We start from the raw sequence: 55,717 nt of genomic DNA, 5'->3' as shown, positions 1-55,717 counted from the left end.
CGCCGATCTCGAACGGATCGGGAGCAAGCTCGATCTGGCGCGCCTGCCGCGCAACGAACAGCTCGCCTACTGGATCAACCTGCACAATGTCGCAGTGATCGAGGCGTTGGCGAAAGCCTATCCGCTGACCGATACGGCCCATCTGCGCTTTGGCGAAGAGCAGGCGGGTCTGCACGATGCCAAGCTGGTGCGGGTCAAAGGCGTCGCGCTGTCGCCGCGCGATATTCGCGAGCGGATCGTCTATCCAAACTGGCGCGATCCCAAGGTGATCTACGGCTTCTGGCACGGCGCAATCGGTAGCCCATCGATCCAGCGGATGGCCTATACCGGCAGCAACGTCGATGCCCTGCTGGCGTTGTCGGGCGAGGAGTTCGTGAATTCGCTGCGCGGGGTCGAGGCGTGGGGCGGCAGCTTGCAGGTGAGCCCGATCTACAGCGAAGCCGCGCCCTTCTACTTCGCCGACGACGCCGCGCTGCACGATCACCTGCGCCAATTTGCCGCCGATGACGTGGGCAAACTGCTGCGCAAGCACCGGCGCGTGGACTACAAGCGCTTCGACACCGACCTGGCCGATATGGCGCGGGGAGAGCGCGACCCGTCGATCAACAACGTACGGTCGCAGGCCGGCGGGCTGGCGGCGTTCGAAGCAGACATAACGCAGCCGATTCCTTTCCGTCCCAATCAGGCGATCATGCGGCTGATGACGGAGCGGGCGGTCAAGCTGGCGCGCGCTGCCGATCAGGGCATCCGCACCGGGATGGTGATCTATGGCGACAATGGCTATTCCCCCGATGATCCGGTGAGCGAAGTCGAATAGGGCGTAACCGGACGGCGGGACTTGCCCCTGCACCCGCCGCACTGTTACCCCCTTGACGGGTGAGACAAAGGGGAACCTGCCAGTCATGAACGCGCGCGCCATCGGCCTGATCATCGGCCCGCTGGCGTTCGCGCTGACAATCCTGGTGCCGCCGCCGGCCGGGATGCTGCCGGGCGCATGGCTGGTCGCCGGGCTGGTGGTGTGGATGGCCGCCTGGTGGATGACCGAGGCGGTGCCGATGACGGTGACGGCGCTGCTGCCGTTCCTGGTCCTGCCGCTGGCCGGAGTCGCCACCGCCGATGCCACGGCAAGCGACTATTTCTCGCCAATCCTGTTCCTGCTGCTGGGCGGCGCATTCATTGCGCTGGCGATCGAGCGAACCGGATTGCACCGCCGGCTGAGCCTCGCCATCCTGCGCGTGGTGGGCGCCAATGGCGGCCCCGGACGGCTGCTGCTGGCCTTCATGATCGCCGCTGCGCTGCTATCGATGCTGATCTCCAACACCTCGACCGCGCTGATCATGATGCCGATGGCGCTCGCAGTGCTGCAAGGTGGCAGAGGCGCAGGCAGCGATGGCGAGCCTGTCCGGCAGGAAGGCATCGATGGCGCGCTGCCGATGGGGATCGCCTTTGCCGCCAGCATCGGCGGACTGGGTACCATTGTCGGATCGCCCACCAATGCGATTGCGGTGGGGTTGCTGGACACGATCTCGGGCGTGCGGATCAGCTTTGCCCAGTGGTCGCTTTACGGCGTGCCGGTGGTGCTGGTGGGGGTGCCGCTGGCAGCGTGGATCATCGGCCGGGTGCAGGGCATTGCCGCGCAAACCTTCGATCTTGCCGCTGCCCGCGCGGCCATCGCCACCCCTGCGCAGTGGAGCGCGGCAGAGCTGCGGCTGGCGGTGCTGGTCGCCCTGACCTTTACAGGCTGGGTTACGCAGCCGCTGCTGGCGCCGCTGCTGCCGCCGGGCGCGTGGACGGACGGGTCGATCGCCACCTTCGGCGCGCTGGCGCTGTTCCTCATCCCCGACGGGACAGGCCGCAGTCTGCTGGTGTGGGACGAGGCCAAGGCTGCCCCGTGGAGCGTCATTTTCATGTTCGGCGGCGGGCTGGCGCTGGCGGGCGGCATGCAGGGATCGGGCCTGACCGATTGGGTGGGAGAGGCGCTGTTACCGCTCGAATACTGGCCGCTGCTGCTGGTCGCGCTGGCGGTGACGGCGCTCGTGATTGTCGTCACCGAATTCGCCAGCAATGTCGCGACCGCCACCGGAATCATCCCGGTGGTCGCCGCGCTGGTGGTGGCGCTGGGGGCCGATCCAGTGCTGCTCGCGTTGCCGGCTGCACTGGCGGCGAGCTGGGGCTTCATGCTGCCAGCGGGCACCGGCCCCAATGCCATCGCGTGGGGCACCGGGCGGATCACGATCGGGCGGATGGTTACGGCGGGCGCGCTGCTCGATGTGGCGGGCGTGTTCCTGATCGTTGGCGTAGTGTGGGGCATCGCTGCGCTCGTCTGAACTGACGATCTGCCCGTCTGAAAGCCGGCCCGCGCAGCTTGCAAGCCGCCAGCCTGCGCGATACCTGACGGCCAGCAACGCGGAAGCAGCGGAGAGGCGTTCCTGAGGAGGTTAGGAACGGGCGCCCTGCTGGCCGTGATCGGCTCCCGCCTTCCTGGGAGCGTGAGCAAAGGAAGGACCTGGCCATGCCAGACGCCGTAGACGCTGTTGATACCCCCACCCCGCGCCGCAAACCCAAACCCGCCAAGCGCGAAATCGGAGGGCGGCCGCTGAAGCCGTCCACGCTGATGATGGGCCACGGTTATGATCCGGTACTGTCCGAAGGATCGCTGAAAGCTCCGATCTTCCTCACCAGCACCTTCGCCTTTGAAAGCGCGGCGGCGGGCAAGCGCCATTTCGAAGGCATCACCGGCCTGCGCGAAGGCGGCGCGGAAGGGCTCGTCTATTCGCGCTTCAACGGCCCCAATCAGGAAATCCTCGAAGATCGCCTCGCGGTGTGGGACGGGGCGGAGGACGCGCTGACCTTCAGCAGCGGGATGACCGCGATCTGCATTCTGATGATGGCCTATGCCAGTCAGAACGATGTGATCGTCCATTCCGGCCCGCTTTATGCCGCATCCGAAGGCTTCGTCGCCAAGGTGCTGAGCCGGTTCGGCATCACCTATGTCGATTTTCCCGCCGGTGCGACGCGCGAAGAACTCGATACGGTGCTGGCCAAAGCCAAGGCGCAGGCCGACGAACAGGGCGGCAAGGTGGCGATGATCTACCTTGAAAGCCCGGCCAACCCGACCAACGCGCTGGTCGATATCGAGGCGGTGAGGGACGCGCGCGACTCCGCTCTCGCAGGCACTCCCATTGCCATCGACAACACCTTCCTCGGCCCGCTGTGGCAACGCCCGCTGGAACATGGCGCGGACATCGTCGCCTATTCGCTGACCAAATATGTCGGCGGCCATTCCGATCTGGTCGCGGGCAGCATTGCCGGGGCGAAGCGGTGGATGGACCCGGTGCGTGCGCTGCGCAACACGATGGGCGGGATCGTCGATCCCAACACTGCGTGGATGCTGCTGCGTTCGCTTGAGACGGTCGAACTCAGGATGCAGCGCGCAGGCGAGAACGCCGCCAAGGTGTGCGAATTCCTGCGCGGCCATCCCAAGGTCGAAGGGCTGGGCTATCTCGGCTTCATCGCCGATGCGCGCCAGCAGGACATCTATGCTCGCCACTGTCTGGGCGCAGGCAGCACCTTCAGCCTGTTCATCAAGGGCGGAGAGGCGGAGAGTTTCGCGTTCCTCGACAACCTCACCATCGCCAAGCTGGCAGTCAGCCTCGGCGGGACGGAGACGCTGGCGAGCCACCCGGCGAGCATGACCCACCTTTCGGTTCCGCACGCGCGCAAGACCATGCTGGGGATCAGCGATAATCTGGTGCGGATCAGCATCGGGATCGAGGATGCCGACGATCTGATCGCCGATTTCGCGCAAGCGCTCGAACACGTGTGAGTTTTCTCCCCTCGCCTGCTAGATCATGGGCGGTGCGAGGGGAGAACCAGCCATGACCGACAGCCGCAAACCCGTATTCCTGGTGCTTGGCGCAGGCGCCGGGATCGGGGGGAATGCCGCACTGCGCTTTGCTGCAGGTGGCTATCATGCGGTGCTGGCGCGCAGGAGCGATGGGGACGGCCTTGCGCGGCTGGTCGACACCATTGAGGCAGCGGGAGGCAGCGCAAGCGGCACCTTGCTCAACGCTGCCGAGGACGGGACGATCGAGGAACTGGTGGCGCGGACCGAGGCAGAGATCGGCCCGATCGCTTGCGCGCTCTACAATCTCGGCGCGCAGATCGGCACTCGGAAGCTGGCCGATACGCCGCACCGCACTTTCGAACTGGGCTGGCGGCTCGGCACCTACGGGGTGTTCCGGCTCGCCCACGCGCTGTTTCCGGCGATGGCGGAACGGGCAAAGCACGGCACGCCCGGCACGCTGCTGGTCACGTCGTCCACCGCAGCGGTGCGCGGCAATGCCGGGCAGCACAGCCATGCGGCAGCGATGGGCGGGCGGCGGATGCTGTGCCAGACCCTGAACGCCGAATTCGCTCCGCAAGGCGTCCATGTCGCGCATGTCGTGGTCGATGGCGCGGTCGATGCGCCCGACACGCTCGGCAAGCTGCTGGGTGACAGGTTCGATGGCTTCAAACAGGCCAAGGGAGCCGACGGCGTCATCGACCCGGCGGCGCTGGCCGAAACCTACTGGCACCTTGCCCACCAACCGCGCAATTGCTGGAGCCACGAGGTCGATGTGCGTCCGTGGACCGATGTGGCGTGGTGGAACGACAATCCGGATCGCTAGAGCAGCGGGCCAAGCGGCTAGGTTTGAAGGCGATTTTCTGATACCGCTCGGTCGCTGTTGGCGATCAGAGGGGGATGCGCGATGGGTCTGGAATGTTGCGGGCATGACGCGGCAGAGCCCGGGGCCGTGTGGATCAATCCCTGCCTGTGCGGATCGCCGAAAACGCAGGCTGCTTTCGCCCGGATCGAGGCTGATCTCTCGCGGCGCGAGGCACTGGGCGGCAGCGCGGCGGTGCTCGGCATGTTCGCGGGCTTCGGCCTCGCCCCCTCCTATGCCCGCGCGCAAACGCCGGGTCGGCCCATCGTGCTCACCAACCTCGCCTTTTTCGATGGCAACGCTGCGAAGATGCATGGCGGGCGCGAGATCGTGGTCGAAGGCGGAAAGATCAGCGCCATCGTCGGTGCCGGGACCGGGCCGCAGGATGCGGAGCGGATCGATTGCGGCGGGCGCAGCGTTACGCCGGGACTGATCGATTGCCACTGGCACGCGACGCTGGTCAGCGTCAGCCAGATCGCCGCGCTGACGCAGGACATTGCGCTGGTGCATCTGATCGCCGGACAAGAAGCGGGCGCGACGCTGATGCGCGGCTTCACCACCGTGCGCGACACCGGCGGGCCGGCGTTCGGTCTGAAGATGGCGGTGGATCGCGGTGTGCTGCCGGGGCCGCGCATCTTCCCTTCGGGCGCAATGATCTCGCAGACCTCGGGCCACGGCGATTTCCGCTTCCTCAACACACTGCCCCGGATGGACAGCGATCCGGCCGACTACACCGAACGCACCGGCGTTGCCGCGATCGCCGATGGCGAGGCCGAAGTGCTGCGCCGCACCCGCGAACAGCTGATGAAGGGAGCCAGCCAGATCAAGATCATGGCAGGCGGCGGGGTGTCCTCGCTCTACGACCCGCTCGACACTGCGCAATTCCTTGAAGAGGAAATGCGCGCAGCGGTGCGGGCGGCGGCGGATTGGGGCACCTATGTGTGCAGCCACGTCTACACCTCGGATGGTATCCAGCGGGCGCTGAGGGCGGGCGTGAAGTCGATCGAACATGGCCAGCTCGCCGATCTCGAGACGATCCGAATGATCCGCGAAGAGGGCGCGTGGTGGTCGATCCAGCCATTCCTCGCCGACGAGGATTCCAATCCCAAGACCGATCCTGTGCAGATCGCCAAGCAGGAGCAGGTTTCGGTCGGCACCGTGCGCGCCTTCGAACAGGGCCGGGCCGAGGGCGTGAAGATGGCGTTCGGCACCGATATCCTGATGAACCCCGGCGGTTCGCGCAGCCAGGGACGGCAATTGGCCAAGCTGACCCGCTTCATGTCGCCGTTCGACGCGCTGACAATGGCGACCGGCGCGGCGGGCGAATTGCTGGCGATGTCGGGCGAACGCGCGCCTTATCGGGGCAGGCTGGGCGTGATCGAACCGGGCGCGCTGGCCGACCTGCTGGTATGGGACGGCGATCCGGCGACCAGCCTCGATTTCCTCGGCGACCCCGATGCCAACCTCAAACTGGTGATGAAAGGCGGGCGGGTGTTCAAGCAGGCGCTTTAGCCTGCCTGTCCCTGCCCAGGCCCTCCGCTACCCCCGCCACTCGCGGCGTTCTTCGGCGGCGCGCAGGACTTCGTAGCTGGTCTGGATCAGCTGGAACTGCTTGGCCGCTTCGGCATCGCCCGGCTTCACATCCGGGTGCACTTCCTTCGCGCGGGCGCGGTAAGCTTTCTTGACGGCGGTGAAATCCGCGTCCGTTTGCAGCCCCAGCACGTCGAGTGCGCGCATTTCATCGGCGCTGCGCGATCCATCGCCCGATCCGGCCCAGCCGTAATGCGCCGCCTCGGCATAGCCGGCGTTCTCGGCCTGCTCGGCGCGGGCGCGTTCCTGCGTTTCGGCCTTGTCGAGCCCTTCGAAGTAATCCCATTTGGAATTATATTCGGCGGCGTGTTTCTGACAGAAATACCACCGGTCGCGGCTGTTCGGAGCCTTGGGCGCGGGGCAATTGCCCGGTTCGTCGCAGCCGTGACGGTCGCACATCCGCACGTTCACGGCTTCTTGCGAGGAGCCATAGGCGCGCCAACGCGGGAACCCCCAGTCGAGCGAACGTTTGGCGCGGCTCATGCGCGCGGTCCGGCGGCAAGGCTGCGGGCGGCGCGCGGGCCGGATATGTCGTTGGTCGATGGCATCAGGCGATCAATCTAGGGGAGGTGGCGAATAAAGCAAAGCGATGCGATCACGGGAACCAGTTGCAATGTGAAATGTTGCATTGCGATAGATCACTGATGCAGCGGGATTGCCCCCATCGCGCGGAAAGAACAGGACCATGAGCCAGCAATTGACCCTCTCCAGCCTGTTCTCGGTGCTCGCGCTGGCTGGCCTGTGCATCGTAACCGGCGCGCGCGATCTGGCGGGCAGCGAACCCCCGGTTGCACCCTATGCGGCGCAGGCCGAGCTTTCGTCCGGCCTGCTTCAGGGCTGATTATCGCCTGATTTCAGCGTTTAATTGATGATGACAGACGCCGCGCGGCGGTTCTGCGCCCATGCGCTTTCGTTCGATGCGAGTGCCACCGGACGTTCCTTGCCGTAGCTCACGACCGAAATCCGGTTCGGATCGACGCCGAGGCTGACGAGGAAGTTCTTGGCCGAGTCGGCCCGGCGTTCCCCCAGCGCCAGGTTGTATTCGCGCGTGCCGCGTTCGTCGGCATGGCCTTCGATGGTGAAGGTGACCTGCGGATAGCGCGCGAAATACTGCGCCTGAGCCTGCAGCGCAGCGGCATCCTGCGAATCGATGTTGTACCGATCAGTGTCGAAATAGACCGTGGTCGACGAACCGACGGCAGCAGCAAAATGCTGCTGCGATCCGACCTGCGGGCCGGTGGGCTGCACCTGCGGTGTGGGCTGGGTTGTCTGCGCGGTTTCGGCCGGCGGCGGCGGCAGCTGCTCGGGTGCCTTCTTGGAGCAGGCAGCCAGTGTGGTGGCCGAAGCCAGCAGCAGGATCGTGGCAATTTTCGTGTTCATCGCTCTTTTCCTTTCGGGTGGACTCTATCAGGCGCAAGGCATTCCGTCACGGACGGATCGGCCCCCAGGCAGGGTCGGACGCATCGACCGGGGTCGGCAGGCGGCGCTCGTTCTCGCCGGTCAGGTCGACCTGCCAGATGCCCGAGCGGCCGGTATTCTTCTCGGTGCGGAAGAACTGGATGATGCGGCCATTGGGCGCCCAGGTCGGAGCTTCATCCTGCCAGCCACGCGTCAGCACGCGCATATTGCCGCCGCCGGTGTTCATCACCGCGACGTTGAAATCCCCGGCGATACGGGTGAAAGCGATCTGGTCGCCGCGCGGGCTCCATTCGGGCGTGGCGCAGCGCCCGCCGAAAAAGCTGATGCGCTTCTGGTTCGATCCGTCGGCATCCATCACATAGCATTGCTGGCTGCCCGAACGGTCGCTTTCGAACACGATCTTGCGGCCATCGGGCGAATATGATCCGCCCACATCGATGCCGGGATTGCTGGTCAGCCGCACGCTTTGCCCGCCGGTCGCAGGGACGCGGTAGATATCGGTATTGCCCGCGACCGCCATCGAATACAGGATCGATTGGCCATCGGGCGACCAGCGCGGGGCGATGGTGGGATTGCGGTTCTCGGTCACCAGCGTTTGTTTTCCGCTGCCGATGTCATAGACATAGATGCGCGGATTGCCGTCGACATAGGACAGGTAGAGAATGTTCGAATAGTCGGGCGAGTAACGCGGCGTGAGCGCGGTGGCGCTGCCCAGCGTCAGAAAGCGGTGGTTGGCCCCGTCGCTGTCCATCACCGCCAACCGCTTGACCCGGCGGTCTTTCGGCCCGGTCTCGGCGATATAGGCGATGCGGCTGTCGAAGAACGGGCTTTCCCCCGTCAGGCGCGCGAAGATAAGGTCGGAGCACTTGTGCGCCGCGCGCCGCCAATCGGCCGGGCCGACCACCCAGCCTTCACGCACCAGTTCGTCCTGCAGCGCGACGTCATACAGGTAACAGCCGACCACCAGCTTGCCATCGTCGCGCGCGCGGACATAGCCGTGCACCAGCATTTCCGCGCTGCGCCCGCTCCATGTGCTGAACGCAGGCGCTGTGATCTGGGTAAAGCTCGGCTGCGGCAGGCTGTCGGGGCCGACAGGCTTGAACAGGCCATTGTTGCGCAGGTTGGCGGTGATAACGCGCGCGACCTCACGCCCCAACGCCCCGGTGCCATCGGCATTGGCGGGGGTGGGCCGCTCGCGGTCGGTGGCGAAGGCGGGAATCGCGATACCGATATCCGACCATGCGGATTCGTCGGTGACGGTGCCGCGCAGCGGGCCGTCGGCGTCATCGCCTTCGACCGCAATACTTTCGACCGGCTGCCCTTCGCCGATGGGCGCGCCGAGATCCTGCGCAGTCGCGGGGGCGGCGATCAACGCGGCGGAAAGGAGGAGCAGAAGCTTTTTGGTCATGTCAGAGCCTTCGGTCGAATTGCCATTCGAGCGCCTTCCAGCGATCGTAGAATTGGTCGGGCAGTTTGAAAGGAGCGGCCAGCTGAACCGCACGAATGGCGCGCTCGCAATGCAGGCCGGCCTGCGGCTGGTTGCTGGCCGTGATGCTGCTGGCATCTGTCCTGCAGCGCGGGCGGCCCTTGAGGCTGCCATCGGGGTTCAGATCCCACGAGACGGTCGAGACGAGCTTTTCGGTATCCACGCCCGAAGGCGCAGTCCAATGCGGGCGCAACTGGCGGGTGATCGCCGAGGACAGCGCCGCGCGCTCGGCACTGCCGAAATTCGCCGCAGGTGCGCGGGTCTCCTCCGTGGTGGTCGAGCTGCCTTTGCCTTCGAGAAAATCGTCCCCGATCAGGCTGCCGCCGCCCCTTTCCGCCGCCTTGGCGGGCGTCGCGGCAGGTTTGGAGGGCGTTCGGTCGGGACGCGAACGGTCACGGGTTGGCTGGGTCGAAGCGGTGCGGGTTGTGCGCTGGGTCGGCGGCGGCGTCGGCGCGGCACGCTCCGCACGCTCGGCAGCCGCCGGTTCGGGCGCGGGCGCGGGATCATCGGACAGCGTCGGCGCGATGGCGGCGCGGCTTTCAGCCACCGGATCGGGCGAGGCCGCCTCCAGCCCCACTTCGGTCGCCAGGCTTACCGTCATCCGCTCGGGAAACACCGACACTTCGCTGCGCACCGCCTGCATCAGCAGCACGGCAACCAGCGCGCCGTGCAGCACCAATGCTGCGGCAAAGCCGATCTTTTCCTCGTTGCGAAAGGCGATCTCTCCCATCATCGTCCCGGTTATGGCGGTGAAACTGAACCGTCGGTGACCAGCGAGATCGAAGTAAAGCCCGCACGGCCCAACTCGCCCATAACCTGCATCACCCGGCCATAATCGAGGCTGCGGTCGCCGCGCAGCACGACCAGCGGCTGCTCGCCGCCGCGATCAAGCGCTTCGAGCGCTTCGGGCAAGCGGCCTTGGGACACTGCCTCGTCCTCGATATAGATGACGCCCGCGCGGTCGATGGAGATGGTGATCTGGTCCGGCTGCTCCTCGACCGCAGCAGCGCGGCTTTCGGGCAATTCGACCGGCACGCCGACCGCGGGCAGCGTTACCGTGACCATGAAGATGATCAGCAGCACCAGCATCACGTCCACCAGCGGCGTGACGTTAATCTCGGCCATCGCCGCGCGGCGCGTGCGCTTGGTGCCTCTGCGGCGGGAGGAGGACATGCTCATCGCCATGCTTGTGTTCCGCACGCCCCTCCGGGCGCGCGATCCTCGCTATACGCGCAGCAAAGCTGCGCCCGCTGCGGGCGGGCGGTCGCCCTTGCGGCTGCTGCGCAGCCGGTTGTTGCGCCTTCCATCATACCCTCACACCCGATCCAGTTCGCGGCTCAGCCCTGCGTGGACCTTGTCGGCGAAGCGTTGCAGCTTGGCTTCGTACACGTTCACCGCGCCCGAAAAGCGGTTATAGGCGATCACCGCCGGGATGGCTGCGAACAACCCGATGGCGGTGGCGAACAGGGCCTCGGCAATGCCGGGGGCGACCACGGCCAGCGACGCACTCTGCTGCGCGCCGATCTGGAAGAAGCTGTTCATGATCCCCCATACCGTGCCGAACAGGCCCACAAACGGCGCGACCGATCCGACCGTGGCGAGGAAGTTTAACCGCCCGGCCAACTCGTCCGCTTCTTCGGCGACCTGGCTTTCCATCGCCGCACCGATGCGCTGGCGGGTCGCCTCGCGATCGACCGGTTGTTTGGCGGTGGATTTCTTCCATTCATCCAGCCCGGCGCCGACCACGCGGGCGGCGGGCACTTCCCGGCGCTGCTGCTTGCCGACCAGCGTGTTCGTGTCGCGCTCCTCCCAGAACACGCCCTCGTATTCGCGCGAGGCCTTGTCGAGCTTTCCGATCCGCAGGGAGAACGAGACGATGATCATCCACACCCAGATACTGGCCACGATCAGGCCCAGCATCACCGCCTGAACGATGATGTCGGCCTGCAGGAACAGTTCGAGCGGGTCGAGCCGGGTGGCCACAGGGGCCGCACCGGCGGCGCTGGAGAGGGCGAGCGTCACGGGTTCAGGTTTCCTCGTTCATGAAAGTCTGGAATGCGGTACGCCATTCGGCAGGCTGACGGCGCGGGCGGCCGTCCAATGTGATGAAGCCGACCCGCAGGTTCGCCTCGCACAGGATATCGTCCCCGCGCCGCGCAATCTGGTGCATCCGGCACGATGCCGCGCCGAGTTCGGTGCAGCGGGTTTCGATCACCACGTCATCGTCAAGTCTGGCCGGGCGCAGGTATTTCAGGTTCACTTCGGACAGGGCATAGGCGCCCTCACCCGCTTCGATCGCCGCGCGTTGATCGATGCCGAGCAGCCGCAGCAGGTCGCTGCGCGCGCGTTCGAACCAGCGCAGGTAATTGGCGTGGTAGGTGATCCCCGACAGATCGGTATCCTCGTAATACACCCGCACCGCATATAAATGCCGCACACCATCGAGGATGCCGCCGGGAGGATTGGGAGAGATCATCACGCGCCACCTAGCGCAGCGGGGAATCGCTGCAAAGCCACGTGTGGTTTTTTGTCGATGAACGGCAGTGGAATAAGGGCGCGATGCCTCAATGCTTGCTGATCATCCTCCCCAGCGGCTCGCCGCCGAAGATATGCACGTGAAGGTGCGGTACTTCCTGTCCGCCATGCGCGCCGACATTGGCGAGCAGGCGGTAGCCCGGTTCGACCAGCCCCTTGGCCCGCGCCACTTCGCCCACCGCGCGGATGAACCCGGCGATTTCGGCGTCGGACGCCTTGGCTGAGAAATCGTCCCAGCTGACATAGCGCCCCTTCGGGATCACCAGCGTGTGGATTGCGGCTTGCGGGCTGATGTCCTCGAACGCGAAGGCCCATTCATCCTCATAGACCTTGTTCGAGGGGATTTCCCCGCGCAGGATCTTCGCGAAGATGTTGTTGTCGTCATAGGGCAAGGTCGGGTCGATCGGCATCATTCGCTCCGTGCAGCTTTTTCGGCGAGGCCCGAGGTGCCTTCGCGGCGGTCGAGTTCGGCGAGCACCTGTTGCAGCGTCACGCCCCTGGCGCCGAGCAGGACCATGAGATGGAACAACAGGTCGGCGGCTTCGCCCACCAGCTCCGGCTCGTCTCCGGCCAACGCGGCGATCACCGCCTCGGTCGCTTCCTCGCCCAGCTTCTGCGCGATCTTGTTGAGGCCCTTGGCGTGCAGCTTCGCCACATAGCTTTCCTCGGGTGAGGCATGGCGGCGCTGGGCGATGGCGGCTTCAAGGCGGGTGAGGGTGTCGGACACGGTTCAACTCTCGTCATTGCGAGCGCCGCAGGCGCGCGGCAATCCAGAGCGCCTCGCTAGCCGCTCTGGATTGCTTCGCTACGCTCGCAATGACGAAGTTTCAACCGCGCGCGGGAATCCCTGCGGCCCGCAATGCTGCGTGCGCCTCGGCGATGGTGTGGGTGCCGAAATGGAAGATCGAGGCCGCCAGGACTGCGCTGGCGTGGCCCTTCGTCACCCCGTCCACCAGATGATCGAGGCTGCCGACACCGCCGCTGGCGATCACCGGCACGCTGACCCGGTCCGCGATGGTGCGGGTCAGATCGAGGTCGTAGCCGGCTTTCGTGCCATCCCCGTCCATCGAGGTGACAAGCAGTTCGCCCGCGCCCAGCTCCGCGACCTTCATGGCGTATTCGACCGCATCAATCCCGGTCGGCTTGCGTCCGCCGTGGGTGAAGATTTCCCATTTGGGCGATTCCTCGCCGGTGGTCGGCACCACGCGGCGCGCGTCCACGCTGGCGACGACGCATTGGCTGCCGAAGCGCGCTGCGATCTCGCCCACCAGTTCGGGCCGGGCAACCGCTGCGGAATTCACCGCGACCTTGTCCGCGCCCGCCAGCAACAGCGCGCGCGCATCCTCGGGGCTGCGCACTCCGCCGCCGACGGTGAGCGGCATGAAGCACACCTCCGCCGTGCGCCGCACCATGTCGAGCAGCGTCCCGCGCCCTTCGTGGCTGGCGGAAATGTCGAGGAAACACAGCTCGTCCGCTCCGGCAGCGTCATAGGCGCGCGCCTGCTCGACCGGATCACCCGCGTCCTTGAGGTCGACGAAATTGACGCCCTTGACCACGCGCCCGTCGGCAACGTCGAGGCAGGGGATGACACGGATGCGGACTGTCATTTGGGCCACCCCTTTCGGATTGCCTCGACGCCACCGTCCTTGTGAATTCTGCGGATTGCGCCTGCAAAAATCATTGGAAAGGCCACCCAACTTGGAACAATGCCCATCCAGTTACCCAACACGGCACAAACACAGATCACGAAGACGATCAGGTTTTCATGGCGATGCAGATTCACTCTCGCGATCCCATCGCAATCGCCGCCGCCAGATCGAGCCGCCCTTCATACAGCGCGCGGCCCGTGATCACGCCCTCGATCCCCTCATGCGCGTGCAGAGCCAGCATGTGGATATCGTCCAGCCCCTTCACCCCGCCGCTGGCGATCACCGGAATGTCGACGCGGCGCGCCAGATCGACGGTCGCTTCGATATTCACGCCTTTCAGCAGCCCGTCGCGGCCAATGTCGGTAAACAGCACGCTGGCGACGCCCGCATCCTCGAACCGGCGGGCAAGATCGACCACGGGAACGTCCGACACTTCGGCCCAGCCCTCGGTCGCGACCATGCCGTCCTTCGCGTCCACGGCGACGACGATGCCGCCTTCCCATTCGCGCGCCATGTCCTTGACGAATTCGGGATTCTTGAGCGCGGCGGAACCCATCACCACCCGCGCCACGCCGAGGTTGAACCAGCCCTCGACCGCGGCTGCATCACGGATCCCGCCGCCCAGTTGGACATAGCCGGGGAAGGCTTCGACGATGGCTTCCACCGCCGCGCGGTTGCGGCTTTCGCCCGCAAAGCTGCCGTCGAGGTCGACCACGTGCAGGTGTTCTGCCCCGGCTTCGGCGAAGATCAGCGCCTGTGCGGCGGGATTGTCGCCGTAGATCGTGGCGCGCTCCATGTCCCCTTCGGCAAGGCGCACGACCTGACCACCTTTCAGGTCGATGGCAGGGAAGACGATCATGCCAAATCCTTCATGGGAACCACTCCAGAAAGCGCCGGAGCGTCGCCAGCCCATAGGCCTGGCTCTTTTCCGGGTGAAACTGCACGCCAAGAATATTGCCGCGCGCGACCGCTGCGACCAGCCCCTCGCCGTGATCGGTCATGGCGGCGATATCCGCGCCATTTGTCGCAGCGAAATGATAGGAATGGAGGAAATAGGCCTCGCCCTCCTCGATCACCGCGTGGTCCTTCGCATGGGGCAGCATGGCGACATCGTTCCAGCCCATGTGCGGCACCTTGATGCTCGGATCGGTCGGCTCGATCAGCCGCACCTCGCCCGCGATCCAGCCGAGGCCGGGTGTTTCGCCATGCTCCAGCCCGCGAGTCGCGAGCAATTGCATCCCGACGCAGATGCCGAGGAACGGCGCGCCGCCGACCTGCACCCGCTCGGTCATCGCCTCAACCATTTGCGGGATGGCGCGCAGCCCTTCGGCGCAGGATTTGAAGCTGCCGACACCGGGCAGAACTATCCGATCCGCCGCGCGCACCACGAAAGGATCGGCGGTGACGGTAACGCTAGCCCCCGCCGCGTTGAGCGCATTGTGAACCGAGTGAAGGTTGCCTGCGCCGTAATCGACCAAGGCGACCACCTCAGCCATTGAACGCCTCCAATCCGGGGAAGGCGAGCCGGGGAATCCATTCGATAATTGTCAGATCGGCCAGACTTTCGATGATGAAGGGGTCGCTTTCCAGCAAGGCCTGCGCCTCGGCCCGGGTTGCCGCCTTCACGAAGATCAACCCGCCGTCGCGCGGTTCGCGTGGCCCCCAGGCCAGAAAATGCCCTGCCTCATGCCCGGCGTTGAGCCATGTAAGGTGGCTGGCCAGAACCGCGTCGACCTGTTCGATCGGCACGGTGTAGGTCAGCGAGGCAATGAAGATGCTAGCCACCAAGCTGCCCCTTGGTGCTCGGCACGCTCTCGCCCTTGCGCGGGTCGCGTTCCACCGCCTGCCGCATCGCACGGGCAAAGCCCTTGTAGATGCTTTCGCAGATGTGGTGGTTGTTGGTGCCGTAAAGCAGTTCGATATGCAGCGTGATCCCCGCCGCCTGCGCCACCGAATGGAACCAGTGCTCGATCAGCTCGGTGTCCCATTCGCCCAGGCGTTCCTGCGTAAAGCCCGCCTTCCACACGATGAAGGGCCGCCCGGAAATATCCAGCGCCACGCGCGAAAGCGTCTCGTCCATCGGCGAATAGGCCGCGCCGTATCGCCCGATCCCGGCCTTGTCGCCCAGCGCCTGCGCTATCGCCTGCCCCAGTGCGATGGCCGAATCCTCGGTCGTGTGGTGCTGGTCGACATGCAGATCGCCGGCGACCTTCATCGTCACGTCGATCAGCGAATGGCGGCTGAACTGTTCGACCATGTGATCGAGAAAGCCGATCCCGGTCGACACATCATACGCGCCCGTCCCGTCGAGATCGACGGCAATCGCGATCCGCGTTTCGGTGGTGTTGCGCTCTACCGAGCCGGTGCGGGAAGGAGTGCTGGCCATGGCCCGGCGCTATAGTCGTCTCGGCGGCGCTGACAAGCATTCGCCTCGTCGTAGATTCCCGATCAATCGCGCGGCGAACGCCGGAAAGGCTTGACCAACCCCGCGCGCCTCGCCACGATTCACGTCGTATGAGCACTGAAACGCCCGATAGCCTGATCCCCTACGACGAGATCGTGCAGGAAGCCCTGCGCGCCGTGGTCGGCCGGGTGCTGGGTTCGATCGTCAATCGCGGCGCGACCTTGCCCGGTGCGCACCATTTCTACATCACCTTCAAGACCGGCGCGCCGGGCGTGTCGGTGCCGCCGCACCTGCGTGAACGTTTCCCCGACGAGATGACGATCGTGCTGCAGAACAAGTTCTGGGATCTCGAAGTCGGCGCGCAAGGGTTCACCGTCAGCCTCACCTTCAATCAGGTGCCCGCCAAGCTGGTGATTCCCTTCGCCGCGATCACTGCCTTCGTCGATCCGGCGGTCGATTTCGGGCTGCAATTCCAGGCCGCGGTCGATGAACTGGCTCCCGAGGCGCATGAAATCGCCGAGAATGACGGTTCCGAGCCCGATGGTGACGGGGATGGGGACGGGTCCAACGTCGTCAGCGTCGATTTCGGAAGGAAGAAGTAGGCGCGATGGTGCGACGGCGGACCCCGACCAAGCGCACCGACGCCGGGAAATCCGGCGAATCGCGGTTGCCCTCGCCCGATCCGGCCACCAATCTGATGATCGCCGACGTCGTGCTGCGCGGGGCGAACCTGTTGCTTCGCAAGCGGCTCGAAAAGGGACTTCTCACCGGCCAAATCGGTTCCGACAATGCAAAACGGCTGGTCGAGAACCGCGGGGTTATGAGCACGGTCGCACTCTGGGGAGCGAGCCGACTTGCCACCCGCTCGCCGGTCGGGCTGGCGGTGGTCGCGGGCGGGCTGGCGGCCAAGGTGCTGTATGATCGCGGCAAGCGGGTTCAGGCCAAACGCCGCACCCGCAAAACAGCCGGAACCACGCCCGACGCCGAATCCTGACCGCGCATTCACCCGCGCGCCCTTGATTTGTGCGCCTGTGTTGGTGCAACGGGGACTATGGGCGACACTTCACACCACGCAGACGACACGCTCCACCGCCGGGGCCTGATGTTCATCCTGTCCTCGCCATCGGGCGCAGGCAAGACGACGCTGTCGAAGATGCTGCTCGCCGCCGATAGCGAGATCAGGCTGTCGGTCTCGGCCACCACCCGCCCGCCGCGCGCCGGAGAGATCGATGGGGTGCATTACCACTTCGTCACGCCCGAACATTTCGACCGGATGATCGAGGAAGACGATTTCTACGAATGGGCGGAGGTGTTCGGCCACCGCTACGGCACGCCCAAGGGCGCGATCCGCACCGCGCTGAAGGACGGGCGGGACTTCCTGTTCGATATCGACTGGCAGGGCACCCAGCAGCTGTACCAGAAGGATCAGCAGGATGTGGTGCGGGTGTTCATCCTGCCCCCCTCGATCGACGAACTCCACCGCCGCCTCGCCGGCCGCGCAACCGACAGCGCCGAGGTGATCGCCGCCCGCATGGAGCGCGCCCGCGCCGAAATCAGCCACTGGGACGGCTACGACTACGTCATCATCAACGATGACGTGCGCGAATGCTTCGCCAAGGTGCACGCAATCCTGGAAGCCGAACGCATGAAACGCGCCCGCCAGACCGGGCTGATCCCGTTCGTACGCGGTTTGATGGGCTAATTCCGCGCGCCATCCGAAGCCAAAACCCCGCGATTGCCGCCCGTTAGTCCGGAGGCTTTAACCGAGTATAGGGCAGAGCGGCGGCGGCGGCAGATACCAGAGCAGGCACGTTCTGCAGAGTTGATGCCCATCGCTCTGATATCCCGCCTGCTGAAAGAGGTCCGGTCATGTCGTTCTCGTCGCTGCCACAATTGCTGAAAGGCAACGGCAGCGCCGCGCTCGCCTATGGCCTTGCCGCACTGCCGGGGCGGCCGCGCGCGGCACCGGTTCTGATTTTTGCCCAGGGGCGATCGGGAAGCACGGTGCTGGAAAGCCTGCTGGGATCGACCGGGCACGTCACCGCGCGCGGCGAGCTGCTGGGCGACGGTCACGAGCGGACGCTTTTTCCGCGCGCATTACTGCGCGGACACGCGCGCCGCACCGGTGGACGCAGCCTGTTGTGCCACGTTAAAATCTATCATCTCACTCGCGACCGAGAGCGTGCTGGAAGCCGCACGCTCGATCCGCAGACATTCCTTCGGGGGCTGGCCGAAGAAGGCTGGCGGATCATCTACCTCACCAGAACCGACCGGGTGCGTCACGTCCTGTCCGGGCTGGTCGCGGAAGCCCGCAACAATTACCATAAGCTCGACGATCGGCCGGTGACAACGGCGGTCACGGTGCGGCGCGCGACGCTCGAAGCGTGGATTGCCCAGCGCCGTGCGCTCGAACAGGAAGAACGCGCCGCCCTTGCCGGTCTCGATTATCATGAAGTCGTCTACGAACGCGATCTGGAGCAGGCTGCGGCGCACCAGCAGACCATCGACCGGGTGCTCGACTTTCTCGACCTTTCGCATCGCAGCGTATCGACGCCATTCCGTAAGGTGAACGCCAGACCGCTGCGCGAGATTGTCGCCAATTACGATGAATTTTCGAAGTGGCTGGCGGAAATGGGGCTGGAGTCCGCGCTCAAGGATGAACCGCGCGCGGCATTGCGGGCCTGAGCAGGTGATCGCGCCTGTGATCTGGTGTGATCTGGTTTGATCTGGCCCGCTCGTCGCTAGTGTCCGCAGTCACCCGGTAATGGCCGTTCACCCGCTCCAGCCGCTTTGTCAGAAAACGTTCGCGGTTCTTGTGTCGCCCTGCGCTTTCCTACCCGCGCAAAACTCGGCAGCACTGCGCGCATGTCCTGCGTGCCCCCCCTCCGCCACCGTCCGACAAGGCCGCACGGTGCTGGGGGTTTTCGGTTCCTGGACAGTGTCTCATGTGTCTCCTACAGGCGCGCCGCAGCGGTGGGAGGAAACGCCCTACCCCTTCCGGCGCGGCATCCGGTAGGGCAGCATGAACTGCACCAGCGGCGAGGAGAAGCGCCGCATGTCGAGGCTTTCCTGCACCGCCACCACCTCCTCGCCCGCGAACCGCGAGGCGAGTTCGGAGCGGGCGTAGAACGGGGTGTCCTCCCACGTGCGGCGCACTTCGGCCACGCCGATGTCGGACCGGGTGCGGCGTTCGACCCGCCACTTGCTGCGCGGCAGTCGCGCGATCGGCGGCAGGTCGACCGGTTCGGGCACGCCGTCCCGGTCGAACCGCAGCGCGCTGGCGAACAGCGATCCGTCGCCGCGCTCGCCCTCGTAACACACCAGCGCGCCTTCATTGAGATGCGCGCGCGACCAGTGCCAGGTGTTGAAGCCTTTCTCCAGGGCTTCCGCCCCGCGATTGTGATCGAGATAGCCCTTGCCGCTCCACGAAATGCCGGGCGAGGTCATCTCCACCTCGATCCGCGCGCGCGGCGCGAGGCAGTGCCAGATGTGGCTCTCCTTACCGTCGAGCGCGAAGGCGGAGCGGTTCAGCGCTTCGGGCAGCACCCGCACGCGGCCCACCACCGGGCGTTGCCACGGCACGAACAGGCGGGTGTCGCCTTCGACGATGTCGATGGTGAGCGCGTCGCCCTCCCACCGGACGTTGCTCGGCCCGATCACGAGGTTACTCGCATCGCGCTCGACCGCGCCCGACGCACGCTCGGTCATCGTCCAGCGCGCCTGCGGGCCGTAGAGCGCGACGTTGAGCGCACAATGGTTGAGCGGCTCGCCCCGTCCGCTGCGCTTGTAATAGGGCGAGAACACGCTGCCCAGAAAGGCGATGATCGTCAGCCCGTGCTGCCCGTCGTCGCTGATCGCGTCGACATACCACCAGCTGTAGCCGCCTGCCGGGATGTCCTCGTCGAAGCGAGGTCCCGTTCGATCACCCGCACGGCCAGCTGCCCGGACAAGGCTGCCATGGGCACCCCAGCCGCCGGATGGGTCGCCCCGCCCGTGCAATACAGACCGGGCAATCGGGTCTTGGGCCCCTGCCGCTGGAAAGAGGCCGCCCAGCCGTGCGACGCTCTGCCATAAAGGGCGCCGCCCGTGGCCGGGAACAGGCGCTCCCAATCCTGCGGGGTCATGAGCTGGTGCGGCAACGGCTCTTCCAATGTCAGACCGCAGCGCCGCAGCGTGGCCATCATGGCTTGGGTGCATCGCTCTTTCTCCTCGGGTGAATAGGCGTGGGTGTCGCCATAGGCAGGCGCATTGACGATGATCTGGAGGCGTTCGCGGCCTTCCGGCGGCGGCGCGTCGTCACTCGCGCCGCGATCCATGGCGCAGACATAGACGGTGGGATCGGACGGCGTGATGCCAGCGGCGATCTCGCGGAATTCGCGGGCGTAATCGGGCGAGAAGAACACGTTGTGGTGGCTGAGATCGAATCCTGCGGTGCGGGTACGGGCATACCATACCAGCGCCGAGAGCGAGCGTTTGGCAGGCGGGATCGCGGGCACCGCGCGCGTGGCCGCCGCTCCCAGCCGCCCGGTCGCAAGCGCGCCCGGATCGCCGTTGCAGATGACGATGTCGGCGGGAATGACCTCGCCCGAAGCCAGTCGCACCCCGCTGGCGCGGCCATTGGCAGTGAGTACTTCGGCCACCGGCGCATTGGTGCGCACCCGCGCGCCCTGTTGCTCGGCAACGGACGCAATCGCTGTGGCGAGCGCATGGATGCCGCCGTCGATCAGCCACACCCCGCGCGCCTCGACATCGGCGATCAGCATCAGCGTGGCGGGCGCGGCGAAGGGCGACGATCCGCAATAGGTGGCATAGCGGCCGAACAGCTGGCGCAGGCGCTGGTCCTTGAAGTGGCTGCCGAGCGCAGTCCACATCCGGTCGAACGGGCGCATCGCGAGCATATCGCCCAGCTTCCACGGCCCGATCCGCCACATCATCGGCAACGGGGTGGAGGCCTTGTCGCCGCGCAAGAACGGGTCTTCGAGCACGTCGAAGATGCGCGCCGCCTCGGCGGTGAAGCTGCGATATCCGCGCGCAGCCTGCGCTCCGGCGAAGGCATCGACGGCGGCGGCGCTGCGTTCTGGGTCAGCGTAGAGATCGAGGGTGCCGCTGTCGTCCCACGCATGGCGGGCGATCACCTCGGCGCGGGCGATGGTGACGTGATCCTCGAGCCGGGTTCCACACGCCGCGAACACTTCGTCGAACACGGCGCGATAGGTGAACACCGTCGGCCCGCCGTCGATCTCTGCACCGTCGACCGTGACCCGCCGCGCCTTTCCGCCGACCCAGCCCTCTTTCTCGAACACGGTGACATCGCAGCCCCGCGCAGCCAGCAGCGCCGCGCTGACCAGCCCGCCAATTCCGGCCCCGATCACGACGACTCGCGCGCTCACCTGTCCTCCCTGCCCGATTTCCTGACAATATCATTGACCTTGTCACCGCATCTGTCCAATTGTTTAGACATATGGCCCCTGAATTTCCCCGCCCGTGACCGACTGGAGTGCCATCCGCACAGGCATCCGGACGGGCTGGATCGCACGCCGCAATGCGGTGTTCGCCAACCCGCGCTTTCAACACTGGGCCGCGCGCCTGCCGCTGATCCGCCGGATTGCCCGCAGCCGCGCCAATGGCGCTTTCGATCTGCTCGCCGGGTTCGCCTATTCGCAGGTGCTGCGCGCGGCGGTGGAGGGCGGATTGCTCGACATCCTGCGGGACGGCCCGATCGGTGCGGCGGAAATTGCCCGCCGCATGGACCTGAGCGAGGATGCCGCCCTTACCCTGCTGCGCGCTGCGCGGTCACTGATGCTGGCGGAGGAGGCCGGGCCGGACCGCTGGATGCTGGGCGAACAGGGCGCGGTATTCGCGGCCAATCCGGGGGTGCAGGCGATGATCCGCCATCACCGCCTGCTGTATGCCGATCTCGCCGATCCGCTTGCCCTGCTGCGCCGCGACCGGCGCGAGCCGACCGATTTGTCGCGCTTCTGGACCTATGCCGGGGCGCTCCACGGCGGGGCGGAACGCGGGGCGCAAACCTCTGAATATTCGCAACTCATGGCCGCCTCCCAACATTTCGTCGCGGACGAGGTGCTGGCGTCGGTGTCGTTCAAGGGCGTCCGGCGGCTGCTCGATGTCGGCGGCGGACACGGGGCGTTCCTCACCCATATCGGCGCTGCCTGGCCGCATCTGGAACTCGGATTGTTCGACCTCCCCGAAGTTGTGGAAACCGGAAAAACCGTGCTCGCCGATACCTTCGGATCCGCGCGGGTTGCGGGCCATCCGGGCAATTTCTTCAAGGATTCCATACCGCAAGGCTATGACATGGTGTCGCTGATCCGGATCTTGCACGATCACGACGACGCCCCCGTGCTCGCGCTGCTCGGCAATATCCGCGCCAGCATTGCTCCCGGCGCACGCCTGCTGATTGCCGAACCAATGGCCCGCATTCCGGGTGCGGAGCCGATGGGGGAAGCGTTTTTCGGGCTTTATCTGTGGGCCATGGGTTCCGGCCGCCCCCGCAGCCCGGCGGAAATCATCGCCATGCTGACGAAAGCCGGCTTCGCCCGCGCTCGTCCCGTCGCAACTGCGCAACCGGTTAACGCAAGCGTGATCATCGCGACGGCTTGAGGGAAACTTGTCCAAACAAATTGACAGTGAATGGCGTAAAGCGTAGCAAACAGTGTGAAGAACGCTTCAACTCGCATTTCGAGTCGACGTTCAAGGCCCGAAAATACGGGTGGAGAGTGAACCGATGAACACGCTGGCTGTCATACTTGAAGCTCCGGAGCGCCTGGCGCTGCGGTCGCTGGGTATGAAGCCGGTCAAGGCGGCAGATGTCGTCGTCGATATCGCGTGGAGCGGGATCAGCGCCGGTACCGAAAAGCTGCTGTGGACGGGGCGCATGCCGCCCTTCCCCGGCCTCGGCTATCCGCTGGTTCCCGGTTACGAATCGGTCGGACGGATCGTCGATGCCGGGCCGGAAGCGCGCGGGCGAATCGGCGATTGGGTCTTCGTTCCCGGCGCCAATTGCTACACCGACGCGCGCGGGCTGTTCGGCGGCACTGCTCGCCGCGTGATCGTGCCTTCGGCGCGGGCACTGCCGATCCCCGAACATCTGGGCGATGCGGGCGTGCTGTGCGCGCTGGCCGCCACCGCCTTCCACGCGATCAAGGGCGGCATCGACAGCCGTGACACGCTGCCCGATCTCATCATCGGCCACGGCGTGCTTGGCCGCTTGCTCGCCCGGCTGACGCTGGCGCTGGGCGGCAAACCGCCGACCGTGTGGGAAACCAACCCCGCCCGGCGCGAGGGCGCGACCGGCTATGCCGTGATCGACCCGTCGCAGGACGAGCGTAGCGATTATCATTCCATCTACGATGCCAGCGGCGATGCGAACCTCATAGATACGCTGGTGATGCGGCTCGCCAAAGGCGGCGAGATCGTGCTTGCGGGGTTCTATTCGGAACGCGTCAGCTTCGCCTTTCCTGCCGCTTTCATGAAGGAAGCGCATTTCCGCATCGCGGCCGAATGGCAGCCCGGCGATCTCGCCGAGACGCGGGTGCTGATCGAAAACGGGCGGCTCGATCTTGCGGGGCTGGTCACGAACCGCCGCCCGGCGACCGAAGCCAGCGAGGCCTATCCGCAGGCCTTCACCGACCCTGATTGCCTGAAAATGGTTCTCGATTGGAGCAATTGCTGATGTCAATACTCGAAACCCGAACCCTGGATGATCAAGCCGCCATGCTTCGCGATGAAGCCGGGCAGGAACCCGATCCGGTTCACACCGGCGAAGTGACCAAGGAAACGCAGGTCATCGCGATCTACGGCAAGGGCGGTTCGGGCAAAAGCTTCGCGCTGTCCAACCTCAGCTACATGATGGCCCAGCAGGGCAAGCGCGTGTTGCTGATCGGTTGCGATCCCAAGTCCGACACCACCAGCCTGCTGTTCGGCGGCAAGTCCTGCCCGACGATCATCGAGACATCGTCGAAGAAGAAGCTGGCGGGCGAAGAAGTGAAAATCGAAGACGTCTGCTTCCAGCGTGACGGCGTATTCGCGATGGAACTCGGCGGCCCCGAAGTCGGGCGCGGTTGCGGCGGTCGCGGGATCATCCACGGGTTCGAACTGCTCGAAAAGCTGGGCTTCCACGATTGGGGCTTCGATTACGTGCTGCTCGATTTCCTCGGCGACGTGGTGTGCGGCGGGTTCGGCCTGCCGATCGCCCGCGACATGTGCCAGAAGGTCATCGTGGTCGGATCGAACGACCTGCAATCGCTCTATGTCGCCAACAATGTCTGCCAGGCGGTCGAATATTTCCGCAAGATGGGCGGCAATGTCGGCGTAGCCGGCATGATCATCAACAAGGATGACGGCACCGGCGAAGCGCACGCGTTCGCAGAAGCGGTCGGCATTCCGGTGCTCACCGCGATCCCCGCGAATGAAGATATCCGCCGCAAGAGCGCGAATTACCAGATCATCGGCATCCCCGGCGGCGAATGGGCGAGCCTGTTCGAGGAGCTGGCGATCAACGTCGCCGAAGCGCCCCCGGTGCGCCCGACCCCGCTGACGCAGGACGGCCTGCTCGGGCTGTTCAGCGCGGACGTGACCGGCGGCAATGTCCAGCTGGTTCCGGCGACGCAGGCCGATATGCGCGGCGGCGTGTTCGAAACCCGCGAGAGCCTCGAAGTGATTTACGACGAGGCATGAGCGCGATGGACGATCTCACCCCTCAAGACGCGTCACGCGCCCCGGACCGGATCGATCTTTCCGCTGCCTCCACCGCTGCGCCCGAAGCTGGCGGCTGCGCCAGCAAGGACACGATGCGCGATGCCGCGCGGGCTGCGGGCAAGAGCGAAATTCTGGATCGCTATGCCGAAGATTACCCCGTCGATCCGAAGGCGGGCCCGCATGATCAGCCGCAATCGATGTGCCCGGCCTTCGGCTCGTTGCGCGTCGGTCTCAGGATGCGCCGCACCGCGACCGTGCTGTCGGGCTCGGCCTGCTGCGTTTACGGCCTCACCTTCACCTCGCATTTCTACGGTGCGCGGCGGACGGTGGGCTATGTGCCATTCTCCAGCGAAACGCTGGTCACCGGCAAGCTGTTCGAGGACATCAAGGAAGCGGTCGAAGGCCTCGCCGATCCTGAACTCTACGATGCGATCATCGTCACCAACCTCTGCGTCCCCACCGCCAGCGGCGTGCCGCTGCGGCTGCTGAGCGACCAGATCAACGGCGTGCGCATCATCGGTATCGACGTGCCGGGCTTCGGCATTCCGACCCACGCCGAAGCCAAGGACGTGCTGGCCGGTGCGATGCTGCAATATGCGCGCAACGAAGTGAAAGCCGGCCCGGTCGCCGCCCCGCGCGAACGCACGGACAAGCCCACGGTGACGCTGCTGGGCGAGATGTTCCCGGCTGATCCGGTGGTGATCGGACAGATGCTTGCGCCTTTGGGCCTTGCTGCTGGCCCGGTTGTCCCGACCCGCGAATGGCGCGAACTTTATGCCGCGCTCGATTGCGCCGTGGTCGCCGCGATCCACCCGTTCTACACCGCCAGCATCCGCGAATTCGAAGCCGCCGGGCGCCCGGTCATCGGCTCGGCTCCGGTCGGCGCGGATGGCACTGCGGCCTGGCTGCAATCGCTCGGCGACACGCTTGGCCTGCCGCAAGCGCAGGTCGACGCGGTCAAGAACACCATGATTGCCGCCTGCCGCGGCGCGCTCGACAAAATGCCGATCAAGGGCCGGATCACGGTTTCGGGCTATGAAGGCTCCGAGCTGCTGGTTGCGCGCCTGCTGGTCGAAAGCGGCGCGGAGGTGCCCTATGTCGGCACCGCAACCCCCCGCACCAAATGGTCGGATCCCGACCGCGAATGGCTCGAAGCGCGCGGCGTGAAGGTGCAGTTCCGCGCCAGCCTTGAGCAGGATATTGCCGCGGTCGAGGAATACCGCCCCGATCTCGCCATCGGCACCACCCCTGTGGTGCAATATGCAAAATCGCGCGCGATCCCCTCGTTGTATTTCACCAACCTGATCTCGGCCCGGCCGCTGATGGGCCCGGCGGGCGCAGGCAGCCTTGCGACGGTGATCAACGCGGCGATGGCGAACAAGACCCGCTTTGACGCGATGCGCGACTTCTTCGAAGGCGTCGGCACCGAGCATGCCGCGGGCGTGTGGGAAGAACTCCCCGTCGACCGTCCCAAGTTCCGCAAGAAGTACGCAGCCTTGAACGAGGCCGCGCGCAAGGCAGCGGAGGCGATCGGATCATGAGCCTAGTTCTCGATCATGACAGGGCTGGCGGCTATTGGGGCGCAACCTACGTCTTCACCGCGGTGAAGGGCTTGCAGGTCATCATCGATGGCCCCGTCGGCTGCGAAAACCTGCCAGTAACATCGGTGCTGCACTACACCGACGCCCTGCCCCCGCACGAGCTGCCGATCGTTGTGACAGGCCTTGGCGAGGAAGAACTGGGCAAGACCGGCACCGAAGGCGCGATGAAGCGCGCGTGGCAGGCCTTGGATACAGAATTGCCCGCAGTGGTCGTCACCGGCTCGATCGCCGAGATGATCGGCGGCGGGGTGACGCCCGAAGGCACTAATATCAAACGCTTCCTGCCGCGCACCATTGACGAAGATCAGTGGCAATCGGCTGACCGCGCGCTGACGTGGCTGTGGACCGAATTCGGCCCCAAGAAAATGCCCGCCAAGCGCGAACGCAAGGACGGCGAAAAGCCCCGCGTCAACATCATCGGCCCGGCCTATGGTATGTTCAATATGCCGAGCGACCTCGCGGAAATCCGCCGGTTGGTCGAAGGCATCGGTGCCGAAGTCGGCATAGTGTTCCCGCTCGGCAGCCACCTGGCGGACATCCGCGATCTGGCGACATCGGACGCCAATGTCTGCATGTACCGCGAATATGGCCGCAACCTGTGCGAAACGCTGGAGCGGCCCTATTTCCAGGCACCGGTCGGCCTGACGCAGACCACCAAATTCCTGCGCGCATTGGCAGCCGAACTGGGCCTCGATCCAGAACCTTTCATCGAGCGGGAAAAGCACACCACGATTAAGCCATTGTGGGATCTGTGGCGCTCGGTCACGCAGGATTTCTTCGGCACGGCGAGCTTCGGCATCGTCGCCAACGAAACCTATGCGCGCGGCATCCGCCAGTTCCTCGAAGACGATATGGGCCTGCCCTGCAACTTCGCGTTCGCGCGCTGCGCCGGGGTCAAGCCGGTGAACGAGGAAGTGCGCGCCGCGATTTACGCCAACCCGCCGCTGGTGATGTTCGGCAGCTACAACGAACGCATGTACATGGCCGAATGCGGCGCGCGCGGGATGTATATTCCGGCAAGCTTCCCCGGCGCGGCGATCCGCCGGCACACCGGCACGCCCTTCATGGGCTATGGCGGCGCGACCTATCTGGTGCAGGAAGTGTGCAATGCGCTGTTCGATGCGCTGTTCCACATCCTGCCGCTGGGCACCGAGCTGGACAAGGTCGACAAGACCCCGGCGCGCAGTCTGGCTGAATTGACCTGGGACAACGACGCCAAGGCGCGGCTCGATACATTGGTCGATGCCCAGCCGGTGCTGATCCGCATTTCCGCAGCCAAGCGCCTGCGCGATGCGGCCGAACGCACCGCCCGCCAGCGCGGGGAAGCCATCGTCACGGCAGACTGCCTCGAAGAGGCGCTGCTGGAAGGAGCAGGAGCATGAACCGCATGCACCGCTCCACACTGAATTCGCTTGTGCGGCCCCTTGCCGCACCAGCGCATGCCAATGCCCCCCAAAAGGGGGCTCTCCAATCCACGTGGGGGATCACGCGGGGATGCCGACGGGAGCTTTCGGGCTCTCAATCAAACCCAACTGAACGGAGACATACTTATGGCTGATCCGACTCCCGGAGAACGCGTCGGGACTTACCTGACGCCCGAAGAGGCACAGGAAATCCACAAGGGCTTCATGGGGACTTTCGTCCTCTATGTGGTGATCGCACTGGTCGCCCATGCCCTCATGTGGGCTTACAAGCCCTGGATTGGCGCTGGCTTCGGCCAGTGATCGGCTGACCCCGGCTTAACGCCGGGCAGCCGTGCTAATCATATCTTTTGAAAGGAATTTTCCCATGTGGAGAATCTGGTTCTATTTTGACATCCGCCGCACTCTCGTGGCCCTTCATGTGGGTCTCGCGGTGCTGGCATTCGCGATCCACTTCATCCTGCTGAGCACGGATCGTTACAACTGGCTCGAACGCGCTCCCGGCGTGGCCGCGCCGGTACAGGCCGCTATCGAATCGTCGGAAGCTCCGGCGGCGGGATAACCGACCTCGAAATGTGAGGGGGCAGGTTCGCCTGCCTGCCTCCTAACACTCTTTCGATAATTCAAACGCCCGCCTTACTGGCGGGAAGGATGGACCTATGGCGCTCCTTAGTTTCGAGCGGAAATACCGCGTACGCGGTGGTACATTGATCGGCGGCGACCTTTTCGATTTTTGGGTCGGGCCGTTTTATGTCGGATTCTTTGGAGTGACGACGGCTATCAGTGCCTTGCTTGGCACAGCGCTGATATTCGCCGCAGCCGCCCAGGGTCCGACACTCAACCCCTGGCTTATCTCGATCAATCCACCGCCGATCGACGCCGGGCTCGCCTTTGCTCCCTTGAGCGAGGGCGGATATTGGCAAGTGATCACCGCCTGTGCGGTGGTCGCCTTCAGTTCGTGGGTGCTCCGCCAAGCGGAAATCTCGCGCAAGCTGGGCATGAGCTATCACGTCCCGATCGCCTTCAGCGTCGCCGTGTTCGCCTATGTCACGCTCAACGTGATCCGTCCGATGTGGATGGGCGCGTGGGGCAACGGCTTTCCCTACGGCATCTGGACCCACCTGGATTGGGTCTCGAACGTGGGCTACGCCTTCGGCAACTTCCACTACAACCCCGTGCACATGCTCGCGATCACGTTCTTCTTCACGAACTGCCTCGCGCTCGCACTGCATGGCGGCCTGGTGCTTTCGGCGGTCAACCCGACCGGCGGAACCGACGTGAAGACGCCGGAATATGAAGACACCTACTTCCGTGACTTCATCGGCTATTCTGTCGGCACGCTCGGCATCCACCGGGTGGGGCTTTTCCTTGCGCTGAGCGCCGGGTTCTGGAGCGCCATCTGCATCGTCATTTCCGGCACTCTGTATGTCGGCAGCTGGATCGAATTCTGGGATTTCTGGAAGAAGATCCCGATCTGGTCGTAAGGAGCACCTGAACCATGGCGACATATCAAAACATCTTTACCCAGGTGCAGGTCAAGGGGCCGCCGGAAATGGGCGTTCCGATGCCTGCCGGCGAAGACATCCGCATTCCCTACACCGGCTACAACTACTGGTTGGGCAAGATCGGGCAGGCCCAGTTCGGCCCGATCTATCTCGGCACGCTCGGGCTGATCAGCCTTGTTTTCGGCACGCTGGGGTTCCTGATCATCGGCTTCAACTTCTGGGCCGAGGCCGGCTGGAGCCCGCAGGTGTTCATGCGCGAATTCTTCTGGCTTTCGCTTAACCCTCCGGGTCCGGAATACGGCTTCAGCCCGTTCGTTCCGCTCAAGGAAGGGGGCTGGTGGATTCTGGCAGGCTTCAGCCTCACCGTCTCGATCCTGACCTGGTGGGCGCGGACCTATCGCCGGGCCAAGGCGCTGGGCATGGGGATGCACATCCCCTGGGCCTTCGCCTCGGCAATCTGGCTCTATCTGGTGCTCGGGTTTATCCGCCCGATGTTGCTGGGCCAGTGGTCCGAAGCCGTGCCGTTCGGCATCTTCAGCCACCTCGACTGGACCAACAATTTCTCGCTGGTCTACGGCAACCTGTTCTACAACCCGTTCCACGCGCTCTCGATTGTCTTCCTGTATGGGTCGGCGCTGCTGTTCGCGATGCACGGGGCGACGATCCTCGCACTTGGCCGTTACGGCGGTGAGCGCGAGATCGAGCAGATCACCGATCGTGGGACAGCCGCCGAACGCGGCGCGCTGTTCTGGCGCTGGACGATGGGCTTCAATGCCACATTCGAATCCATCCACCGTTGGGCCTGGTGGTTCGCAGTGTTGACCACACTGACCGGCGGGATCGGCATCCTGCTGACCGGCACGGTCGTCGATAACTGGTACCTGTGGGCGCAGGAGCATTACTACGCTCCGGAAACCTCAAACTACGATCCGAGCGACGCAATCGCGGGCTCGACCGGGCAATAAGGGCGGGCCGGGCTTTGCGGCCCGGCTGCTCCACCCTCGGCACCAATATGACCCGGCTTGGCCTTCTGGCCGGGCCGGGTTTTTCTTTGGGCGGGGTACTAGAAGATCGACGCCCCAAGGCGATGATGATGCCGGGCGACGCCGGATGCGCGAATGTTGGAAAACGCTAGCGCAAGCCGAGCGGCGTACTGATCGGACGGTTGTTAGGGCTTGGGAGGCGCGGCAAGGCGCGCCGACAGATCCATCAGATGCAGCGGCAGCGACGCTGCCAGCGGCAGCGCGATCCACCACCAATCGGCCCCGGTCAGCGCCGCCCGCAGCCCCAGCACTATCAGTGCCGCCGGGCCGAGCAGCGCGGCGACCGCGCGCCAATGCCACCCGCGCCGCAGCCGCAGCCACAGCGCCTCTGCCATCAGCACCGCAAGGATCAGGTCAGCCGCATGGCCGCTGGCGAAGAAATCCGCCATCATCGCATCAGCCGAAGGGGGCGTTGAGTTCCACCACCGCCCAGTTGAGCGCGCCGGCAAATGTCACCCACGCCAGATAGGGCACCAGCAGTGCGGCGGCGGTGCGCGAAAAGCGGCCGCAATAGACGATCAGCACCGCGATCGATAGCCACAGCAGGGTCAGCTCGATGAAGGCCCAATCCGGGCGCTGCATGCGGAAGAAGATCAGGCTCCAGGTGATGTTGAGAAAACCGTTGAGAGCGAACAGCATGAGCACCCATTCGGATTTCGCCGCCGTGGGCGCGGCCCGCCAAGCGGTGATCCCGGCGATCGTGATCAGCGCGTAAATCACCGTCCAGCCCATCGGGAACAGCACGTCGGGCGGGTTCCAGCCGGGCTTGTCGAGCGCCTGATACCACGGCCCGAGATCGGTGATCGTCGCCCCCAGCGCCGCAACGCACAGCGCCGCCCCGGTGGCGACGGTGACGGGCATGATCATCATTCTGTTCATGGCACTGGTCTAGGGTTCGCGATTACAAGCTGCAATGGCCGAGATGGCGACTGCGCCTAATGTGTCGCGGCCCTCAGACCCAGCAGATGCGCGGTGTCTTTCAGGAAAATCTTGACGTGGGCCATCGGTTTGGCGCGCACCAGCTTCTTGTGCATATAGGCCTGCCAGGTCAATTCCTGCACGTCCTTGTCATCGCACATGGTCACGAACCGCTCGCGGCGCTTGTCGGACGAATACCAGAAATACTGCATCATCCCGAGCACCCAGAACACCGTGCCGTGTTCCTTCATGAACTTCTTGCGCGCGGTCCTGAGCTGCTTGGCCTCGCCGGTCTTGAGGAAGGCGCTGGCCGCCTCGCCGACCAGCCGGCCGCCGACCATGGCGTAATAGATGCCCTCGCCCGAAGCCGGGGCAACCACGCCCGCCGCATCGCCGGCGACGATCACGTCGGCGCCATTGTCCCAGCGCTTCAGCGGCTTCAGCGGGATCGGCGCGCCTTCGCGGCGCACCGTCTCACACCGGTCGAGCCCGAGATCGTCGCGCATGGTGGCGATTGCGCCCCTGAGCGAAAAGCCCTTGTTGGCGCTGCCCACCCCGATGCTCGCGGTGTCGCCATGCGGGAACACCCAGGCGTAGAAATCGGGCGAAAGGCGGCCCTGATAAAACACGTCGCAGCGCGAAGCGTCGAAGTTCTCGGTGTTCTTTTCGGGCGATTTGATGATCTCGTGATAGGCGAACACGCAAGGCACGCGCTCGGCCCCGGGCAGGCATTGCTTGGCCACGGCTGACCGCGCGCCGTCCGCGCCTATCACCACGCGGGCGCGCACGCCCTCGATCGGGCCGCCGCGGGTCCGCCGGAAGGTGACAATCGGATGCGCCTCGTCATCGCGCTCCACCTTCTCGAAGGTGGCGGTGAGGCGTTCCGCGCCGGAATGGCGCGCGCGTTCACGCAGGGCTTCGTCGAATTCGTCGCGGTCGACCATACCGACATAGCCGATCTCGCCCACCGGCATGTCGACCGCCCGGCCCGAAGGCGCGATCATCCGCGCCGAACGCGCCTTGGCGACCAGCAGGCTTTGCGGAATGTCGAAGTCGGCGAGCAACCGCGGCGGGATCGCGCCGCCGCAGGGCTTGATCCGCCCGCCGCGCTCGATCAGCAGCACCGAATGGCCCGCCAGCGCAAGATCGGTCGCTGCCGTCGCACCCGAAGGCCCACCGCCGATGATTACCGCGTCATAGATAGTCTGGTTCATGCGAACTGCTCCCTCTGCGTGTTTGCAATGCCGGCGCGCATTGCTGCCCCGCCTGTCGCCCTGATGGCGAGGATGGCTGCGGCCAGAAATGCCGCAGCCTCGATGCTGAAAATCAGCTGAAATGCAGTGCCATCGTCGCCCAGCGCGCTCCGCGCGATGTCGACCCCGACCGCGCCCGTCAGCCCGCCAAGTCCGAACGCGATCGCCTGGCTGGCGCCCCATACGCCCATGCGTACGCCTTCGCGGGTGTTCTCGCCCGCGCCTGCCAGTCCCATCATAGCCCCGATCGCGGCGACGGCGAACACGCCATTGCCCAGCCCCAGCACGAACACGTTGATGCCGAGCGGCCAGCCCGGCCCGGCCACGGCCGCCAGCCCCAGCGCACCCAGCGCCGCGGCCGACAGCAGACAGCCGCTGACCACCCAGATCCGCAGCCCGTCAGGCCGCTTGCCACTGAAGGCGCTGCCGCCAATCCCGGTAACAATCATGCCCAGCAGAATGCCGCCCTGATGCTGCCCGCCCAATTGCGTCGATTCGCCCGGCGCAAGGCCGAACACCAGACCGGCGAAGGGTTCGAGGATGAGATCCTGCATCGAAAAGGCGATCATCGATACGAAGATGAAGATGGTGAAGCGCCGCGCCGCAGGCTCGTGCCAGATTTCGGAAAGCGCCGCGCGAAAATCGGGGGCGGCGCCAGCCTTGGCCGCGTTGCCGAACCGGCCCGCCTGCCGCTCCAGCCGGAAGGTAGCCAGCACTGTCAGCGTCACCATCGCCAGTGCCAGCCCGCTTGCGACAACCAGCAGCCGTTCGAACGAGAACGGCTCGATCAGCGCGCCCACAGTAATCGCCGACGCGACAATGCCTGCGACCATCATGATCCACGTCACCGCCGCCGCCGCTGCCCGCCGCTGCGGCGCGACGCCTGATGCCAGCAGCGCCAGCGCCGAGGTTCCACCTGCACCCACGCCTGCGCCGATCAGCGTGTAAGCCAGCACCGCCAGCGCAAATCCGGGTATGAAGGAGGTCGCGAGCAGTATTGTCGCCTGCGTCGCCAGCAAGCCTCCCGCCGCCAGCACTGCCACCCCGCCGATGATCCAGCGGGTGCGATTGTTGCCCTTGTCCGACGCATGGCCCCATAGTGGGCGCCCCAGTTGCACTGCGTAATGCCATCCTACCAGCCCGGCGGGAATTGCCGCCAGCAGCCCCAGTTCGACCACCATCACGCGATTGAGAACCGTCGTCGCCAGCATCACCAGCGCGCCGACCGATGCCTGCACAAGCCCGATGCGGATGATTGCCAACCAACCGAACCCGGCATTGCTCACCTCTGTGGAGGAAGAGGCGAGCGAGGCCCGCATCAGATGTAGCCCCCGAGGCCTAGTGCCGCGGCGAGCATTCCCAGCACGTACAGCGTCACGCCCACGCCATTATACCACGGGGCATATTTCGCCGGATCGCGGATCAGGCGCGGCATGGCGGCGATCTGCGCCGCCAGCACTCCGGTGACGATCAGCGCCGACAGGGTGAAGCCCCACAGCGCCAGCAAGGCGATCACCACGATCTGCGCCACCGCCATGGTGATGCAGGCAGTGCGCGCTGCGACCTCCACGCCCATCACCACCGGCAATGATGTAAGGCCGGTCTGCCGGTCGCCTTCGACCGCCTTGAAATCGTTGAGCACCATGATGCCGTGCGCGCCGAGCGAATACATGAAGAGTATGACGACCACCTCGACCGAGGGCATCGCGCCGAGCATCACGGCAGCGCCGGTGAACCAGCTCAGGCCTTCATAGGTCAGCCCGCACACCAACGGGCCGAGCCAGCCATTGGCCTTGAACCGGAACGGCGGCGCGGAATAGGCCCAGGCAAAGGCGAGGCCGACCAGCGCGGCAATGAACACGATCGGGCCGAGCAGCCAGCCCACTGCGGCGGAAATCAGCGTGGCGATAATGGCAATATACAGCCCCCAGCGCCCCGGAATGCGGCCCGACGGGATCGGCCGGTCAGGTTCGTTGATGGCATCGACATGGCGATCGAACCAGTCGTTGACCGCCTGACTGGTGCCGCATACTAGCGGCCCGGCGAGCATCACGCCCCCGGCCACGAACCACCAGCGCCCATCGAGACCCGCGCCGGACGAGACCGCACCGCACATAAAGGCCCACATCGGCGGGAACCAGGTGATCGGTTTGAGCAGGCGAAGCACGTCACGCGGCTTCGGCCGGAGCCTTGCTGGTGGTGCCGCCGGAACGGACACGGAGTGAGTCGCAGGTGCCGAATGTTCCATAATGCGAGGCTATGCCTGACAAGCTAGGGCGTCAAATTGTTTTGACACTGTCTATCCGCCTGACACCGGAATTTTTTCGATTCAGCCGTCCAGAGTCGCTGTCAGTGTCCAATCCGGGACACAAAGCCAGCTTGACAGTAGGCATTCGGGGGCCTCCGCAAGGCTATGCGCAGGGGGCCTGAACAGGCCTCATCCAGTCGATCTGAAGGTGATTCAGCGCAATTCCGGTGCAATTTTCTGCGATTTGGGTGCGGTTTTGGTGCCGTTTTGCGGGCCGGTGTGCACCCTGCTCTGGGCGCCGCATTGTCCTACCTGCCGCGCCTTGCAGCGCAATCAGTCGTTGTCGCCTGCCAGATTGCCGAGGCCGTAGCGGTGCAGTTTGGAATAGAGGCTCTGGCGCGAAAGGCCGAGGATTTCCGCCGCCGAAGCGCGATTATCCGAGGTATAGGACAGCGCCGCCTCGATACACAGACGCTCGATCAGATCGGTGCTTTCGCGCACGATATCCTTCAGGCTCATGCGTCCGACCAGCTCGGTAAGCTGCTCGACCGAGCGTGGCATTTCCTGCGAATTCGGCGGCAGATCGCGCAACCGGCGCCCGATCGGGCGGATCACGAAAGCATAATAGGGATCATCGCCGCCGGTCCTTACCGCTGACAATTCAATCGGTTCGCCTTCGAGATCATGACCTACCCGCAGCACGGTGCTGACATTGCGCGCCGCGCCATGCTGGTCGATCTGGCCCTCGATCAGGTCGAGATCGATCCCCGGCCGTCCGATCGATTCGGACAGGTGCCGCCCGCGCAATTGATCGACGCTGGCGGCCTGTAAAAGCTCGACAAATGCGGCATTGGCGGTGACGATTTCCAGATTGCTGTCGGCCACCACGAAGGCGTCCGGCATCAGGTCGACCAGTTCCAGCACCGGGGAGTTGACGGGTGCCATCCGCTCACCGGCGGGGGCCAGTCGCACCAGCAGGAACTGGCCGCGATCCTGCGTGAATCCGGTGACCGAAACCATCACGTCATGCGCGCCGTGCGCGAGGCGGATCTGCGCCGGACTGACCGTGTCGGACACCATCGCGGCCCCGACCAACGCCTGCAACGCATCGTGCGAAACCTTTTCGATCATGGTGGGAAGCTTCTTGCCCGTCAGGCTTCCGGCGCGGGCACCTGCCATCGTATGCGCAGCCGGATTGGCCTCTCGGATGCGCAGCGTCGCGGCCTCAATGATCAGCACCGCTTCGGTCGACCGTTCGAACAGCATGCGGTAGCGCGCTTCGAGCTGGCGCATCCTGAGATAGTCCCGCTCAAGCGATTGCTGCACCTGCAACAGGCGCTGCTGAAGCTTGCCCGCATCGCGCAGATCCCGCCCGAACGCGATCCGGTGCGCGCCGCCATCGACGCTGAGAACTGCATAGCGAATCGGCACTTCACCTTCGCGCGAAGGGTGGTTGACCTGGCGCCAGTGCTGCACCTCGCCCTTGCGGGCTGCGGCCAGCATCTCCATGATTTTCGGGCGACTTTCGTCTGTCACCGTTTCAATCCAGTTGGTGCCGACCCAGCCTGCAAAGCCCGGGAATTCGCGCGGATCGAACGCCGCATCGAGAATCGTCCCGGTATCGTCGAGCACCAGCGTGACATCGCCCGCCATCATCGCCAGTTTCATTGCCGCATCGGCATCCAGCGAGTGGAAAAGTTCAGCTGCTCTCCCAAAGGGATGCTTGCCTTCAATGCTATGTTTTCGGGTGAGCATGGGTGCGCGGGGCCTATCGCAGGTTCTGGCTGCAGAGCGGGGCTACCTTCACCAGATGCTCGGCCGTCTCGAGCGCGGCAAGCGCATCCGTGCCCGTGCCATCAGCTCCGACTTCTGCAACCATATCAGGGTTCTCGTTGATCATTCGTCCGCCCACCAGCACGGTGATGCCGGGGTTGGCCGATGCGCTGCGCATCGCCTTGACGAGGTTTGCGAGCGCGGCGCTAGGACAGTCGCGCGCGAGGGTCAATCCTACCACATCGAAGGGCCGCTGGGCGATCCGATCGAGCAATTCGCGGCGCTCCGGTTTGACCAGAGCCTCGCTCTGCCAGCCGGCGCGCGAGAAGACTTCCTCGATCATCAGCGTGCCGAAATTATGGTGATCTCCCGGCATTGGCGAAAACAATGCGCTGCGCGGAACATTGAGCGAGGGCAGATCGGCGGGCGAGCGTGCGGCGATTTCGCGCATCACTTCCTGCAACCGCCACAGACCCATCGTCACGTCGATGAAGTCGCACTCGTCGTTTTCCCACATCACGCCCAGCTTGCGCGCGGCCGGAGCGAGTAGGTCGAGGCAGATGATCTCCACGCTGGCACCTTCGGCAATGAAAGCATCGACTTCCTCGAGCAGGCTGGCCGCTTCGAGCCGCAGCGGAAGCATCGCAAACCGCGACGCAGCTTCGGGCGCAATCGGCCGCCCGTGCTTTGCGTTCGGGCGGGAAGCGCCGGAATCATGCGCCATCAGCAGGCGCGGAATGATCTCGCTTTCGATCATCGCATTGACACTGTCATGCGATTCCCGGGGAGAGGCCGATCCCCGCTTTCGCACCAGTTCGAGCGGCACGGCAATGACGCCGCGCAGAACCGCCGAACCGGCGCCGAATATGGCGGAAGGCTTCGAATCACCCATTGCCAGACCCTCCCAGGTCATGCGGAACACCTTCCGCCGGAGGTAACGAGCCCGCATAAACAAGCGCGCTCATGGCCCTGATCCCGAAAAGCCAGCGACTCCAATCTACGCTTTTTCGGGGACAGGCGCAAACCCACGTTACCGCCCTGCGCGAAATCGTCAACAAAACTAAACGTCCAATCTAGTTGACACTCAAGCTCGAACGGGCTTAATCTCCGAGTCACACAAGAGAGGCTAACGCTAGAAATGACTCGGACGGATCAAACATCCCCGGTCGACCACCAGCTCCCACCGATGGGCGCTGGCCGTGACAAGGAGAAGAGCCGGGCGCTCTACACCGCTGAAGAGCGGGTCCGGCGCGACGAGTCGGTCTGGACGATCGTCCAGGGGGTGCTAGCTCCCGTTCAGTTTCTGGTGTTTCTGGTCAGTCTCGGTCTGGTGCTGCGCACGCTGATGAGCGGCGAAGGCGCATTTGCCGCCGATGTCTCGATCGTGGTCAAGACGCTGGTGCTCTACACCATCATGATCACCGGCTCGATCTGGGAGAAGGTCGTTTTCGGCAAGTGGCTGTTCGCCCCCTCCTTCTTCTGGGAGGATGTATTCTCGATGCTCGTGCTGGCGCTGCACACGCTTTATCTGGTGATGCTGTTCGGTAGCTACGGTACGCTGGAACAGCGCATGCTGGTCGCACTGGCCGCCTACAGCGCCTATATCATCAACGCCGGTCAGTTTCTGTGGAAGCTGCGCATGGCCCGGTTGGAAGGCGCCAATGCGCCGCAGGCGGTGCCGGCATGAGCGCAGCAGGCATCCTCGATGGCTGCGCGGCCGAAATCGCCCGCGACCCGGCTCCCGTCGCTGCGCCCGCCCGCCCGATCCTGCGTGAACGCGGTCAGCGCGAAGTCTTCTGCGGCCTCACCGGCATAATCTGGCTGCATCGTAAGATGCAGGACGCCTTCTTCCTCGTGGTCGGTTCGCGCACCTGCGCGCACCTGCTGCAATCGGCGGCGGGCGTGATGATCTTTGCCGAGCCCCGCTTCGCCACCGCGATCATGGAAGAACGCGATCTGGCCGGCATGGTCGATGCGCAGGACGAGCTTGACCGGGTGGTGAACCGCCTGCTGGAACGCCGCCCTGACATCCGCACGCTTTTCCTTGTCGGCTCGTGTCCGTCCGAAGTGATCAAGCTCGATCTGGCCAAGGCAGCCCAGCGCCTCGGCGCGGTGCACATGCCGCGCGTGCGCATCCTGAACTATTCTGGCAGCGGGATCGAAACCACCTTCACGCAAGGCGAGGACGCCTGCTTGTCCTCGCTGGTGCCGGTGATGCCTGCCCTTCCCGCCGATGCGCCCAGGGAGCTGCTGATTGTCGGCAGCCTGCCGGACATCGTCGAAGACCAGTTCCTGCGCCTGTTTGCCGAGATGGGCATTGACAAGGTCGGCTGTCTGCCCGCCCGCAACGCCCGCGATCTTCCGAGCGTCGGCGCGAACACGCGTTACCTGCTGGCCCAGCCGTTCCTCGGCGAGACTGCGATGGCATTGGAAGGGCGCGGCGCTCAGCGGATCGAGGCTTTGTTCCCGTTCGGTGTCGATGGCACCTCCGACTGGCTGCGTGCCGCGGGCGAAGCCTTCGGCATCGATCCTGCGCTGACCGAGCAGGTCATTGCGCCGGGCCGCGCCCGCGCCGCCCGCGCACTCGCCAATCTGCGCCCGCAGCTGACCGGCAAGCGCATCACCTTCCTGCCCGATTCGCAGCTCGAAGTGCCGCTTGCACGCTTCCTGCAGGACGAACTCGGCATGGAGCTGGTCGAAGTCGGCACGCCTTATCTGCACCGTGCGCATCTGGCGCGGGAGCTTGACCGCTTCGGCCCGAATGTGCGCCTGTCCGAAGGCCAGCACCTTGACCGCCAGCTTGACCGCGTGCGCGCCGACCGGCCCGATATCACGGTTTGCGGGCTTGGCCTTGCCAACCCGCTCGAAGGCGAAGGCCTGACCACCAAGTGGGCGATCGAGCTCGTCTTCTCGCCGATTCACGGTTTCGACCAGGCCGCCGATCTCGCCGAACTCTTTGCCCGGCCGCTGCGGCGCCGCGACATGCTGGAGATCTAGGCGATGCAACTGGCAGTCTGGACATATGAAGGCCCCCCGCATGTCGGCGCGATGCGCGTGGCGACCGCGATGGAAAAGCTCCATTACGTGCTGCACGCGCCGCAGGGCGACACTTATGCCGACCTGCTGTTCACGATGATCGAACGCCGCGGCAAGCGTCCGCCGGTCACCTACACCACCTTCGAAGCGCGCGATCTGGGCAAGGATACAGCGCAAATCTTTCAGGATGCCGCACGCGAAGCCGTGGCGCGGTTCAAGCCGCAGGCGATCATCGTCGGCGCGTCCTGCACTGCAGAGCTTATACAAGATGATCCGGCAGGGCTGTCCGAGGCGATGGGCCTGCCCTGCCCGGTCATACCGCTCGAACTGCCGAGCTATCAGCGGAAAGAAAACTGGGGCGCGGCCGAAACGTTCTACCAGATCGTCCGCAATCTGGCAGACAAGTCGTTGGTCCGCGAACCTCGTGAAGGGCGCGCAGCCCGCGCCAATATCCTCGGCCCCACCGCGCTTGGCTTCCGCCACCGCGATGATCTGGTCGAGATCCGCAAGATTCTCGCCCTACTGGGTGTCGAGGTCAATCTCGTCGCTCCGCTGGGTGCTACGCCAGAGGACATTACCCGGATCGGCTCGGCCGATTTCAATATCGTCCTCTACCCCGAAATCGCAGATGAGGCCGCCCGCTGGCTCGAAAAGACTTTCGATCAGCCCGCAGTGCGGACCATCCCTATCGGCGTGGGAGCAACCCGCTCCTTCATCGCCGACGTCGCCGAGTTGGCAGGTGCAGATCCCACGCCTGCCCTCGGCGACACCTCTTCCCGCATGCCCTGGTGGAGCCGGTCGGTCGATTCGACCTACCTGACATCCAAGCGCGTGTTCATCTTCGGCGACGCGACCCACGCCGTCGCCGCCGCCCGCATCGCGCGTGAGGAACTGGGCTTCGAAGTCTGCGGCCTCGGCTGCTACAGCCGCGAATTCGCCCGCGAAGTCCGCGCGGAAGCCGCGCGCTGCGGGGTCGAACCGTTGATCACCGACGATCATCTCGCAGTCGAAGACGCCATCGCCGCCGCAGCGCCCGAACTGGTGCTGGGCACGCAGATGGAACGCCATATCGCCAAACGGCTCGGCATCCCCTGCGCGGTGATCAGCGCGCCGGTGCACGTGCAGGATTTCCCCGCGCGCCACAGCCCGCAGATGGGCTTCGAAGGCGCCAACGTGATCTTCGACACCTGGGTGCACCCGCTGGTGATGGGGCTGGAAGAGCACCTGCTCACCATGTTCCGCGAGGATTTCGAATTCTCCGACGAAGCGGGCGCGTCGCATCACGCGGCGCATTCCCCGCGCAAGTCTTCGGTGCACACGGAAGTTGAAGCGCCCGTTGCCGACATCGCGGTGACGGAGGCCCCCGATTTCGGCGCAACCGGTTGGACGGCCGAGGCCGAGCGCGAACTCAAGAAAATCCCGTTCTTCGTGCGCGGCAAGGCACGCCGCAACACCGAAGCTTTCGCCGCTGCCGATGGCCGCGCCGAAATCGACCTTGAAACCCTCTATGACGCAAAGGCGCATTATGCACGGTAGCGTCCCCTCCGCCGCATCCGTCGACCCGCGCGCGCCCGTCCGGGTGGTGATCGTCACGCTCGACAACCACCTGAAGGGTGCAGTCGACCGGGCGGATGCGATGCTCGCGCCCGAAGGGATCGAACTCAGCCTGCACGCCGCATCGGAATGGGGCAGCGAAACGGGCGATCTGGAAACCGTCAAAGCCGCGATTGCCGAAGCCGACATCGTGATCGCAACGATGCTGTTCCTCGACGATCACATTCGCGCCATCCTGCCCACGCTCGAAGCGCGGCGCGAGGAATGCGACGCGATGGTGTGCCTGATGTCGGCGGGCGAGGTGGTCAAGCTGACCAAAATGGGCGGCTACCGCATGGACGCGCCGGCCAAAGGCCCGCTGGCATTGCTCAAGAAGCTGCGCGGCAACGCGGGCAAGAACGGCAAGCCCAATTCTGGCGCGGGGCAGATGAAGATGCTGCGCCGCCTGCCCAAAATCCTGAAGTTCATCCCCGGCACCGCGCAGGATGTGCGCGCCTATTTCCTCACCCTGCAATACTGGCTCGCCGGTTCGGACGAGAACGTGGTCGCGATGGTGCGCGCGCTGATCGATCGTTATGCTGCAGGCGAGCGGATGTATCGCCGCGGCATCACCAAGGCCGAAGCCCCGGTCGATTACCCCGAAACCGGGGTCTATCACCCGCGCACCCAGCAGCGCATTTCCGAAAGCCTGCGCCTGCTCCCGCGCGAAGAAGGCCGCGAAGGCACTGTCGGCCTGATCCTGCTGCGATCCTACCTGCTGGGCCGCGACAGCGCGCATTATGATGGCGCGATTGCCGCATTCGAAGCCGCTGGCCTCAAGGTCGTGCCGGTATTCGCCAGCGGACTGGATGCGCGTCCGGCGATCGAACAGTTCTTCATCGGCCCCGATGGCCGCCCGACAGTGGATGCGGTGGTCAACCTCACCGGCTTCTCGCTGGTTGGCGGCCCCGCCTATAGCGATGCGGCCGCAGCGCGCGAAATTCTGGGCAAGCTCGATCTGCCCTATCTCGCCGCTCACGCGATCGAATTCCAGACCATTGAGGAATGGGCGCATCGCGCCCAGGGCCTGCTGCCGCTCGAATCCACCATGATGGTCGCCCTGCCCGAACTCGACGGATCGACTGTGCCGCACGTGTTCGGCGGACGCGCTGGCAATACCGGCCCGTGCTGCACCGGTTGCGACCGGCAATGTCCGCGCCCGGCCTCGGAAAAGGCCAAGCCGATGCAGGCCTGCCCCGAACGTGCCGAGGCGCTGGCCGCGCGCACTGTCCGGCTGGTGCAGCTGCGCAAGGCCGAGCGTGCACAGCGCAAGCTCGCCATCGTGGTGTTTAACTTCCCGCCCAATTCCGGCGCGACTGCCACCGCCGCCTTCATGGCGGTGCACGAATCGCTCTACGCCACGCTGCAACGGCTCGCGGCCGAAGGTTACGACGTCGAAGTGCCCGAAAGCCTCGATGCGATGCGTGCTATCCTGCTGAAGGGTAATACCGAACGTTATGGCACCGATGCCAATGTCGCGCACCGCATTCCCGCCGACGAGCACGTGCGGCGCGAAACCCACCTTGCGGAAATCGAGGCGGCATGGGGCCCGGCACCGGGCAAGCAGCTGGCCGATGGCGGTCATATCCTTATCCAGGGCGCGCATTTCGGCAACGTCTTCGTCGGTGTGCAGCCGGGCTTCGGTTATGAAGGCGATCCGATGCGGTTGCTGTTCGAAGGCGGCTTTGCCCCTACCCACGCCTTCAGCGCATTCTATCGCTGGCTGCGCGAAGATTACGCCGCGCACGCGATCCTGCATTTCGGCACGCACGGCGCGCTGGAATTCATGCCGGGCAAGCAGGCAGGCATGTCGGGCAAGTGCTGGCCTGATCGCCTGATCGGCGACACCCCCAATTTCTATCTCTACGCCGCCAACAACCCGTCCGAAGGAATGCTGGCCAAGCGCCGCTCGGGCGCGACTCTGATCAGCTACCTCACACCGCCGTTGGCGCATGCCGGGCTTTACAAGGGCCTGACCGAGCTGAAGGCGACTGTCGAACGCTGGCGCACAACCATTGACGACGCCGATCACGCCGAAGAACGCGCGGATCTCGCGCAGCTGATCGCCGACCAGAGCGAGGCGCTGGACATCGCCTATGACGATATCGGCGAACTGCCTGCGCGGCTTTATGAAATGGAAGAGGCGCTGATCCCGCACGGGCTGCACATCCTCGGCAGCAATCCGCAGGGGCAGGCGCGTGAGGACATGCTCGACGCGATGTGCGAAGCGGGCAGCCTTGATGGGGCGACGCCCGACCGTGCGATGCTGGCGGCGAAGCTCGATTCCTCCGATGAACTCGGCGCTCTGATCCATGCACTCGATGGTGGTTACACCCAGCCCGCCCCCGGCGGCGATGTGGTGGTGAACCCCGATGTGCTGCCCACCGGGCGCAATATCCACGGGTTCGATCCGTTCCTGATGCCCTCGGCCTATGCCTGCCGCTTGGGCAGCGAACAGGCCGAACAGCTGATCGCGCGTCATGTGAACGGCGGGCAGCCTTTCCCCGAAAGCATCGCGATGGTGCTGTGGGGCACCGACAACATGAAGTCCGAAGGCGTGCAGATTGCCCAGGCGATGACGCTGATGGGTGCCCGTCCCCGGCGCGATTCCTATGGCCGGCTGTGCGGCGCCGAACTGATCCCGCTGGAGCAGCTCGGCCGTCCGCGGATCGATGTGGTGATGACGCTTTCGGGCATCTTCCGCGATCTTCTGCCGATGCAGACCCGGATGCTGGCGCAGGCCGCGTTGCTGGCGAGCCAGGCCGACGAGACGCCGGAAGCCAATTTCGTGCGCAAGCATACGCTGGCGCAGATGGTGCAGCATGATTGCGATCTGGAAACCGCGGCACTGCGGGTGTTCTCCAATGCCGAAGGTGCCTACGGGGCCAACGTCAACCAGATGATCGCGGGCGGCGTGTGGGCCGATCCCGATGAACTCGCCAACGCGTTCGAGATCAACAAGGGCTTTGCCTACGGCGTCTCGGGCAAGCCGGTGCAGCAGCGCGAGATCCTGCACTCCGCACTCGGCACGGTCGATTTCACCTACCAGAACCTCGAAAGCGTCGAACTGGGCATCAATGATGTCGACCAGTATGTCGATGGCCTCGGCGGCGTGACCCGTTCGGTCGCGCGGGCGAAGGGCGCCGAAACGCCGGTCTACATCCTCGATGCCACCCGCGGCGCCACCAAGGTGCGCACGCTGGCCGAACAGATCGACCTTGAAACCCGCACCCGCACGCTCAACCCCAAGTGGTTCGAAGGCCTGCTGGAACATGGTTACGAAGGCGTCCGTCAGATCGAAGGCCACGTGACCAGCACGCTCGGTTGGTCGGCCACCACCGGACAGGTCGCACCGTGGGTGTACCAGAAGATTTCCGAGACATTTGTGCTCGACGAGACGATGCGGCGTCGCTTGTCGGAGCTCAATCCCAAGGCCTCCGCCGGGGTGGCCAATCGCCTCCTCGAAGCCTGCGACCGCCATCTGTGGGAGCCTGACGAAGCCACACTCGCCGCCTTGCGCGAAGCCAATGATGAACTCGAGGACCGCCTTGAAGGCGTGTTCGCGGGCGAATGAACACGAGGGATCGTAAACTATGAACCTGCACAGCCCCCAATCCGCTTTCAGCAAGCCCGACGGCGAAGGATCGGTCCAGGTCCAGCTCGACCCGGCCGACAAGATCAAGGGCGCCAAGGTGTTCGCCGTTTACGGCAAGGGCGGGATCGGCAAATCGACCACGTCGTCGAACCTTTCGGCCGCCTTCTCGAAGCTGGGTCACAAGGTGCTGCAGATCGGCTGCGATCCCAAGCATGACAGCACCTTCACGCTGACCAAGAAACTGATGCCGACCGTCATCGACGTGCTGGAAACGGTCGAGTTCCACGCCGAGGAACTGCGGCCCGAAGACTACATGTTCGAAGGTTATAACGGCGTCATGTGCGTCGAGGCCGGCGGACCGCCCGCTGGTACCGGCTGCGGCGGCTATGTGGTCGGGCAGACGGTCAAGCTGCTGAAACAGCACCACCTGCTGGAAGAAACCGACGTCGTCATCTTCGACGTGCTGGGCGATGTGGTGTGCGGCGGCTTTGCCGCGCCGCTGCAACACGCCGAACGTGCGCTGGTGGTGGCGGCCAATGATTTCGACAGCATCTTCGCGATGAACCGGATCGTTGCGGCAATCGCCGCCAAATCGAAGAATTACGATGTGCGCCTTGCAGGCGTAGTCGCCAATCGCAGCAAGGACACCGACGAGATCGACCGTTTCTGCGACAAGGTCGGCATGCCGCGCCTCGCGCATTTCCGCGATGTCGATGCGATCCGCCGCTCGCGCCTGAAGAAGTGCACCTTGTTCGAGATGGGCGACGATCCCGAAGTGATCGCGGCGCAGGACGAATATCTGCGGCTGGCAGCGATGCTGTGGGCCGGGGTCGATCCTTCGAAAGCGCAGCCGATGAAGGACCGCGACATCTTCGATTTTCTGGGGTTCGAATAATGGCGACGCGGCTTCCTTCCGGATACGACGACCGGCGCGAGGCGCTGGCGACCTATTTCGACAGCACCGCGCGTCAGGCGTGGATCGATCTCACATCCGACACCAAGGTCAGCGGCATCCGCGCCACGGTGCGGGCCGGACGCGATGCCATGCGCGCGACGCTGCTTTCCTGGCTGCCCGATGACCTGCGCCGCACCAAGGTGCTGGACGCTGGCTGCGGCACGGGGGCACTGGCGGTTTCGGCCGCCTGCCGCGGCGCGGACGTGACCGGGATCGACGTGGCCGGCGGGCTGGTCGAGGTCGCACGCGAACGCGCGCCCTCGTTCCTCGGCCACGGGCGTATCCGTTGGCGCGCGGGTGATATGCTCGATCCCGATCTGGGCACCTTCGAGCACGTTGTGGCGATGGATTCGCTGATCCATTATCAGCCGGAAGATCTGGTCGATGCACTCGGCCAACTGGCCCAGCGCACCAACCGTTCGATCCTGTTCACCTTCGCCCCGCGCACACGGCTGCTGAGCGCGATGCATGAAGTCGGCAAAATCTTCCCCAAATCCGACCGCTCCCCCGCCATCGTGCCGACCGCCGAAAGCGATCTGCGCGAACGCCTCGGCAATCTGCCGGGCTGGAGCATCGGACGCACCCAGCGCATCTCCAGCGGTTTCTACAAATCGCAGGCGCTGGAACTGGTGAGGCACGGATGAAGCGTTCGGACCGCCCTCTGGCACCGCATTGGACGGAGGTGGCTTTCCGCCTCTTGCCGTTTGCGGATGCTGCGAGTGCGGACCTGCCGCTCGGCCAGTTGCTGCGCCTGTCCCTGTTTCAGGTAACGGTGGGCATGGCGACTGTGCTGCTGAACGGCACATTGAACCGGGTGATGGTGGTCGAACTCGGCACGCCGACCTGGCTGGTGGCGCTGCTGATTGCAGTGCCGTTACTGGTCGCGCCGTTTCGCGCGCTGATCGGGCACAAGTCCGACACCCACCGGTCGGTGCTCGGCTGGCGGCGCGTGCCCTATATCTGGTTCGGCACGCTGATGCAGTTCGGCGGGCTTGCGATCATGCCCTTCGCGCTGCTGCTGCTCGGCACGCCCGACCGCTTCGAAATCGGCCTTGTCGCCGCCATCGCCGCCTTCCTGCTGACCGGAACCGGATTTCACGTCACGCAGACTGCCGGGCTTGCGCTGGCGACCGATCTGGCGCCGGAAAGCAAGCGCCCGCGTGCGGTGGCACTGCTTTATGTAATGCTGCTGGTGGGCATGATGTTCGCTGCCTTCGTGATCGGCGGCGTGCTGATGGATTACAGCGCGACCAAGCTGGTGCAGGTGATCCAGGGCTGCGCGGTATTGACCATCGTGCTCAACGTCATCGCCCTGTGGAAGCAGGAGGCGCGCAACACCAAGGTGACCGCGCCCGACCGCGAAACCCCGGTGTTCTCGGACCTGTGGCAGGCATTCGTGCGCGACGGGCGCAATGCGCGGCTGCTGACGGCAATCGGTATCGGCGCGATGGGCTTTGCGATGCAGGATGCGTTGCTCGAACCCTACGGCGGCGAAATCCTCGGCCTGTCGGTTGGTGCGACCACCGGACTGACCGGCGCATGGGCGCTCGGTTCGCTGGTGGGTTTCACGGTCTCGGGCCGCTGCCTTGCACGCGGATGGGATCCGCTGCGCCTGTCGGGCGCGGGTATCGTGATCGGGATCAACGCCTTTCTGCTCGTGCTGTTCGCTGGACCATTCGCGTCTCCGGCAATGCTGTATTGCGGCGCGCTCGGGATCGGGCTCGGGCTCGGGCTGTTTTCGGTCGGCACGCTGATCGAGGCGATGACCATCGCCAAAAGCGAAACCGCTGGCCTTGCGCTGGGTGCGTGGGGGGCGGTTCAGGCGACCTGTGCTGGTATCGGCATCGCGATCGGCGGGCTGCTGCGCGATCTGGTCGCTGCGCTGGTGCAAAGCGGCGATGCCCCGGCCACCATGGCTACACGCGCGAGTGGTTATGCCACCGTCTACATGCTTGAAATCGCCCTGCTGCTGGCAGGCCTTGCCGCGATTGGGCCGCTGGTCGGCTCGCGGCGCAACCGGCCCGTTGACGAGGTCGGCCCGCACGGCCAGCCCTTCGGCCTGAGGGAGTTTCCGACATGATTACCCAAGCCTGCCCGTATTCTATTCTGCCCGGCGCCGCCTCAGCCGACCCTATTCATGAGAGGAACGTGAAATGAACCACGCCTATATCGTCGGCACATTCGATGTCGCCGAACTCGCCTTTCTGCTGTTCTTCGTCTTCTTCATCGCGCTGGTGTTCTACCTTAACCGGGAAAGCCGCCGCGAGGGCTATCCGCTCGAAGAAGAGGAAAACGGGAGAATCCTTCCCATCAGCCTGTTCGATGGCGACAAGAAGGCGTTCCAGCTGCCGCATGGTCGCGGCACTTACATCCCCGAGGATGTCCCCCGGGATGATCTGACCGTTGCCGGTGTGCAGGGCTTCCGCGCTGCGGGCGCGCCCTATGTGCCATCGGGCAATGCGATGAAGGACGGCATGGGGCCGGCTGCATGGGCCAATCGCGCCAAGTATCCCGACCTGACCTTCGATGGCCGCCCGCGCATCGTGCCGATCGCGCAAAGCCATGATCTGGTGATTGCCGATAATGATCCCAAGCTGATCGGCTGGCCGGTGATGTCGGCCGACAAGAAGACAGTCGGCACGGTCACCGATATCTGGGTCGATCAGGCCGAACACATGATCCGCTATCTCGAAATCGAGACCACCACCGGCAAGAAGGTGCTCGCACCGATGATGGTAGCCTCGGTTCACGGCAACAGCCTGCTGGCCGCGCTGCTGCCCACCACCAGTGACGAGCCCGAGTTCGTCGAGATCGATGCGATCACCGCCGCACAGTTCGAGGATGTTCCCGCGCTGGAAACCCCCGGCCTCATCACCCGCTACGAAGAAGACCGCATTCAGGCCTACTTCGGCGGCGGTTATATGTATGCGACACCGGAAAGGGCTGAACCATGGCTCTGACAACCACCGACACCCGGGCAGCGACGGACATGCCGCTGCCCGGCGGGATCGATCACGCCGAACTGGAGAACGACGGCCCGACCGCTCACGGCGATCGGCTCGGCACGCCCGCACCGGATGAAACCGTGCTGTGGAAAGGCCGTCCGGGTCTCGGCATGCTGGCCCGTACCGCATTCCACACCCGCACGCTGGGGCTGTACATGGGCGCGCTGATCGTGATTGCGGTCGTCAGCGGCAGGAACGATGCGGCGATGGTCGCTGCGGGACTGGGCGCGGTGCTGATCGCGCTGCTCTATTTCCTCGCCTGGCTGAGCGCGCGCAGCACGCTTTATATCCTTACCGATGTGCGCCTGATCATGCGGATCGGCATGGCGATCGAGACGCGGATCAATATTCCGCTCAAGCAGGTCAAGGCCGCCCATCTGCGTCCGCGCGGGGGTGACTACGGCGACATCGCGCTGGAAATCGGCGGCGACCGGCTGCTCGGTCATATCCTGCTGTGGCCGCATGTGCGCCCTTGGCAGTTTACGCAGCCGCAGCCTATGCTGCGTGCGGTGCCCGATGCGGCGCGGCTTGCACAGATGATCGCCGATGTACGCGCGCAATATGGTGCAATCGACCTGAATTTGAGCGAGATCAAGGAAGCGCCTGTCTCCGCAGGCCATCACGCCCCGGTCGCCGCGCCGGTTGCAGCCCGCACGCCGGTCGGCAATCGCCTGAGCGACAAGGGATTTGAAGGAGCGCCGGCATGATCGTTCGTGAATACGAGAAGGACGAGATTACGGTCCAGAAGGTGCCGTTGATGCTGATGGGCGGGCTCGTAGTGATCACGCTGGCGCTGACGGCGTCGGTGCAACTCGGCTTTTTCGAACGCAGCTCGATCCCCGCACAGGCGCGTGCAGAAGCCGGCATCCAGCCGGTGGCGGCGCGCACCCTGCGCTTCTTCGACGAACCGGACGGCACCGTGCGCGCCGAAGACGGCGCCACCGCCGAAGTGCTCAGCCGGTTTTCTCCCGGCGAAGGCGGCTTCATCCGCGCCAGCGTCCGCAGCCTCGTCCACCAGCGCCGCATCCGCGGTGAAGGGCCGGCGGTTCCGTTCGAACTGACCGAATGGGAAAACGGCGCGCTGACGCTGCGCGACCCGGTCACCGGCAAAAGTGTCGAGGTTTCGTCCTTCGGGCCGGATAATCGCGCGGTTTTCGCCAATATGCTCCCACAGAAGGACGCCCGGTAAATGGTCGCATTGTTCCTTGGTCAGAGCGCGCGATCGTTCGATGTCGGCTGCACGATTACGGTCGAGCAGAGCCCCGATCATTTCCACGCCCATGTCGAGCTTGACGGGGATGTGGCAATCAATCCGGGTGACAAGGTCAGGGTGCATGGCTCGCCGATCCAGATCAAATTCGGCGAGAGCGTCGTTGTCCAGCGCGCTGCCACAGTCACCCGGGCCACCGCGCTCGAGCGGGGACTGACGCGGTTGGCGGCCTATTTCGACCTCAAGGAACTTTACGAAGTCAGTTTCACCCCGGGGAGGGTACGATGAACGCGCATACCAAGATCGACGCAACGCTCACCCGCGAGCATGCGATGGAGATCGCCCAGCAAAGCACGATGCTGAGCCCGCGCTTCTACACCACCGATTATGATGCGCTCGACGCGATCGACGTTTCCGGCGTGCGTGCGGAGTGGGACCAGCTGATCAGTGACATGGTCGGCGATCCCAACAAGAAGCACTTCAAGCAGGACGACACCTTCCACGGCGTAATCGAAGGGCTTGAACCGGAACTGCGCGCCGAATTCGTCGATTTCCTCGTCAGCTCGCTGACCTCGGAATTTTCCGGCTGCGTGCTTTATGCCGAGATTGCCAAGCGCACCAAGAACCCGGATGTGAAGCAGCTGTTCAAGCTGCTCGCCCGCGATGAAAGCCGCCATGCCGGTTTCATCAACGAAACGCTCAAGGATTCCGGCATCGGCATCGATCTGGGCTTCCTGACGCGGACCAAGAAATACACCTTCTTCAAGCCGAAATTCATCTTCTACGCGGTCTATCTGTCGGAGAAGATCGGCTACGCCCGCTACATCACCATCTTCCGGCACCTGCAGGCCAACCCGCAGAACCGCTTCCACCCGATCTTCCGCTGGTTCGAAGACTGGTGCAACGACGAGTTCCGCCACGGCGAGGCCTTTGCCATGCTGCTGCGCGCCGATCCCAAGCTGCTGACCGGCATGAACAAGCTGTGGGTGCGGTTCTTCCTCGTTTCGGTCTATGCCACGATGTTCGTGCGCGACCATGCGCGGCCCGTGTTCCACAAGGCGCTGGGCGTCGATCCGACCGAGTATGATTACAAGGTGTTCGCGATCACCAACCAGATCAGCCGCCAGGTCTTCCCGGTCGAACTCGACATCGACAGCCCCGGCTTTCGCGCCGCGATGAGCGCACTGCTGCGCGCTTCGCGCCGGATCGAGGAAGGCAAGGAACGCGGCGGGATCACCGGGCTGGCAATGCGGGCTTCGGGAATGGCTGGCGCCGCTTTCAACTTCGCCCGGCTCTATCTGCACCCGACCAAGTCGAACGCGCTGCCCGGTGCGATCAGGCTGCAGCCCGCGTGGTAAGCTGGAGCGGTCATATTGTACCGTTCATCGTAACGGTCGCGATCTGGTTCATCGCCACCGGGCTGATCGCCTGGGCGGATAACCGTGAACGCGCCACCTTCTCGCGCAGTCTGGTGATCGGCAGTGTGGCCGGTATTGCCGGACTGGTGGTGATCCTTGTCGCGTCGCTTTCGGCCGAGGTGTGGGCAGTGTATCTCGCCTTTGTCGGCGCACTGATGGTGTGGGGCTGGCATGAACTCAGCTTCCTCACCGGTGCCGCCGCCGGGCCGCGCCGCGGGCCGAGCGATCCGTCGCTCACCGGCGTTGCACGCTTCCGTCAGGCCGCCGGCACGGTGATGCATCACGAGGTTGCGCTGGCGCTCACCGCGCTGCTGCTGATCTCGCTGTCGTGGAATGTACCCAACCAGATCGGCGCGACCGTGTTCGTGCTGATGTTCGGGATGCGGCTGATTTCCAAGATCAACCTGTTCGTCGGCGTGCCCAACAGCACATCGGAAATGCTGCCTGAACATCTCGCCTATCTGAAGACCTATTTCGGCCGCAACCGCATGACTGTGCTGCTGGCGCTGTCGGTCGCAGGTCTTGTGGCGATGAGCGCGTGGTTCGCCACGCTCGCGCTCGCCGCGCCGGTCGGCAGTGCACAGATGGTGGGGGGCAGCCTGCTGTTCACCCTTAGCCTGCTGGGCGTGCTAGAACATCTCTTCCTTGCCCTGCCCTTCCGTGACGGAATGCTGTGGGGCTGGGCAATACCCAAGCGTGCGGGGCCGCAGCGGAAGGCTGCCGGCTCGCAGGAACGGAACGTAACGACATGACCATGACTAACGAGGGATACCCGATGGATTTCGAAGCCTTCTTCGCCGGCGAGCTGGAAACTGTGCGCGCCGATGGCCGTTACCGGGTGTTCACCGATATCAAGCGCCATCGCGGTCGCTTCCCGCACGCCACGCGCTTCATTGATGAGGAAACGCAGGCCGTCACCGTGTGGTGCTCGAACGACTACCTCGGCATGGGGCAGCACCCGGCGGTGCTCGAAGCCATGCATGATTGCCTCGACGAATGCGGCGCGGGCGCAGGCGGCACGCGCAATATTTCGGGCACCAACCACCACCACGTGCTGCTCGAACGCGAACTCGCCGACTTGCACGACAAGGAAAGCGCGCTGCTGTTCACCAGCGGATATGTCTCGAACTGGGCGGGCCTCGGCACGTTGGCGTCGAAGATTCCCGGCTGCGTCGTGTTCTCCGACGCGTTGAACCACGCTTCGATGATCGAAGGCATCCGCTATTCGCGCGCGCCCTACAAGATCTGGCGCCACAACGACGTCGCGCATCTCGACGAGATGCTGTCGCAATTCGGCCCCGAAGTGCCCAAGCTGGTCGCCTTCGAAAGCGTCTATTCGATGGACGGTGATATCGCCCCCATCGCGGCCATCCTCGACGTGTGCGAAAAGCATGGCGCAATGAGTTATATCGACGAAGTCCACGCGGTCGGCCTGTATGGCCCGCGCGGCGGCGGGATTGCCGAACGCGAAGGGTTGATGGACCGCATCACCGTGATCGAAGGCACGCTTGGCAAGGCATTCGGCGTGATGGGCGGCTATATCGCCGCGTCCGCCAACCTGATCGATTTCGTGCGCAGCTTTGCCAGCGGGTTCATCTTTTCGACCGCGCTGCCGCCGGCAGTGGCAGCGGGCGCTGCGGCCAGCATCCGCCACCTCAAGGTGAGCAGCGCAGAACGCGAACTGCAGCAGAAGCGCGTCGCGCAGGTGCGCCGGTCGCTCGACATCATGGGAATCCCGCACCTGGACAATCCCAGCCACATCATTCCGGTGATGGTTGGCGATGCCAAGAAGTGCAAGATGATCAGCGACTGGCTGATGGACAATCACGGCATCTATGTGCAGCCGATCAACTATCCGACGGTGCCCGTGGGGACCGAACGGCTGCGGATCACGCCGTCGCCGGTCCATACCGATGGCGACATCGACCGGCTGATCAGGGCGCTCAGCGAAATCTGGTCGCAATGCGAGCTTGCACGGATGGCGACCGCCGCCTAACCGGGCGCGGCAAACAGTTTTCCCTTGGACGGGAAGAAACAGGGGGCGGGTATCAGGCGATGCCCGCCCTTTCTGCTTACTGCTTGCCTGCTACCTGCCGATCGGAATGAAGCGCACCGCCACCCCGCCCGAAGCAGCGAGCCGCACGGCGAAGGTATCGCCGCCGGTCACGACCTTTTCCTCGATCACCATGGCATAGGGGTTGGTGTCCCAATGCGCATCCGGCCCGTCGCGGTAGATCTGGGCGCGGTATTGCTTGCCCTGTTCAAGGAAGCTGAGCGGTAGCGACAGATCGCGCGGGCTTTCATCAGTTACCGCACCAAGGAACCATTCTTTCGATGCACGCCCCTGCCGCGCGAAGGCGACATACTCGCCGACCTCTCCGGCGAGCGCGATGCTCTGCTCCCAGTCGGCCTCGACATCCTTGATGAACTGGAAGGCGTCAGGGCGCGCTTCGTAATTCTCGGGCAGGTCGGCGGCCATCTGCAGCGGCGAATACAGCACCACATACAGTGCCAGCTGCTTCGCCAGCGTGGTCTGCGGGCGGTTCGACGGATCGCCGCGCGGAATATCGGCGCGCACCGGCGGGCGCTCGTTGGGCTTGAGGTCGAAGATGCCCGGGGTGAAGTCCATCGGCCCGGCCAGCATCCGGGTGAAGGCCAGCATCGGCACGTGGCTGGGCGGGTTGGGCGGCGTGCCCCAGGCGTTGAATTCCATGCCGCGCGCGCCTTCGCGGGTCATCCAGTTGGGGTAGGTGCGGCGCAGGCCGGTGTCCTTGACCGGTTCATGCGCATTGATCGATATCTGCCGCTCGGCAGCCTCCTTCACCACCCGCAGGTGATGATCGACCATGACCTGGCTGTCATGCCATTCGTAGCGGCGAAGCCCCTTGTCATCCACCCGCACCACATCGCCCGCATCTGCGACATAGCCGGTTTTTACCTGCCGCACCCCGACCGATTTATAGAGGTCGAAGGCGGCCTCCAGCTGGCTTTCGTAATTGGCGATATTGGCCGAGGTTTCGTGGTGGCCGATCAGCCGCACACCTTTGGATTGCGCATAACGCCCCAGTTCGGCGAGGTCGAAATCGGGCATCGGCTCGGTGAAGCGGAACAGGTCGCCATTGTTGAACCAGTCCCCGTCCCAGCCGATGTTCCAGCCTTCCACCAGCACGCCCTTGAACCCATGCTCGGCGGCGAAATCGATGTAGCGTTTGGTCTCTGCGGTGGTCGCGCCGTGGATCGGGCCGCTGCCCCAGGTGCGATCATTGATGTGCATCGCCCACCAGATGCCGACATATTTGCCCGGCTCCACCCACGATACATCGCCCAGTTTGTTCGGTTCATTGAGGTTGAGGATGATGTCGGAATTGATCAGGCCGACCGCGTCTTGCGCGATCTGGATGGTGCGCCACGGCGATGTGAAGGGCGCGGTTGTGTTTACCTTCGGGCCGCCCTGCCAACTGCGCAGCCGCGCTTCGAAGGTGCCCGGCCGCAGCGCGCTCAGCGACATGGCCGAATAATCGACCAGCGCGGCCTCGTGGATGGCGAAATGGATGCCGCTTTCCTTGCGGAAGGTCGCAGGCGTGTGGGCATCGTCGACCGTCCCCGCCGCACCGGTGCGGGTGACGTATTCGTAGCGGTTGAATTCGTCCGAGGGCGTGTACCACATGGTCGCCGCCTCACCGACGGCGAACTGGGTCAGCTCGTCGACGATGGCGATCTCGCCGGTGAGGGCTGCCTGTTCGGCCAGCTCGTAACGAAAGCCGATCCCGCTATCGAAGGCACGGAACCGCACGGTCACCTGCCGCGCCGGGCCATCGGTCGCGGCAAAGGTGACCGCGAGTTCATTGTGCTGATCGCGCACCATCCGCCGCTCGCCCCACGGCTGCTCCCACGTGCTGTCATTGGCTGCGCGGGTCGCCCCGGCAATTTCAAGCCCGCGTTCGAAGCCGTGGTGTTCGGCGAACAGCATGCCCAGCCGCGAAGGCGCGATCACCTGATCGCCCTCGTAGCTGACTGCGTAGTTTGCGATCCCGTTATCGTCGCTGACAGTGACGGTGATCGTCCCGTCGGGCGAGGCAAGCTCGAGCGTCTCCGCCTTCAATGGCCCCGCGACCAGCACTATGGCCGCCAGCGCCGCCGATTTCGACCAGATCCGCATAACGTCCTGCCTCACTTGTTTTCCTTGAAAATCCGGTAGCCCCATGGGGCAAGATCGAGCGTTTCGCTGCCCGTGAATGCCGCCGCATCGCCGTTCAGCGCATCGCTGTAGCGGCCATGGTGGCGCGCGCGTTCGAACGTGACCGTCTGCGGCCGGGGTGACAGGTTGAACACCGCAAACACCCGCTCGCCTGCCTGCCCGCGCGTGAAGGCATAGACATCGGCGGTGGCATTGGTCGGCACCTCCACCATCGGCGCACCGTAACGACCGTTGTGCAGCGCGCCGGCCTCGGTCTTGAGCGCGATCAGCCTGGCAAACAGCGCGGCGTGCTTGCCCTCGCGCCACGCAATCGGATCGCGTTCGAAAAATTCCAACTGACGGGCGAGGTCGGCCTCCTGCCCGTTATAGATCAGCGGCAACCCGCTCCCCACGAATGACAGCGCAATCGCCGCTTCATAAGCGGGGCCATAGATTTCG

At 64.8% G+C, this 55,717-nt stretch carries 58 protein-coding genes (2 of these 58 running past the window's edge); 33 read left to right on the top strand and 25 right to left on the bottom strand.

Going from position 1 to position 55,717, the window contains the following annotated elements; translation table 11 throughout:
* The 5 genes from Q0L48_RS03585 to Q0L48_RS03565 all read left to right on the top strand — a co-directional run.
* Positions 1–817, top strand: the 3' portion of a protein-coding gene (locus tag Q0L48_RS03585) for a DUF547 domain-containing protein (RefSeq protein WP_296717356.1). Its footprint begins 350 nt before the window's first position; only the last 817 of its 1,167 coding nucleotides appear in the window; its start codon lies off the left edge, out of view; it ends in the stop codon at positions 815–817.
* Between the two features lie 85 nt (positions 818–902).
* Positions 903–2,327 carry a DASS family sodium-coupled anion symporter gene (locus Q0L48_RS03580; RefSeq protein WP_296717354.1) on the top strand — a complete coding sequence of 475 codons (1,425 nt, stop codon included), beginning with the start codon at positions 903–905 and terminating at the stop codon, positions 2,325–2,327.
* Between the two features lie 185 nt (positions 2,328–2,512).
* The gene (locus Q0L48_RS03575; protein ID WP_296717351.1) at positions 2,513–3,826 is read left to right on the top strand and encodes a cystathionine gamma-synthase family protein; all 1,314 of its coding nucleotides are present in this window, start codon (positions 2,513–2,515) and stop codon (positions 3,824–3,826) included.
* Positions 3,827–3,878: 52 nt separating this feature from the next.
* The gene (locus tag Q0L48_RS03570) at positions 3,879–4,670 is read left to right on the top strand and encodes an SDR family NAD(P)-dependent oxidoreductase (protein WP_296717349.1); all 792 of its coding nucleotides are present in this window, start codon (positions 3,879–3,881) and stop codon (positions 4,668–4,670) included.
* 81 nt (positions 4,671–4,751) lie between these two features.
* Positions 4,752–6,218 (top strand): amidohydrolase family protein, encoded by a 1,467-nt coding sequence (locus Q0L48_RS03565; protein ID WP_296717347.1) that lies wholly within the window; start codon positions 4,752–4,754, stop codon positions 6,216–6,218.
* Between the two features lie 27 nt (positions 6,219–6,245).
* Here Q0L48_RS03565 and Q0L48_RS03560 read toward each other — a convergent pair whose 3' ends face one another.
* A complete protein-coding gene (locus Q0L48_RS03560; RefSeq protein WP_296717346.1) occupies positions 6,246–6,779 on the bottom strand; it encodes a J domain-containing protein in 534 nt (177 codons plus the stop codon).
* Positions 6,780–6,981: 202 nt separating this feature from the next.
* Here Q0L48_RS03560 and Q0L48_RS03555 point away from each other — a divergent pair, with 202 nt between their 5' ends.
* On the top strand, positions 6,982–7,137 hold the full coding sequence (locus Q0L48_RS03555) for a hypothetical protein (RefSeq protein ID WP_296717343.1): 156 nt from the start codon (positions 6,982–6,984) through the stop codon (positions 7,135–7,137).
* Between the two features lie 20 nt (positions 7,138–7,157).
* Here the strand turns inward: Q0L48_RS03555 and pal are convergent, their stop codons facing one another.
* The 13 genes from pal to hisB form a co-directional block, all read right to left on the bottom strand.
* Positions 7,158–7,676: a peptidoglycan-associated lipoprotein Pal gene (pal, locus tag Q0L48_RS03550; protein ID WP_296717342.1), complete on the bottom strand. Its 519-nt coding sequence runs from the start codon at positions 7,674–7,676 to the stop codon at positions 7,158–7,160.
* A 46-nt stretch (positions 7,677–7,722) separates the two neighbouring features.
* The gene (gene tolB / locus Q0L48_RS03545; RefSeq protein WP_296717339.1) at positions 7,723–9,123 is read right to left on the bottom strand and encodes a Tol-Pal system beta propeller repeat protein TolB; all 1,401 of its coding nucleotides are present in this window, start codon (positions 9,121–9,123) and stop codon (positions 7,723–7,725) included.
* A gap of 1 nt (position 9,124) precedes the next feature.
* Positions 9,125–9,931: an energy transducer TonB gene (locus Q0L48_RS03540; protein ID WP_296717337.1), complete on the bottom strand. Its 807-nt coding sequence runs from the start codon at positions 9,929–9,931 to the stop codon at positions 9,125–9,127.
* An 11-nt stretch (positions 9,932–9,942) separates the two neighbouring features.
* A complete protein-coding gene (locus Q0L48_RS03535) occupies positions 9,943–10,386 on the bottom strand; it encodes a biopolymer transporter ExbD (protein WP_296717335.1) in 444 nt (147 codons plus the stop codon).
* Positions 10,387–10,515: 129 nt separating this feature from the next.
* A complete protein-coding gene (gene tolQ / locus Q0L48_RS03530) occupies positions 10,516–11,223 on the bottom strand; it encodes a protein TolQ (RefSeq protein WP_296717334.1) in 708 nt (235 codons plus the stop codon).
* Positions 11,224–11,227: 4 nt separating this feature from the next.
* Positions 11,228–11,677, bottom strand: coding sequence for a YbgC/FadM family acyl-CoA thioesterase (locus tag Q0L48_RS03525; RefSeq protein WP_296717331.1), 450 nt, complete (start codon positions 11,675–11,677; stop codon positions 11,228–11,230).
* Between the two features lie 88 nt (positions 11,678–11,765).
* The gene (locus Q0L48_RS03520; protein WP_296717329.1) at positions 11,766–12,146 is read right to left on the bottom strand and encodes a histidine triad nucleotide-binding protein; all 381 of its coding nucleotides are present in this window, start codon (positions 12,144–12,146) and stop codon (positions 11,766–11,768) included.
* Positions 12,146–12,463: a phosphoribosyl-ATP diphosphatase gene (locus tag Q0L48_RS03515; RefSeq protein WP_296717326.1), complete on the bottom strand. Its 318-nt coding sequence runs from the start codon at positions 12,461–12,463 to the stop codon at positions 12,146–12,148. The genes Q0L48_RS03520 and Q0L48_RS03515 overlap by 1 nt, the downstream gene beginning before the upstream one ends.
* Positions 12,464–12,563: 100 nt before the next feature.
* Entirely contained in the window at positions 12,564–13,343 is a 780-nt protein-coding gene (gene hisF, locus Q0L48_RS03510; RefSeq protein ID WP_296717325.1) for an imidazole glycerol phosphate synthase subunit HisF, read from the bottom strand.
* A gap of 172 nt (positions 13,344–13,515) precedes the next feature.
* On the bottom strand, positions 13,516–14,244 hold the full coding sequence (gene hisA / locus Q0L48_RS03505; protein WP_296717322.1) for a 1-(5-phosphoribosyl)-5-[(5-phosphoribosylamino)methylideneamino]imidazole-4-carboxamide isomerase: 729 nt from the start codon (positions 14,242–14,244) through the stop codon (positions 13,516–13,518).
* 10 nt (positions 14,245–14,254) lie between these two features.
* A complete protein-coding gene (hisH, locus tag Q0L48_RS03500) occupies positions 14,255–14,881 on the bottom strand; it encodes an imidazole glycerol phosphate synthase subunit HisH (protein WP_296717321.1) in 627 nt (208 codons plus the stop codon).
* Positions 14,874–15,170: a YciI family protein gene (locus Q0L48_RS03495; protein ID WP_296717318.1), complete on the bottom strand. Its 297-nt coding sequence runs from the start codon at positions 15,168–15,170 to the stop codon at positions 14,874–14,876. Before Q0L48_RS03495 ends, hisH begins: the two co-directional genes overlap by 8 nt.
* Complete coding sequence (gene hisB / locus Q0L48_RS03490) at positions 15,163–15,771, bottom strand: imidazoleglycerol-phosphate dehydratase HisB (protein ID WP_296717317.1); 609 nt, start codon at positions 15,769–15,771, stop codon at positions 15,163–15,165. The genes Q0L48_RS03495 and hisB overlap by 8 nt, the downstream gene beginning before the upstream one ends.
* 128 nt (positions 15,772–15,899) lie before the next feature.
* On the opposite strand from hisB, the gene Q0L48_RS03485 reads away from it, so the two are divergent.
* From Q0L48_RS03485 to Q0L48_RS03470, 4 genes are all read left to right on the top strand, one after another.
* On the top strand, positions 15,900–16,391 hold the full coding sequence (locus tag Q0L48_RS03485) for an SspB family protein (protein WP_296717315.1): 492 nt from the start codon (positions 15,900–15,902) through the stop codon (positions 16,389–16,391).
* Positions 16,392–16,396: 5 nt separating this feature from the next.
* Positions 16,397–16,783: a hypothetical protein gene (locus Q0L48_RS03480; RefSeq protein ID WP_296717313.1), complete on the top strand. Its 387-nt coding sequence runs from the start codon at positions 16,397–16,399 to the stop codon at positions 16,781–16,783.
* Between the two features lie 57 nt (positions 16,784–16,840).
* Complete coding sequence (gene gmk / locus Q0L48_RS03475; RefSeq protein ID WP_296717311.1) at positions 16,841–17,491, top strand: guanylate kinase; 651 nt, start codon at positions 16,841–16,843, stop codon at positions 17,489–17,491.
* A gap of 167 nt (positions 17,492–17,658) precedes the next feature.
* Positions 17,659–18,474 carry a hypothetical protein gene (locus Q0L48_RS03470; protein WP_296717308.1) on the top strand — a complete coding sequence of 272 codons (816 nt, stop codon included), beginning with the start codon at positions 17,659–17,661 and terminating at the stop codon, positions 18,472–18,474.
* Positions 18,475–18,777: 303 nt separating this feature from the next.
* Here Q0L48_RS03470 and Q0L48_RS03465 read toward each other — a convergent pair whose 3' ends face one another.
* On the bottom strand, positions 18,778–19,593 hold the full coding sequence (locus tag Q0L48_RS03465; protein ID WP_296717307.1) for a hydroxyneurosporene dehydrogenase: 816 nt from the start codon (positions 19,591–19,593) through the stop codon (positions 18,778–18,780).
* A 23-nt stretch (positions 19,594–19,616) separates the two neighbouring features.
* Entirely contained in the window at positions 19,617–21,179 is a 1,563-nt protein-coding gene (gene crtD / locus Q0L48_RS03460; RefSeq protein WP_296717305.1) for a 1-hydroxycarotenoid 3,4-desaturase CrtD, read from the bottom strand.
* Positions 21,180–21,273: 94 nt separating this feature from the next.
* On the opposite strand from crtD, the gene Q0L48_RS03455 reads away from it, so the two are divergent.
* The 9 genes from Q0L48_RS03455 to pufM all read left to right on the top strand — a co-directional run bounded on the left by Q0L48_RS03455 (position 21,274) and on the right by pufM (position 29,999).
* Entirely contained in the window at positions 21,274–22,410 is a 1,137-nt protein-coding gene (locus Q0L48_RS03455) for a methyltransferase (RefSeq protein ID WP_296717304.1), read from the top strand.
* Between the two features lie 124 nt (positions 22,411–22,534).
* Positions 22,535–23,482, top strand: coding sequence for a chlorophyll synthesis pathway protein BchC (gene bchC, locus Q0L48_RS03450; RefSeq protein ID WP_296717303.1), 948 nt, complete (start codon positions 22,535–22,537; stop codon positions 23,480–23,482).
* Positions 23,482–24,486 carry a chlorophyllide a reductase iron protein subunit X gene (locus Q0L48_RS03445; RefSeq protein ID WP_296717302.1) on the top strand — a complete coding sequence of 335 codons (1,005 nt, stop codon included), beginning with the start codon at positions 23,482–23,484 and terminating at the stop codon, positions 24,484–24,486. Before bchC ends, Q0L48_RS03445 begins: the two co-directional genes overlap by 1 nt.
* Positions 24,487–24,491: 5 nt before the next feature.
* Positions 24,492–26,048, top strand: coding sequence for a chlorophyllide a reductase subunit Y (gene bchY / locus Q0L48_RS03440; RefSeq protein ID WP_296717301.1), 1,557 nt, complete (start codon positions 24,492–24,494; stop codon positions 26,046–26,048).
* The gene (gene bchZ, locus Q0L48_RS03435; RefSeq protein WP_296717299.1) at positions 26,045–27,490 is read left to right on the top strand and encodes a chlorophyllide a reductase subunit Z; all 1,446 of its coding nucleotides are present in this window, start codon (positions 26,045–26,047) and stop codon (positions 27,488–27,490) included. Before bchY ends, bchZ begins: the two co-directional genes overlap by 4 nt.
* A 168-nt stretch (positions 27,491–27,658) precedes the next feature.
* Positions 27,659–27,832: a light-harvesting antenna LH1, beta subunit gene (gene pufB, locus Q0L48_RS03430; protein ID WP_296717298.1), complete on the top strand. Its 174-nt coding sequence runs from the start codon at positions 27,659–27,661 to the stop codon at positions 27,830–27,832.
* 64 nt (positions 27,833–27,896) lie between these two features.
* On the top strand, positions 27,897–28,091 hold the full coding sequence (gene pufA / locus Q0L48_RS03425; protein ID WP_296717296.1) for a light-harvesting antenna LH1, alpha subunit: 195 nt from the start codon (positions 27,897–27,899) through the stop codon (positions 28,089–28,091).
* A 97-nt stretch (positions 28,092–28,188) separates the two neighbouring features.
* On the top strand, positions 28,189–29,013 hold the full coding sequence (gene pufL / locus Q0L48_RS03420; protein ID WP_296717295.1) for a photosynthetic reaction center subunit L: 825 nt from the start codon (positions 28,189–28,191) through the stop codon (positions 29,011–29,013).
* A 14-nt stretch (positions 29,014–29,027) separates the two neighbouring features.
* On the top strand, positions 29,028–29,999 hold the full coding sequence (gene pufM, locus Q0L48_RS03415) for a photosynthetic reaction center subunit M (RefSeq protein ID WP_296717293.1): 972 nt from the start codon (positions 29,028–29,030) through the stop codon (positions 29,997–29,999).
* Positions 30,000–30,202: 203 nt separating this feature from the next.
* On the opposite strand, the gene Q0L48_RS03410 is transcribed toward pufM, so the two are convergent.
* The 7 genes from Q0L48_RS03410 to Q0L48_RS03380 form a co-directional block, all read right to left on the bottom strand.
* Entirely contained in the window at positions 30,203–30,469 is a 267-nt protein-coding gene (locus Q0L48_RS03410) for a hypothetical protein (RefSeq protein ID WP_296717289.1), read from the bottom strand.
* 4 nt (positions 30,470–30,473) lie between these two features.
* On the bottom strand, positions 30,474–30,956 hold the full coding sequence (locus Q0L48_RS03405) for a TspO/MBR family protein (RefSeq protein WP_296717287.1): 483 nt from the start codon (positions 30,954–30,956) through the stop codon (positions 30,474–30,476).
* Between the two features lie 56 nt (positions 30,957–31,012).
* Positions 31,013–32,209 (bottom strand): geranylgeranyl diphosphate reductase, encoded by a 1,197-nt coding sequence (locus Q0L48_RS03400; RefSeq protein WP_296717284.1) that lies wholly within the window; start codon positions 32,207–32,209, stop codon positions 31,013–31,015.
* Complete coding sequence (locus tag Q0L48_RS03395) at positions 32,206–33,567, bottom strand: BCD family MFS transporter (RefSeq protein ID WP_296717281.1); 1,362 nt, start codon at positions 33,565–33,567, stop codon at positions 32,206–32,208. Before Q0L48_RS03395 ends, Q0L48_RS03400 begins: the two co-directional genes overlap by 4 nt.
* Positions 33,567–34,496 (bottom strand): chlorophyll synthase ChlG, encoded by a 930-nt coding sequence (gene chlG, locus Q0L48_RS03390; RefSeq protein ID WP_296717279.1) that lies wholly within the window; start codon positions 34,494–34,496, stop codon positions 33,567–33,569. Before chlG ends, Q0L48_RS03395 begins: the two co-directional genes overlap by 1 nt.
* A 333-nt stretch (positions 34,497–34,829) precedes the next feature.
* Positions 34,830–36,164 carry a transcriptional regulator PpsR gene (ppsR, locus tag Q0L48_RS03385; protein ID WP_296717278.1) on the bottom strand — a complete coding sequence of 445 codons (1,335 nt, stop codon included), beginning with the start codon at positions 36,162–36,164 and terminating at the stop codon, positions 34,830–34,832.
* A 100-nt stretch (positions 36,165–36,264) separates the two neighbouring features.
* On the bottom strand, positions 36,265–37,161 hold the full coding sequence (locus Q0L48_RS03380; RefSeq protein WP_296717275.1) for a B12-binding domain-containing protein: 897 nt from the start codon (positions 37,159–37,161) through the stop codon (positions 36,265–36,267).
* A gap of 294 nt (positions 37,162–37,455) precedes the next feature.
* Here Q0L48_RS03380 and bchF point away from each other — a divergent pair, with 294 nt between their 5' ends.
* The 14 genes from bchF (at position 37,456) to hemA (ending at position 53,077) form a co-directional block, all read left to right on the top strand.
* Positions 37,456–37,956: a 2-vinyl bacteriochlorophyllide hydratase gene (gene bchF / locus Q0L48_RS03375; protein ID WP_296717274.1), complete on the top strand. Its 501-nt coding sequence runs from the start codon at positions 37,456–37,458 to the stop codon at positions 37,954–37,956.
* Entirely contained in the window at positions 37,953–39,266 is a 1,314-nt protein-coding gene (locus tag Q0L48_RS03370) for a ferredoxin:protochlorophyllide reductase (ATP-dependent) subunit N (RefSeq protein WP_296717272.1), read from the top strand. The genes bchF and Q0L48_RS03370 overlap by 4 nt, the downstream gene beginning before the upstream one ends.
* A 3-nt stretch (positions 39,267–39,269) precedes the next feature.
* Complete coding sequence (bchB, locus tag Q0L48_RS03365) at positions 39,270–40,841, top strand: ferredoxin:protochlorophyllide reductase (ATP-dependent) subunit B (protein WP_296717271.1); 1,572 nt, start codon at positions 39,270–39,272, stop codon at positions 40,839–40,841.
* A complete protein-coding gene (locus Q0L48_RS03360; protein ID WP_296717269.1) occupies positions 40,831–44,472 on the top strand; it encodes a magnesium chelatase subunit H in 3,642 nt (1,213 codons plus the stop codon). The genes bchB and Q0L48_RS03360 overlap by 11 nt, the downstream gene beginning before the upstream one ends.
* Positions 44,473–44,491: 19 nt before the next feature.
* Entirely contained in the window at positions 44,492–45,388 is an 897-nt protein-coding gene (bchL, locus tag Q0L48_RS03355; protein WP_296717266.1) for a ferredoxin:protochlorophyllide reductase (ATP-dependent) iron-sulfur ATP-binding protein, read from the top strand.
* Positions 45,388–46,092 (top strand): magnesium protoporphyrin IX methyltransferase, encoded by a 705-nt coding sequence (bchM, locus tag Q0L48_RS03350; RefSeq protein WP_296717264.1) that lies wholly within the window; start codon positions 45,388–45,390, stop codon positions 46,090–46,092. Before bchL ends, bchM begins: the two co-directional genes overlap by 1 nt.
* Positions 46,089–47,528: a BCD family MFS transporter gene (locus Q0L48_RS03345; RefSeq protein WP_296717262.1), complete on the top strand. Its 1,440-nt coding sequence runs from the start codon at positions 46,089–46,091 to the stop codon at positions 47,526–47,528. Before bchM ends, Q0L48_RS03345 begins: the two co-directional genes overlap by 4 nt.
* Positions 47,529–47,601: 73 nt before the next feature.
* A complete protein-coding gene (puhA, locus tag Q0L48_RS03340; protein WP_296717260.1) occupies positions 47,602–48,408 on the top strand; it encodes a photosynthetic reaction center subunit H in 807 nt (268 codons plus the stop codon).
* Positions 48,399–49,160 carry a photosynthetic complex putative assembly protein PuhB gene (gene puhB / locus Q0L48_RS03335; protein WP_296717257.1) on the top strand — a complete coding sequence of 254 codons (762 nt, stop codon included), beginning with the start codon at positions 48,399–48,401 and terminating at the stop codon, positions 49,158–49,160. Before puhA ends, puhB begins: the two co-directional genes overlap by 10 nt.
* Positions 49,157–49,642 (top strand): photosynthetic complex assembly protein PuhC, encoded by a 486-nt coding sequence (gene puhC / locus Q0L48_RS03330; RefSeq protein ID WP_296717255.1) that lies wholly within the window; start codon positions 49,157–49,159, stop codon positions 49,640–49,642. Before puhB ends, puhC begins: the two co-directional genes overlap by 4 nt.
* Positions 49,643–49,951, top strand: coding sequence for a hypothetical protein (locus Q0L48_RS03325; RefSeq protein WP_296717254.1), 309 nt, complete (start codon positions 49,643–49,645; stop codon positions 49,949–49,951).
* Positions 49,948–51,021 carry a magnesium-protoporphyrin IX monomethyl ester (oxidative) cyclase gene (gene acsF, locus Q0L48_RS03320; protein ID WP_296717250.1) on the top strand — a complete coding sequence of 358 codons (1,074 nt, stop codon included), beginning with the start codon at positions 49,948–49,950 and terminating at the stop codon, positions 51,019–51,021. Before Q0L48_RS03325 ends, acsF begins: the two co-directional genes overlap by 4 nt.
* A complete protein-coding gene (gene puhE / locus Q0L48_RS03315; protein WP_296717247.1) occupies positions 51,015–51,833 on the top strand; it encodes a putative photosynthetic complex assembly protein PuhE in 819 nt (272 codons plus the stop codon). The genes acsF and puhE overlap by 7 nt, the downstream gene beginning before the upstream one ends.
* A gap of 23 nt (positions 51,834–51,856) precedes the next feature.
* The gene (gene hemA / locus Q0L48_RS03310; RefSeq protein ID WP_296717901.1) at positions 51,857–53,077 is read left to right on the top strand and encodes a 5-aminolevulinate synthase; all 1,221 of its coding nucleotides are present in this window, start codon (positions 51,857–51,859) and stop codon (positions 53,075–53,077) included.
* A gap of 90 nt (positions 53,078–53,167) precedes the next feature.
* On the opposite strand, the gene Q0L48_RS03305 is transcribed toward hemA, so the two are convergent.
* On the bottom strand, positions 53,168–55,255 hold the full coding sequence (locus Q0L48_RS03305) for a glycoside hydrolase family 97 protein (RefSeq protein WP_367273995.1): 2,088 nt from the start codon (positions 55,253–55,255) through the stop codon (positions 53,168–53,170).
* Positions 55,252–55,717: the 3' end of an alpha-amylase family glycosyl hydrolase gene (locus Q0L48_RS03300; RefSeq protein ID WP_296717245.1), read on the bottom strand. It continues 899 nt past the right edge of the window; 466 of the gene's 1,365 nt are visible here — the last part of the coding sequence; its start codon lies off the right edge, out of view; its stop codon occupies positions 55,252–55,254. The genes Q0L48_RS03305 and Q0L48_RS03300 overlap by 4 nt, the downstream gene beginning before the upstream one ends.

Origin of the sequence: Erythrobacter sp. (assembly GCF_024305245.1) — a bacterium.
Lineage (GTDB): Bacteria > Pseudomonadota > Alphaproteobacteria > Sphingomonadales > Sphingomonadaceae > Erythrobacter.
The sequence above is the reverse complement of the archived record's forward strand: the minus strand, read 5'-3'. Positions and strand labels throughout refer to the sequence as shown.

Bases quoted from the DNA above. Each gene is read 5' to 3' on its own strand.
- Q0L48_RS03580 (WP_296717354.1), top strand. From the start codon at position 903: ATGAACGCGCGCGCCATCGGCCTGATCATCGGCCCGCTGGCGTTCGCG.
- Q0L48_RS03575 (WP_296717351.1), top strand. From the start codon at position 2,513: ATGCCAGACGCCGTAGACGCTGTTGATACCCCCACCCCGCGCCGCAAA.
- Q0L48_RS03570 (WP_296717349.1), top strand. From the start codon at position 3,879: ATGACCGACAGCCGCAAACCCGTATTCCTGGTGCTTGGCGCAGGCGCC.
- Q0L48_RS03565 (WP_296717347.1), top strand. From the start codon at position 4,752: ATGGGTCTGGAATGTTGCGGGCATGACGCGGCAGAGCCCGGGGCCGTG.
- Q0L48_RS03560 (WP_296717346.1), bottom strand. From the start codon at position 6,779: ATGAGCCGCGCCAAACGTTCGCTCGACTGGGGGTTCCCGCGTTGGCGC.
- Q0L48_RS03555 (WP_296717343.1), top strand. From the start codon at position 6,982: ATGAGCCAGCAATTGACCCTCTCCAGCCTGTTCTCGGTGCTCGCGCTG.
- pal (WP_296717342.1), bottom strand. From the start codon at position 7,676: ATGAACACGAAAATTGCCACGATCCTGCTGCTGGCTTCGGCCACCACA.
- tolB (WP_296717339.1), bottom strand. From the start codon at position 9,123: ATGACCAAAAAGCTTCTGCTCCTCCTTTCCGCCGCGTTGATCGCCGCC.
- Q0L48_RS03540 (WP_296717337.1), bottom strand. From the start codon at position 9,931: ATGGGAGAGATCGCCTTTCGCAACGAGGAAAAGATCGGCTTTGCCGCA.
- Q0L48_RS03535 (WP_296717335.1), bottom strand. From the start codon at position 10,386: ATGGCGATGAGCATGTCCTCCTCCCGCCGCAGAGGCACCAAGCGCACG.
- Q0L48_RS03525 (WP_296717331.1), bottom strand. From the start codon at position 11,677: ATGATCTCTCCCAATCCTCCCGGCGGCATCCTCGATGGTGTGCGGCAT.
- Q0L48_RS03520 (WP_296717329.1), bottom strand. From the start codon at position 12,146: ATGCCGATCGACCCGACCTTGCCCTATGACGACAACAACATCTTCGCG.
- hisF (WP_296717325.1), bottom strand. From the start codon at position 13,343: ATGACAGTCCGCATCCGTGTCATCCCCTGCCTCGACGTTGCCGACGGG.
- hisA (WP_296717322.1), bottom strand. From the start codon at position 14,244: ATGATCGTCTTCCCTGCCATCGACCTGAAAGGTGGTCAGGTCGTGCGC.
- hisH (WP_296717321.1), bottom strand. From the start codon at position 14,881: ATGGCTGAGGTGGTCGCCTTGGTCGATTACGGCGCAGGCAACCTTCAC.
- hisB (WP_296717317.1), bottom strand. From the start codon at position 15,771: ATGGCCAGCACTCCTTCCCGCACCGGCTCGGTAGAGCGCAACACCACC.
- Q0L48_RS03485 (WP_296717315.1), top strand. From the start codon at position 15,900: ATGAGCACTGAAACGCCCGATAGCCTGATCCCCTACGACGAGATCGTG.
- Q0L48_RS03480 (WP_296717313.1), top strand. From the start codon at position 16,397: ATGGTGCGACGGCGGACCCCGACCAAGCGCACCGACGCCGGGAAATCC.
- gmk (WP_296717311.1), top strand. From the start codon at position 16,841: ATGGGCGACACTTCACACCACGCAGACGACACGCTCCACCGCCGGGGC.
- Q0L48_RS03470 (WP_296717308.1), top strand. From the start codon at position 17,659: ATGTCGTTCTCGTCGCTGCCACAATTGCTGAAAGGCAACGGCAGCGCC.
- bchC (WP_296717303.1), top strand. From the start codon at position 22,535: ATGAACACGCTGGCTGTCATACTTGAAGCTCCGGAGCGCCTGGCGCTG.
- Q0L48_RS03445 (WP_296717302.1), top strand. From the start codon at position 23,482: ATGTCAATACTCGAAACCCGAACCCTGGATGATCAAGCCGCCATGCTT.
- bchY (WP_296717301.1), top strand. From the start codon at position 24,492: ATGGACGATCTCACCCCTCAAGACGCGTCACGCGCCCCGGACCGGATC.
- bchZ (WP_296717299.1), top strand. From the start codon at position 26,045: ATGAGCCTAGTTCTCGATCATGACAGGGCTGGCGGCTATTGGGGCGCA.
- pufB (WP_296717298.1), top strand. From the start codon at position 27,659: ATGGCTGATCCGACTCCCGGAGAACGCGTCGGGACTTACCTGACGCCC.
- pufA (WP_296717296.1), top strand. From the start codon at position 27,897: ATGTGGAGAATCTGGTTCTATTTTGACATCCGCCGCACTCTCGTGGCC.
- pufL (WP_296717295.1), top strand. From the start codon at position 28,189: ATGGCGCTCCTTAGTTTCGAGCGGAAATACCGCGTACGCGGTGGTACA.
- pufM (WP_296717293.1), top strand. From the start codon at position 29,028: ATGGCGACATATCAAAACATCTTTACCCAGGTGCAGGTCAAGGGGCCG.
- Q0L48_RS03410 (WP_296717289.1), bottom strand. From the start codon at position 30,469: ATGATGGCGGATTTCTTCGCCAGCGGCCATGCGGCTGACCTGATCCTT.
- Q0L48_RS03405 (WP_296717287.1), bottom strand. From the start codon at position 30,956: ATGAACAGAATGATGATCATGCCCGTCACCGTCGCCACCGGGGCGGCG.
- Q0L48_RS03400 (WP_296717284.1), bottom strand. From the start codon at position 32,209: ATGAACCAGACTATCTATGACGCGGTAATCATCGGCGGTGGGCCTTCG.
- Q0L48_RS03395 (WP_296717281.1), bottom strand. From the start codon at position 33,567: ATGCGGGCCTCGCTCGCCTCTTCCTCCACAGAGGTGAGCAATGCCGGG.
- chlG (WP_296717279.1), bottom strand. From the start codon at position 34,496: ATGGAACATTCGGCACCTGCGACTCACTCCGTGTCCGTTCCGGCGGCA.
- ppsR (WP_296717278.1), bottom strand. From the start codon at position 36,164: ATGAAACTGGCGATGATGGCGGGCGATGTCACGCTGGTGCTCGACGAT.
- Q0L48_RS03380 (WP_296717275.1), bottom strand. From the start codon at position 37,161: ATGGGTGATTCGAAGCCTTCCGCCATATTCGGCGCCGGTTCGGCGGTT.
- bchF (WP_296717274.1), top strand. From the start codon at position 37,456: ATGGGCGCTGGCCGTGACAAGGAGAAGAGCCGGGCGCTCTACACCGCT.
- Q0L48_RS03370 (WP_296717272.1), top strand. From the start codon at position 37,953: ATGAGCGCAGCAGGCATCCTCGATGGCTGCGCGGCCGAAATCGCCCGC.
- bchB (WP_296717271.1), top strand. From the start codon at position 39,270: ATGCAACTGGCAGTCTGGACATATGAAGGCCCCCCGCATGTCGGCGCG.
- Q0L48_RS03360 (WP_296717269.1), top strand. From the start codon at position 40,831: ATGCACGGTAGCGTCCCCTCCGCCGCATCCGTCGACCCGCGCGCGCCC.
- bchL (WP_296717266.1), top strand. From the start codon at position 44,492: ATGAACCTGCACAGCCCCCAATCCGCTTTCAGCAAGCCCGACGGCGAA.
- bchM (WP_296717264.1), top strand. From the start codon at position 45,388: ATGGCGACGCGGCTTCCTTCCGGATACGACGACCGGCGCGAGGCGCTG.
- Q0L48_RS03345 (WP_296717262.1), top strand. From the start codon at position 46,089: ATGAAGCGTTCGGACCGCCCTCTGGCACCGCATTGGACGGAGGTGGCT.
- puhA (WP_296717260.1), top strand. From the start codon at position 47,602: ATGAACCACGCCTATATCGTCGGCACATTCGATGTCGCCGAACTCGCC.
- puhB (WP_296717257.1), top strand. From the start codon at position 48,399: ATGGCTCTGACAACCACCGACACCCGGGCAGCGACGGACATGCCGCTG.
- puhC (WP_296717255.1), top strand. From the start codon at position 49,157: ATGATCGTTCGTGAATACGAGAAGGACGAGATTACGGTCCAGAAGGTG.
- Q0L48_RS03325 (WP_296717254.1), top strand. From the start codon at position 49,643: ATGGTCGCATTGTTCCTTGGTCAGAGCGCGCGATCGTTCGATGTCGGC.
- acsF (WP_296717250.1), top strand. From the start codon at position 49,948: ATGAACGCGCATACCAAGATCGACGCAACGCTCACCCGCGAGCATGCG.
- hemA (WP_296717901.1), top strand. From the start codon at position 51,857: ATGGATTTCGAAGCCTTCTTCGCCGGCGAGCTGGAAACTGTGCGCGCC.